Here is a 57,300-nt window from a genome sequence, read left to right as displayed (position 1 = left end):
CCGCCCTTGATCAGATCCTCGCGCTTGATGCCCAGCCACATGGCGATGGCCGCGGCCACGAACACCGACGAATAAATGCCGAACAGGATGCCGATGGTCAGGGCCATGGCGAAGTAGTGCAGCGTCGGCCCACCGAACAGCAGCATCGACAACACCATGATCTGGGTCGATCCGTGCGTGATGATGGTACGGCTGATGGTGGATGTGATCGCGTGGTCGATGATCTGGACCGTGGTCTTCTTGCGCTGGCGGCGGAATGTTTCACGGATGCGGTCAAAAATCACCACAGATTCGTTGACCGAATAGCCCAGCACCGCCAGCACCGCGGCCAGCACCGCCAGCGAGAACTCCCACTGGAAGAAGGCGAAGAAGCCCAGGATGATGACCACGTCGTGCAGGTTGGCAATGATGGCCGAGACCGCGTACTTCCATTCGAAGCGGATGGCCAGATAGATCATGATGCCCACGATCACCAGGCCCAGGGCCTTCAGCCCGTCCTGCACCAGTTCCTGCCCCACCTGCGGACCGACGAATTCGGTGCGGCGCAACTGCACCGCCGGGTTCTGGGCCTTGAGGGCCGTCATCATGGCCTCGGCCTGCTGGCCGGAGTTCTTGCCCGCCTGGGCCGGCAGGCGCAGCAACACGTCCTGAGCGGTGCCAAAGTTCTGCACCGGCACGTCCAGGTAGCCCTGAGCGGCGACGACCTTGCGCACCGATTCCAGGTCGGCCGGCTGCTCGTAAGCCACCTCCATGACCGTGCCGCCGGTGAATTCCACCGACAGGTGCAGGCCACGCGTGACCAGGAAAAACACGGCCAGGGCGAAGGTGATGGCCGAGACCGCGTTGAGCACGAGGGCGTGCTTCATGAACGGGATGTCGCGGCGGATGCGGAAGAGTTCCATGTCAGTTATCCAGAGTGCTGCGCGCAAGCTGCGACGCTTGAAAGACCCGCCCTATCGCGAGACACACCGCAGAACTGGCTTGGCCAGGCTGCAGGTGTGGTCCCCCGCTCACGGGGGAAAACGCGAAGCGGCGCAGGGGGATGCTCACGATCCATCGGCCTTGGCCACTTCGTTGTGGCCGCCTTCGGGGCGCCAGACCGTGCCGATGGACACGCTCTTGAGCTTCTTCTGGCGGCCGTACCAGAGGTTGACCAGTCCGCGCGAGAACACCACGGACGAGAACATGCTGGTGAGAATGCCGATGCAGTGCACCACGGCAAAGCCGCGCACCGGGCCGGAGCCGAAGGCCAGCAGGGCCACGCCGGCGATCAGGGTGGTGATGTTGGAGTCCAGGATGGTGCCCCAGGCGTGTTCGTAACCGGCGTTGATGGCCGACTGCGGCGAGCTGCCATTGCGCAGTTCTTCGCGCACGCGCTCGTTGATCAGCACGTTGGAGTCGATGGCCATGCCCAGCGCCAGCGCCATGGCGGCGATGCCGGGCAGCGTCAGCGTGGCCTGCAGCATGGACAGCACGGCCACCAGCAGGATCAGGTTCAGGCCCAGCGCCAGGCTGGAGAACACGCCGAACAGCATGTAGTAGATGCACATGAACAGTACGATCACGGCAAAGCCCCAGACCACGCTGTTGAAGCCCTTGGCGATGTTGTCGGCGCCCAGGCTGGGGCCGATGGTGCGTTCTTCGATGATTTCCATCGGCGCGGCCAGCGAACCGGCGCGCAACAGCAGGGCGGTGTCGTTGGCCTCCACCGAGGTCATGGCGCCCGAAATCTGCACCCGGCCGCCGCCGATCTCGCCACGGATCACCGGTGCGGTGACCACCTCGCCCTTGCCCTTCTCGAACAGGATGATGGCCATGCGCTTGCCGATGTTCTCGCGCGTGACGTCGCGGAAGATGCGCGAGCCCTTGGCGTCCAGCGTCAGGTGCACGGCGGGCTGCTGGGTGTCGTCGAAGCCGGCCTGGGCGTCGGTGAGGTTTTCACCGGTCAGCAGCACCTCGCGCTTGACGATGACGGCACGGCCGTCGCGCTCCAGGTACCGCTCGGAGCCGAAGGGCACGGCGGTGGTGCCCCGCTCGGCCGCCTGGCCTTCGGTGCTTTCGTCCACCAGGCGCAGTTCCAGCGTGGCGGTACGGCCCAGGATGTCCTTGGCCTTGGCCGTGTCCTGCACGCCGGGCAGCTGCACCACGATGCGGTCGGTGCCCTGTTGCTGGATCACCGGTTCGGCCACGCCCAGTTCGTTGATGCGGTTGTGCAGCGTGGTGATGTTCTGCTTGATGGCCTGTTCCTGCACGCGGCGCGCGGCCTCGGGCTTGAGGCTGGCCACCACCTTGTATTCGCTGCCTTCGGGGGTTTCAACGGCCTGCAGATCGGCGAACTGGTCGGCGATCACGCCCTTGATGGCTTCCATGGTCTGCGCATCGCGCGCGCGCAGCTCCACCGTCTGGCCGTTGCGGCTGATGCCGCCGTGGCGCACGTTCTTCTCGCGCAGCGCCGAACGCAGGTCGCTGGCCAGGCCATCGGCGCGCTGCTGCAGCGCGGCCTTCATGTCCACCTGCAGCATGAAGTGCACGCCACCGCGCAGGTCCAGGCCCAGGTACATGGGCGAGGCGCCCAGGCCCGCCAGCCAGGCCGGCGTGCGCGGCACCAGGTTCAGCGCCACCACGTAGGCCGGGTTGGCCGGATCGGGGTTGAGCGCTTTTTCCAGCGCGTCGCGCGCCTTGAGCTGCTGGTCGGTGGTCTCGAACCGCGCCTTGACCGATGTGCCTTCGAAGGCCACCAGCGAAGGCGGCACGCCCTGCGCGGTCAGCGCCTGCTCGACCTGCGTCAGGGTGCCGGTGTCCACCCGCACCGTGGCGCGGCCCGCCGACACCTGCACCGCCGGCGCTTCGCCGAACAGGTTGGGCAGCGCGTACAGCAGGCCGATCAGCGTCACCACCAGGATGACGAGGTACTTCCAGAGAGGGTAGCGATTCATGGGGCAGAGACCAGAGAGTCTTGAAGGGGAGCGTTCCAGAAACGCGGCGGAACTGGCTCTGCCAGGCCGCTCGCGTTGCCCCCTTGAGGGGGGAACGGGCCCATTCGGGCCCGTGCGGGGGAGGCCTTACTTGATCGTGCCCTTGGGCAGCACCTGCACCACGGCCGAGCGCTGCATCTGGACTTCCACGCCGCTGGCGAGTTCCACGCTCACATAGGCCTCGCCGATCTTGGCGATCTTGCCCAGGAAGCCGCCGGCGGTCACGATCTCGTCGCCCTTGGCCAGGGCTTCGACCATGGCCTTGTGTTCCTTGGCCTTCTTCATCTGCGGGCGGATCATCACGAAATACAGCACCACGAACATCAGCACCAGGGGCAGCATGCCCATCAGGGTGTCTTGCGTGCTGCCACCGGTGGCGGCTTGGGCGTAGGCAGAAGAAATGAACACGGGAGGCTCTCCAACAACGGGGGTCAAAAAAACACCGAACGCCCGGGTGGCCTTGTGCAGGTCACCCGGGCGATCCGGGATCAACCGGTCATTGTATGTCGCGGGCCCCTGTCAGAGGGGGTGGCCGGCCAAGCCCTCAGGCGGCTCGGGCCACGGCACCGGCGGGCTGGCGCCACTGGGCCATGAGCCCGTCCCAGCGCTGTCGGGCGGCGGCCAGGTTGCGGTCTTTGACGTGGCCGTAGCCCTTGATCTGGTCCGGGATCCGGGCAATGTCCAGCGCCAGCGCGTGCTTATCGGCGCTCAGTCCCCCCAGCAGCTCTTCGATGCTGGCGCGGTATTCGCCGATCAGGGCGCGCTCGGTGCGGCGTTCTTCGCTGCGGCCAAACACGTCCAGCGCCGTGCCGCGCAGGCCCTTGAGCTTCGCCAGCAGGCGGAAGCCGGTGAACATCATCGGGCCGTATTTCTGCTTGACCAGCTCGCCTTTGTCATTGCGCCGGGCGGTCAGCGGCGGTGCCAGGTGCACGTGCAGCTTGAAGTCGCCCTCGAACTGCGCGGCCAGCTTGGCGTGGAAGGCCGGGTCGCTGTGCAGGCGGGCCACTTCGTACTCGTCCTTGTAAGCCATGAGCTTGAAGAGGTAACGCGCCACCGCCTCGGTCAGCGCGGTCTTGCCCAGCTTCGCCTCAGCGTCCTGCACGCGGCGCACGAACACCTCATATGCGCCCGCATAGGCGGCGTTCTGGTACGCGGTCAGGAACTCGACCCGGCGCGCGACCAGGCTGTCCACGGTTTCCCGCTTCTGGAACTGGATCACCTGCTGACCCAGCGGGTTCAGCAGCGCGGCCAGCGCCTTCGGGTCGTGCGCGGCGCGGCGGCCCCACTCGAAGGCCTGCTTGTTTTTCTCCACCTGCACCGCGTTCAGCTCGATGGCCCGCGTCAGCGCCGTCAGCCCCAGCGGCACCCAGCCGCGCTGCCACGCGTAGCCCAGCATCATGGGGTTGGTGTAGATGCTGTCGCCCATCAGCTTGGCGGCGGCGGTTTCGGCGTCAAACGTGCCCACCGCTTCGGCGCCCAGGCTGGCGGTCAGCGCGTCCACGCAGGCCTGCGCCGGGTTCTGCCAGTCGGGGTTCTTCACGAACGCGGCCGTGGGCGTGGCGCTGGCGTTGAGCGCCACGTGGCTGCGGCCCGCGCGCAGACGCTGCCAGCTCTCCTTGTGTGCCGCCACGATCGGGTCGCAACCGATGATCAGGTCCGCCGACGCCGCCGAGACACGGGTGGTGCGGATCACGTCCTGGTGCGCGCCGATCAGCACGTGGCTCCAGGTCGCGCCGCCCTTTTGCGCCAGGCCCGCCGCGTCCTGCGTGACGATGCCCTTGCCCTCGATGTGTGCCGCCATGCCCAGCAGCTGGCCGATGGTGATGACGCCGGTGCCGCCCACGCCCGCGACGATGATGCCCCAGGCCTCGTCCTTCAGCACTGGCTGCTTGGGCTCGGGCAGCGCGCCGCCGGTCCACTCCGCCTTGGCGCCGCCCTTGTCCTTCTTGCGCAGCTGGCCGCCGTCCACGGTGACGAAGCTGGGGCAGAAGCCCTTGACGCAGGAAAAGTCCTTGTTGCAGGTGCTCTGGTTGATGGTGCGCTTGCGGCCGAACTCGGTCTCCAGCGGCTCCACGCTCAGGCAGTTGCTCTGCACGCTGCAGTCGCCGCAGCCTTCGCACACCAGCTCGTTGATGACCACGCGCTCGGTCGGCTCGACCATCGTGCCGCGCTTGCGGCGGCGGCGCTTTTCGGTGGCGCAGGTCTGGTCGTAAATGATGACCGTGGTGCCCTGGATCTCGCGGAACTCGCGCTGCACCGCGTCCAGCGTGTCGCGGTGCTGGATCGCGATGCCGCTGGGCAGGCCGCTCACGCTGGCGTATTTCTCCGGCTCGTCGGTGACGATGGTGATCTTCCCCGCGCCCTCGGCGCGCATGCTCTGCGCGATCTGCACCACCGAGTGCCCCTCAGGCCGCTCACCGACCTGCTGGCCGCCGGTCATGGCGACGGCGTCGTTGTAGAGGATCTTGTAGGTGATGTTCACACCCGAAGCGATGCTCTGGCGGATCGCCAGGATGCCGCTGTGGAAGTAGGTGCCGTCGCCCAGGTTGGCGAACATGTGCTGCTCGTTCACGAACGGCTGCTGGCCCACCCAGGGCACGCCTTCACCGCCCATCTGGGTGAAGCCCACGGTGGCGCGGTCCATCCAGATGCTCATAAAATGGCAGCCGATGCCGGCCATGGCGCGCGAACCTTCGGGCAGCTTGGTGGAGGTGTTGTGCGGGCAGCCCGAACAGAACCAGGGCTGGCGCTCGGCGCCCTCGACGCCCTGGGTCAGCAGGGTCTGCATCGACTGTTCCTGCGCGGTGTAGATGGCCAGTTGCGCGTCGATGCGTGCCATCACGTCGTCGGGCACCTGGCCCAGCCGCTTGAGTCGCCGGGCGATCGCGCGGGCGATGAGGCTGGGCGTCAGGTCGGCGTTGGCGCGCAGCAGGGTGTGCGAACTCGGGTTAGGGATGCTCCATTCGCCGCCGGTGAAATCGCCGTCGCCTTCGTCGAACTTGCCCAGCACATTGGGCCGCACGTCGGGGCGCCAGTTGTAGAGCTCTTCCTTGAGCTGGTATTCGATCACCTGGCGCTTCTCTTCCACCACCAGGATCTCACGCAGGCCGGTCGCGAACTCGCGCGTGGTCTGCGCCTCCAGCGGCCAGACCACGTTGACCTTGTGCAGCCGCAGGCCGATGCGGCGGCAGGTGTCGTCATCGAGCCCCAGGTCGAGCATGGCCTGGCGGGTGTCGTTGAAGGCCTTGCCGCTGGCGATGATGCCGAAACGGTCGTTGGGGCCGGCGACCACGTTGTGGTTGAGCTTGTTGGCACGGATGTAGGCCAGCGCCGCGTACCACTTGTAGTCGAACAGGCGCGCCTCCTGCTCCAGCGCCGCGTCGGGCCAGCGGATGTGCAGGCCGCCGGGCGGCATGTCGAACTCGGGGATCACGATGTTCACCCGCTCGGGGTCGATCATGGCCGTGGCGCTGGATTCGACGATCTCCTGGATCGTCTTCATGCCGGCCCAGACGCCGGAGAAGCGGCTCATGGCGATGGCGTGCAGCCCCAGGTCCAGGATGTCCTGCACCGTGGACGGGAAGAACACCGGCAGGCCGCAGGCCTTGAAGATGTGGTCACTCTGGTGGGCGGCGGTGGAGCTCTTGGCGACGTGGTCGTCGCCGGCCACCGCGATCACGCCACCCCAGGGCGTGGTGCCCGCCATGTTGGCGTGCTTGAACACGTCGGAGCAGCGGTCCACGCCCGGGCCCTTGCCGTACCAGATGCCGAACACCCCGTCGAACTTGTTGCTGCCGGGCGGGGCAAAGCCCAGCTGCTGCGTGCCCCAGAGCGCGGTGGCCGCCAGCTCTTCGTTCACACCCGGCTGGAACACGATGTTCTGCGCCTTCAGGTGCGGCGCGGCCTTCTGCAGCGCCTGGTCGTAGCCGCCCAGCGGCGAGCCGCGGTAACCGCTGATGAAGCCTGCCGTGTTCTTGCCCTGCAGCGCATCGCGCTGGCGCTGCAGCATGGGCAGTTTGACCAGGGCCTGGATGCCGCTCATGAAAGCGCGGCCGTGGTCCAGGGTGTATTTGTCGTCGAGCGTGACGGTTTCGAGGGCCTGGCGGATGTGCTCGGGCAGTGGGGCGTTCATGTTGTTGTCTCCTGCGGTGGGTGGGGGAACGCCTTGTGGGCGCTTTTTCAACCGGAATCCGACCCGATCGGACGGCCCCAGTGTGCCGCACAGTGTATGGCCGAGATGCCGACAGGTGTTTGCTTTTCATGCCCAGATTCGCGACACTTGAGAAAGCTTCTTTCTTAAAAGTGCCACTCATGGAAACACTCGACAAGTTCGATCTCGCCATCCTGAACGAACTGCAAAACGACGGCCGCCTGACCAACGCCGAACTCGCCAGCCGCGTCGGCCTGTCGGCCGCGCCCTGCTGGCGCCGCGTGCGCGCACTGGAAGAGGCCGGGTTCATCACCGGCTACCGGGCCGAACTCAACCGCGACAAGATCGGTCTGGGCGTGCTCGCCTTCGTGCGGCTGGACGCCGAGCGCAACAGCGGCGACGCGCTGGGCCAGATGGAGCAGGCGATCCAGAAGATCCCGCAGATCGTCAGCTGCCACTACATCAGCGGCTCCGGCACCTTCGAGCTGCAGGTGGTCTGCCCCGACCTGGCCGAATTCAGCCGCTTCGCGCGCGAGGTGCTGATCCACCTGCCCAACGTGAAAGACCTGCACACCAGTTTCTCGCTGGGCGAGGTCAAGTCCGCCAGCGCGCTGCCGCTGGGCCATCTGCTTACCAAACACTTAGGCACGGCAGAGCGGCGCAAAACTTGAGCCTTTTCGCCTACCGCCCATCACCGCATTGCGACCGTCGGTTGACAAATCGGCCGCAAGTCTTTGTTTTCGTGAACTTTTCACCACGTTTGCATTGCCGGCGAATGACACTTTCCGTAGCATCCGACCACCTCAAAGCCACCGCGGCGCTGCATCGAAAGTCTTCATCGCAGCCGACGGTTGTCAACCCGAAGGAAACGTCGTGAAAAAGTCCTGCTCCTCTTTGTTCGTCCGCTCCGCCATCGCCCTGGCACTGGCCGCCCCCCTGCTGGCTTCGGCCGAGTCGCAACTGGTGACCGGCACGGCCACCGCGACCGGTGCCGCCGCCAAGCTGAATTTCTCCGTGGTGATTCCCAAGGTCTTGTACCTGGCCGTGGGCAGTGGCAGCGCTTCGCTGGTGCCGAACACCACCATCGACACCGTGAGCTTCGACTTCACGACCACGCCCACAGACGTGGGCAGCGGCACCGACAAAACCGCGCCGGGCGTCAACGTGCGCGTGCTGGGCAACAACGGCGCGATCACCATTGCCGCCGGCGGATCTGGCACGGGGTTGACCAACGGAACGGACACCATCCCCTGGACCGAAATCCTCCCGACCTCCAGCGACGCGACCGACTTCAATGTCCCGGCGGTGGGTGGCAACGCATCGCCGACCGTCACGGGCAAGATCACCAACCGCACGGCCACCTGGAACTACGCTTACTCCAACACCAATGTGGTCGCACCGGGCACCTACACCGGTCAGATCACCTACACCGCCACCATGCCCTGATGGCGCACTGACCGCGTTCAGACGCGCCACCGGCCGCAGAGCCGGCGCCTGAACCCCACACACACGCAACGGAGGGCCTGCACGCGCAGCCCTCCGTTGTCGTTTGCACGGTGCACCAGCCCGCCCACGCCGCCCGTCACAATGCCCTCCATGCCAGCGCACCGCTCCGTTGTCCGCCGCCACCACAGCCGCCCGCTCGCCGCGCTCGGCCTGGTGCTGGCCGGGCTGTGGCCGCTGGCCGACGCGCTGGCCTGGTCGTTGTCCATCGCCGCGGCGCCGCGCCGCGTCTTCCTGCACGTGGGCAACGGCGTGGCGGACGGCAACAGCGCCACCGTCAACCTGGTGCAGGTCACGGTGCCCGGCGCGCAGGTGGGCAACGGCGTGGCGCAGGCCATGACGACCAACAGCACCCAGTCGCAAAGCCTGTACGGCGACAACTACACCACCTGCCCGACGCCGGCCTCGCAGATCATGGTCGGCGCCTCGTACCGGCGCAGCAACGCGGCCAATGGCCCCGCCAGCGCCACCCTGCGCGTCACCTCGCCGGCCGACCTGGTCAACGCCAGCGGCGACACCATCCCGTTCTCGCAGATCGGCTGGACGGTCTCGGCCGCCGGCAGTTCGGTGCCCGGCGTCATCCCGGCCGGCAGCTTCAACGGCGCCACACAGACGCTGACCAGCATCCCGGCCAACACCTACATCGAGAACTGCCACACCTTCAGCTACGCCAACAGCGCGGTGCGCGCGGCCGGCACCTACACCGGGCAGGTGACCTACACCCTGACCAGCCCATGAACCTCGCCCGCCCCATCGCCACCGCCCTGGCCGGCCTGCTGCTGGCCGGTGTGGCCCAGGCCAACCCGCACCGCCTGGACGACCCGGGCAGCCACACCGTGCCGCCCAACGTGCAGATGCAGTGGCGCCCGCTGTCGGCACGCGGCGGGGCAGCGCCGGGCATGGAGGCCTGGCTGCGCGTGAACCTGCGCATCGACACCGCCGCCTGGGCCGGCCGCAGCGGCCGCGTCTACATGGTGCTGCCGCACGACGAAACGGCCAACATCGAAGCCGTCTGGACCACCCAGGGCCGTCTGCTGCCGGGCCGCCTGGTCCCGGGCGAGCGCGCGCTGGTGTTCGCCGGGGTGCTGCCCGGCCCGACGCTGGAAGACCAGATCGGCGTGCGCCTGCGCACCGGTGCCGACTGGGCCTCGGCCAGCCGGCGCCTGAACTTCCACTTTGAATTCGATGCCGACTGACATGAAACGCGCCCCCGCTCACGCCGTTCGCCGTCCCCCGCTGAGGCGCGCCGGGGGCTTCGGGCGGCCGTGCGCCCCCGCCATGCGCGCCCTCCTGAGCGGCCTGACCCTGCTGACAGCCGCGCCGGCCGTGCTGGCGCAGGGCTTTGCGGCCTACATCTCGCCGCCGCGCGTGGAGGTGCAGGCCGCGCCCGGCCAGCGCCTGCGCGAGGTGCTGGAGATCCAGCACGTGGGCCAGCAAAAAGGTGGCTACCGCTTCTACACCAACGACTGGACCTTCGGCCCCGACAACGCGGTGACCTTCAGCGACGCGCTGGCGCCCGACAGCTGCCGGCCCTGGGTCGCCATCGAACGCAAGGAGCTGACGCTGGCGCCCGGCGCGCGCTACCGCTACCGCTTTGAAATCAGCCCGCCGGCCGACACGCCGCCGCGCGAATGCCGCTTCGCCCTCATGGTCGAGGGGCTGGACCCGGCACGCGTGCAGGGCGCAGTGAGCTTCCCGGTGGGCGGGCGCATCGGCGTCATCGTCTACGCCGCCATCGGCGGGGCGCAGCCCGAGCTGAGCCTGAGCGCCAGCCGCGTCGACACCGTGCAAGGCCAGCCCACCGCCGTGCTGGAGGTGCGCAACAGCGGCACCGCGCACGGCCGCCTGCAGGGCTATGTGAACGGCACCGACGCCGACGGCAAGACCTACGAACTGGCGCCGGCCGACCTGCCCATCCTGCCCGGTGAAACGCGCCGCGTGGCCCTGACGCCGGTGGCCGAAGACGGCAAGCCAGCGCCCCGGCCGCGCTTTCCGCTGAAGGTCCAGGGCGCGCTGGAGTGGGGGGCGAACCGCCTGCCGCTGGACCTGACGCTGGCGCCGTGATGCGGCTCGGGCGGCGCGCACGCCGGTGGTCCTTGCCGCCCCAGCTCCTGGCCGCCGGCCTGGGCTGGGCGTTGCTGACGCCCACCGCCGGCGCCCAGACCCCGGCGGCCCCCGCCCCCGCCGCGGCCTACCAGGACCGTGTGCTGGACGACCTGCCGCCCGATCCGCTGGACGACGACGGCGCCACGCCCGCCTACGACAGCAGCGGCTGGCCGCGCTTTCTGCGCCTGGAAACACGGCTGGGCACCGAACCCTTTGACGACCAGCACCGCAGCCGTGCCGGCGTCGCCGTCTACGGCCTGCTGGAAACCCCCAACCACGGCACGCTGTCGCTGGACGGCAGCCACAGCCCGCACAGCGGCCGCGGCACGCTCACGCTGCGCCAGCGCGGCCTGCCGCTGGGCAGTGGCTGGACCGCGAACCAGGAGGCCGGCGTGCTCAACAGCCCGCTGCCGCCCATCCACCGCCTGCCCTCGCGCGTGGCCCTGCCCTCGGCGCTGATCCAGGGCGTGGCGGGGGAGTGGGCGCGCGACGACGGCGGCTGGCAATGGCAGGCCGCCAGTGGCACGCCGGGCCGGCTCGAAGGCCTGCCCAGCAGCGTGTGGCGCAGCGGCAGCGGCCAGCGCCACAGCCTGGGCCTGCAATGGCGGCCCGGCGCGGCGGCCAAGCCCATCGATCCGCTGGACCGCGCGGGCTGGACGCTGGCCGCCCAGCTCGACACCGCGCGCGACGTCTCGCTGCTCGACAACCCGCTGCCGGCCGACCGCTTCGACGCCGACGGCGCCCTGCTGAGCGCCCGCCACGAAACCGACGACCAGCGGGTGCAGGCACAGTGGGTGCAGGCCCACGGCGGCCGCCTGGGCGGGCAACGCCAGGGCCTGTGGGTGGACGCCGAATGGGACGACGGCCCGCGCCGCCACGGCGCCGGCCTCTACCGGCTCGACCCCGACCTGCACTGGGCCGGCCAGCCCATGGCCAGCGACGCACAAGGCGTGTACCTGCGCAGCGCCTGGCGCACGCGCCAGTGGTCGGCCGAAGGCTCGCTCGACTGGCTGCGTTCGGTCAGCGGCGGCACCGCCGACGGCATCTACGCCACCCTCAGCGGGCGCCACCGCCTGGGCGCGGGCAGCCAGATCGGCGCGGGGGGCGCGCTGCGCGACTTCGACGGGCGCGCCTGGACCGCCTACGTCGACTGGCGCCACGACAACGCCTGGGGCAACAGCGGCTGGCGGCTGGACCTGTCCGGCGGCGCCAGCCAGGCCCACGAGCAACGCCTGGGCTACGACCAGGACTGGCGCGTGCCCCCAGGCTGGACCCTGGCCACCAGCCTGGGCCTGGGCCGCGTGGGCGCCGACGGCGGCCGGGCCGCGCAAACCCTGTGGGCCGCGGCGCTGAGCCTGGGCGCGCCGATCGGATCGCGCGCCCAGCTGCGCGCCAGCCTGGACACCGAACGCCGCAGCGGCGGCGAACACCACGACAGCCTGAGCCTGGGCGCGAGCTGGCGCATCGACACGCGCTGGAGCGTCGAAGGCCAGTTCCACCGCAGCCTGGGGCGCGACAGCAGCATTTCCCTCGACCCGCTGGCCCCGCCGGTGAGCACCCTGTCCACCACCGACCGCTCGTTCTACGCCGTGCTGCGCTACGAGCTGCAGGCCGGTAGCCGGCTGGCCCCGCTGGGCGGCCGGCCGCAGGAGGGCGGCGGCCGCATCGACGGCGTGGTCTACCTCGACGCCAACCGCAGCGGCACCCAGGAAGCCAGCGAAAGCGGCGCCAGCGGCGTCACCGTCTACCTGGACAACCGCTACGCCGTGCGCACCGACGCCCAGGGCCGGTTCAGCTTCCCCTTCGTCGCCGCCGGCACCCGCACCGTGACCGTGCGCAACGAAACCCTGCCCCTGCCCTGGGCCGCGGTGGACGAGGGCTCGGTCAAGGTGACCGTGCGCCTGCGCGAAGACACGCGGCTGAGCATTGCGGTGCAGCGCGCCGACTGAACCGCCCAGCGGCGCCAGCGCCCGGCCGTGACGCCCGTCACGGACATGCCAACCGGCGCAGGCCACCCCCCTCAAGTCCGCCGCCGAGCTGCCGAACAAGAGGGCATGTGCCCGCTCACCGAATCCCTGCCCACCCGCCTGGCCGCTGGCCTGACGGTGCTGGGCCTGCTGCTGGCCCCGATGACCGGGGCGGCCGAAGCCACGCGCGCCGATGGCGGCGGCCACGCCAGCAGCAGCCTGCATGTGCGCATCGTCATCCCGCCGGTCTTGCGGGTGCTCGAAGACAGCCATCCGCAGCAAGTCGACGGCAGCCAGTGGGTCGAGCAGCGCCTGGTGGTGCTGTCCAACCTGCAGAACGGCTTCTGCGCCAGCCTGCGCCTGACCGATCCGCAGCTCAGCGGCTGGCGCCTGCAGACCGACGAGGTCGGCGGCATCACCCTGCAGCCCCAGGCCGACGGCTACCGCCTCTGCGCCAGCCGCCCGGGGCGCTACACGCTGCGCCTGCAGCACGACTTCCGCAGCCAGCGCAATGCCCTGGTGTGGCCCGTCCACACCGAATTCATGGTGCTGTGACCCACGGCGGCCACGGGAACGTTCCCGTGGCGGCTCACAAGCGGTCACCGAAGGTTTAGCATCCCTTTCGCCCATCGCATGTTGCCGGTGCGCCCGTTGGGAGACCTGCCGCTGTGCCTCCGCCGCCGTGCCCGCCCGAAACGCCAGACACCGTCGTCCAGCAGCTGGACGCGCTGGCCCCCCATTTGCCCGACGCCTACCTGCAGTGGCACGTCGGCCCCGCCGGCGAGGTCTGCATCGAACGGGTGAGCCCCGCGCTCTGGGCCTGGCTGGGCGGCGCGCCGCCCCCGGGCGAACCGCTGGAACAGGCTTTCTGGCGGCGCGTCGATGCGGACGGTGCGGCCACGCTGCACGCGCACCTGGCGCACGCCGGTCAGGACACGGCCTGGACAGCGGCCTGGTGCACGACCGGCGCCGACGGGCAGCGCAGCGGGCTGCAGGCCAGCGGCCAGCCCTGGGCGACCGCGGCCGGTGGCTCACGCTGCCGTGCGTTCGTGCAGCGCGCGCCGCCCCCGCAGGTGGCCACGGAGGCCCGGCAGGCCAGCGAGCGGCGTTTTCGCGACCTGATCGATGCCATCCCCAACATCGCGGTGCAAGGTTATGACCACCGGATGGTCTGCCGCTTCTGGAACGCTGCCTCGGAGCGGCTGTACGGCTTCAGCGCCGAAGAGGCCATCGGCAGCAACCTGCTGGACCTGATCATTCCGCCGGCCCTGCGCGGGTCGGTGCTCGGGGCCACCGACCGCATGCTGGCGACGGGGCAGGCCATTGCCTCGGCCGAGCTCGAACTGCAGGACCAACAGGGCCGCCCGGTGCACGTGCATTCGGGCCACGTGCTGCTGCAACGGCCCGACCACCCGCCCGAGTTCTTCTGCATCGACTTCGACCTGAGCGAACGCCGGCAGGCCGAGGCCGCACGCCGCCAGCTCGAAGCGCAGATGCGGGAGCTGCAGAAAATGGAGGCCCTGGGCACCCTGGCCGGGGGCATCGCGCACGACTTCAACAACATCCTGGCCGCCATCCTGGGCAATGTGAAGCTGGCGCTGGAGGACACCGCCGCCGACAACCCGGCCCAGACCAGCCTGCTCGAAATCCAGAAAGCCGGGCGGCGGGCACGCGCCCTGACGCAGCAGATCCTGACCTTTGCCCGCCGCCAGGAAGAACAGCGCGAGGCCGTGGACCTGGGCCCGCTGGTGCAGGCGCTGCAGGGCGTGTTCAGAACCACCCTGCCCCCCGCGACACGCCTGCGGCTGGAGGTGGGCGACGGCCTGCCCACGGTGCTGGCCAACGCCACCCAGATCCAGCAGGTGCTCATCAACCTGGTGGCCAATGCGGTGCAGGCCTGCATGGGTCAGCAGAACGCCCTGGTGACGGTGCAGGTGTGCGCCGCCGATGGGCCGCCACCGATCGAACCCGGCGCCCTGGCCGTGCTGCAGAGCCGCACCGCGCCCGCGGGGGCCGGCGTGCAGATCACCGTGCGGGACAACGGCTCGGGCATGGCGCCCGACGTGGCCGCGCACATCTTCGAACCGTTTTTCACCACCAAGGCGGCCCAGAAAGGCACCGGGCTGGGTCTGTCGGTGGTGCACGGCATCCTGAACGATCACGACGCCAGCCTGCAGCTGATCACCGCGCCCGGGCAGGGCAGCTGCTTTCGCCTCTGGTTTGCGGCCACCGCAGCGCCTGGCACGGCGGGCTGAGCGGGCCGGCGGGCGCCGCAGACCGTGCCGCCGCACGGCCAGGCGAACCGGCGCCGTGATGCGTTGCCAGGCCCGTCCGCGTCACAGGCCCTGGCGTGGCCAGAGCACCCACAGCTGCAGCGGCTGCTTGAGCGACGCCGCCAGGGTGTAGGCCGGGTCGGACCAGGTGCCCCAGCCGGTGAACAGGTCGGCCCGCACCGCGCCGACGATGGCGCCGCCGGTGTCCTGCGCCATGACGAGCTTCTGCTGGTTGAGCGCCGCGCCCTGCGTGGCCAGCCAGACCGGCGTGCCGTAGGGGATGCTCTGCGGGTCCACCGCGATGGAGCGGCCGGGCGTCAGCGCCACGCCCTGGGCGCCCGCGGGCCCGAACTGGGCGTCCAGGGCGTTCAGCGGCACTTCCTTGAAGAACACGGTGCGCGGGTTGCTCCACAGCAGGTCGTTGACCCGGCCCGGGTTGGCGCGCACCCAGGCGCGGATCGCATCCCACGAGCCTTCGCGGATCGCCCCCTGGTCCAGCAGCCAGCGGCCCACGCTCTGGTAGGGGTGGCCGTTGTGGCCCGCAAACGCCACGCGCACCTGGCGCTGGGCGCCGTCGGCCTCGTTCAGGTTCAGGCGGCCCGAGCCCTGGATCTGCAGCACCAGCGCGTCCACCGGGTCGGCCAGCCAGGCGATGGCCTTGCCCTGCAGCGCGGCCTGGGCCGCGGGCAGGGTGTCGATCTCCTGCCGGGTGAACCATTTCTGCCCGCTGCCCAGGCCGGCCGGCGGCCCGTACAGCGGCGTGCGGTGGGTGGCGGTGGGCGTGCGGCTGGCGGGCAGGATGGGTTCGTAGTAGCCGGTCAGCAGGCCCTGGGGCAGGTTGCCATCGGCCTCGGTGACGCGGTAGGGCTGGAAGCGCCGCACCACCCAGTCGCGCTGCGCTTCGGGCGCCCCGATGGACAGCTGCCGCACCTCGGTGCACAGCGCGGCCTGGCCGGGCATGCCGGCCGGTGCGGGGCGCTCGCAGCCCTTGATCCAGGCGTTCCAGGCTTCGTGCAGGTTGTCCTGGCCCCAGCCGGGCAGCTCGGCCCAGCGCACCGGCGTCCAGCGGCTCTTGCCGCGCTGCAGGGCCGGCGGCAGCGGGCCGTCGTCGGACGGCGCACCGACCACCGGCGCCGGCTGGGGGTATGGCTGGGGGTCGATGGCGCAGGCCGCCAGGCTGCCTACAATCAGCGCCGCCAGCGCCAGACGCCCGGCCCGCGCGGTGACGGCGGTGTGAGGCCGCTCCCGACCCTTCCGCTTTTCAAGGTTCCAAACGCTCATGTCTTTGCTCTTGCTCGAAGCGCTGGGCGCGCTGGTCTTGCTGTTGTTCATCGTGTGGTGGACCATGTTCTCGGGCCGCAAGAAGGGCGAACTGCCGGACGCAGCGCGCGGCGAGTCGGACGACCCGGCGGACAAACGCTGACCGGCGGGCGGGGCGGGGCCGTCACGCCGGGCGCAGCACGTTGGCCAGCTCCACGGCCGACTTCACACCCATCTTGTCGAACACGCGCGCGCGGTGCACTTCCACCGTGCGCACGCTGATGTTGAGCTGATCGGCCACCAGTTTGTTCGGCAGGCCTTCGACCACCAGGCGCATCACGTCGCGCTCGCGTTCGGTCAGGCTGTCCAGCCGCTGCTGCATGTTGCGCTGGGCCTGCCGCTGCGCCTGCACCTGGGCCGACAGGTGCAGCGCCTGCTCCACCCGGTCCACCAGCGCGTTGTCGGAAAACGGTTTTTCGCAGAAGTCGAAGGCCCCGCGCTTGACCGCGTCCACCGCGGTGGGCACGTCGGCATGGCCCGACAGAAAAATCACCGGCAGGGCCGCCTTCCAGGGCAGGGTGAGCAGGTGCTCGAACAGGGCCAGGCCGCTGGTGCCGGGCATGCGCACATCGAGCAGCAGGCAGCAGGGCACGTCGGGCGCGTCGTCCCAGCGGGCGATTTCGTCCAGGAAAGCGTCGGCGCTGTCGAAGCCCTCGCTGAGCAGGCGCCGCGTGCGCAGCAGCCAGGCCAGCGCCTCGCGCACACCCGCATCGTCGTCCACGAGAAAGACCTTGGCGTCGGGGTACTGGGTCATGACCACATTGTGCCCCCCGCGCCGCCTGCGGCGTCACCCCCCAAGGGGGCGGCACTGGCGGCCCGGCAAAGCCGGTTCCGCGGTGCCACTGGATCAACTTCCCTTCCGGCGCGACGTGTCTGCTTCGAGGATGCGGTGGAACCGGCTTTGCCGGGCCACTCGCATCGCCCCCTTGAGGGGGTCGCGCGCAGCGCGGCGGGGGTGGGTCTAGGCCACCGGCAGCGTGAACCGGAACGTGGTGCCGCGGGGCTGGGCCGCTTCGTGCACCAGCGCGCCGCCGTGCTGTTCCACCACGGTGCGGCACAGGCTCAGGCCCAGGCCCATGCCTTCGGCCTTGGTGGTGAAGAAGGGCGTGAACAGCTTGTCGCGCACCTCGTCGGCCAGGCCCTGGCCGTGGTCGGTGACGGCAAATTCCACCCAGGCCTTGCGCGGTGCGCGCTCGCTGTCGGTCCAGGGTCTGGCCAGCCGGGCCGAGAGCCTGAGCACGCGCTGGCCCGAGCGCGCGGGCGGGTCGCCGTCGGGCATGGCCTGCATGCCGTTGCGCGCCAGGTTGAGCAGCACCTGCTCGACCATGGTGCGGTCGCACTGCACGGCGGGCAGCCCGGGCGCGATCTCGGTCTGCACGCGGATGCCCAGCTTCTTGGCCTGCAGGCCCAGCAGCGGCGCGATGGCGTCGAACAGGCCCTGCGGCGCCACCGGCTCGCGCACCTGCTCGCGCCGGCGCACGAAGTCGGCCACGCTCTTGATGACGCGGCCGGCGCGTTCGGCCTGCTCGCCGATGCGGCGCATGGCCTGGTGCAACTCGTGCGGCTGCAGCTCGCTGGCCGGGCCGTCCAGCAGGTTCAGCGTGCCGGTGGCGTAGCTGGAAATGGCGGCCAGCGGCTGGTTGAGTTCGTGGCTGAGCAGCGAGGCCATTTCGCCCACGGTCGCCAGGCGCGCGGTGGCCTGCAGGCGGTCCTGGCTGGCGCGGTTGAGTTCTTCCACGCGGCGCTGTTCGGTCAGGTCCAGGATGGCGCTCATCCAGCCGGTCTGCACGCCCTGGGCGTCGATCAGCGGCGCTTCGATGATCAGCACCGGGAACCGCGTGCCGTCGCTGCGCTGGAAGACCGATTCCCAGCCCTCGCGCGGCAGGTCGCGCCCGGCCAGGCGCACGGCCTGGCGCTGCTGGTATTCGTCCACCAGTTCGGGCGGCCACCAGGGCGCGGGGAAGCCGCTGCCGATGAGTTGCTCGGCGCTGTAGCCCACCATCTGGCAGAAGGCCGGGTTGACGTAGGTGATGCGCCCGTCCATGCCGCGCGCGCGCAGGCCGGTGACCAGCGAGTCCTCCATGGCCTTGCGAAAGGCCAGCGCGTCGGCCAGTTCGTGTTCGGCCTGCTGGCGGCGGCGGATGTCGTGCGCCAGCAGGCCCAGCACCGCCAGCAGGGCCAGCGAGAGCACGCCCACCACGGCGGTGAGCACGTTGGGGAACAGGGCGTAGACGGCGCGCGGGCTCTCCAGCCGCAGCATCAGGGTGTGGCCCGGCAGGTCCAGCAGGCTGGTGCCCACCAGGGTGCGGCGCACGCCGCCCACGCTGCTGTGCAGGGCCAGGCGGGTGCCGTCGGGTTCGGTGAAGGCCAGGCCGCGACCGCGCAGCAGTTCCTTGGTGGTCAGTTCCGACAGGATGCCGGGCAGCGAATAGGTGGCCACCAGAAAGCCGCTGGTGCTGCCACCGCGCACGACCGGCAGGCACATCTCGATCAGCTCCATGCCCAGCCCGTCGGCGAGCGGCCAGAAATAGCTGGGCGAATAGGCCGGGCCGGACAAGCGGCGCGCGTTCTCGCAGGCCTGCTGCACGTCGGGCAGGGCCTGGGACCGGTCCAGCTGGCCGAAGGGCTGCGCCATGAAGGGCGTGTCGCGCTGGGCCAGCGGGCGCAGCTGCGGGTCGCGCCATTCCAGGCGCACGATCTCGCGGTGCGAGTCCAGCAGCTCGGCCGCGGGCGCGTCCCACGCGCCGGCGCTGGGCGCCACGCTGTGCAGCGACTGCAGGGTCTGCACATTGCGCAGCAGGCCGCTGCGGATGTCGCTGGCCACGCCGTTGGCGTCGGCTTCCAGCGCCGTCTGGTCGCGTTGCTGTTCGTATTCGGCTGCCAGGAACACCAGCACCACCAGCAAAGCCACCACCAGCGCCAGCAAGGCGCCCCAGAGCAGCCAGCGGCGCGAGCGCAGGAGCGCGGTCACAGCTTCCGGTGCTGGAGCGCGGGCAGTTGCTGGCGCACGCGCTGCAGCTCGGCCATGTTCAGGTCGGCCAGCACCACGCCCGGGCCTTCGGCCTGCATCGCCAGCACCTGGCCCCAGGGGTCGATCACCATGCTGTGGCCCCAGGTGCGGCGGCCGTTTTCGTGCAGACCACCCTGGGCGCTGGCGATGACGTAGGCCTGGTTTTCAATCGCGCGGGCGCGCAGCAGCACCTCCCAGTGGGCCTGGCCGGTGGTATGGGTGAAGGCCGAGGGCACCAGCAGCACGTCGGCCGCCAGCAGGCGGTAGAGCTCGCCAAAGCGCAGGTCGTAGCAGACGCTCTGGCCCACGCGCCAGTGCTGGCCGTCGCGCGCGCCGCAGTCGAAGGTGGTGGGCGTGTCGCCGGCCACCAGCACGTTGGCTTCGTCGTAGGTCTCGCGCCCGTTGTCGTAGCGGAACAGGTGGATCTTGTCGTAGCGGCTGACGGCCTGGCCCTTGGGGTTGTAGGCGACCGATGCGTTGGCCGCGTGCAGCGGGTCGTCGGTGGCCATGGGCAGGGTGCCGCCCACCACCCAGATCTTCAGGTCGCGCGCGGCGTCGGCCAGGAAGTCCTGCACCGTGCCCAGGCCGGGCTTCTCGGCCAGCAGCAGCTTGTCGGCGTCCTGGTGGCCCATGAAGCAGAAGTACTCGGGCAGCACCGCCAGTTCGGCGCCGCTGGCCGCGGCCTGGCGCAGCAGGCGCAGGGCCTCGCTGAGGTTGGCGTCCAGGCTGATGCCCGAGACCATCTGGATGGCGGCGACTTTCATGGCGGTTCCTTCTTCAATGACAGGCGAGGTTACTTCAGAGTGTGAAACCGCACACCCTCATCCGGCGCGCGGGCTTTGATCCAGGGCACCCGTGGAACGGGCTTGGCCCGGCCACAGGGTGCGTCCCCCCGCGCAGCAGGGGGGAAGCCGCGCAGCGGCGCAGGGGGGTCATTTCTTGATGACTTGCGGGTCGGCCCAGCCCCCGGTGATGTGGAACTGCTGCGTGGCCGCGCTCTGCAGCGGCTGGCGCAGCAGCAACTGGGCCAGGAAGGTGCCCAGGCCCACGGCGGGGTTGACGGCGGTGGCCAGCAGCGAGGCGGTGCCGGCGTTGATCTCGGGCACCACCACCACGGTCAGGTCCTGCGTCTCGCGGGCCAGGTCGGCGCTGCCTTCCATCAGCACGGCAGCGTTCACGCCCTTCATCTGCAGGTTGTTGGTGCGCAGCACGCCCTGTTCGATGCGCGCGTCGCCGCGCACGAAATCGAACGCGAAGCCTTCGGAGAACACGTCGCGGAAGTCCAGCAGCAGGCGCCGCGGCAAGGCCTGCAGGCTGAGCACGCCCAGCAGCTTGGCCGCGCCGGGTTCCACCTTCAGGAACTGGCCGCGCTCGATGTCGGCCTTGACCTGGCCCGAGAGGCTGGCGTGGTCCAGCGACAGCGGCGAACCGAGCCAGCCGATGTTGCCTTCGATGCGGCCCTTGCCCCCGCGCACCAGCCCCTCGCTCCCCAGGCGGGTCAGCAGCTGGCCGGAATCGTCGATGTCCAGCGCGAAGCTCAGCGCGGTGCGCCGGGCGGTGCCCGGCCCGCTGGCCGTGGCGGCCCAGTTGCCGGTGGCCGACAGCCGCGCCTCGGGCATGGCCAGTTTGAGTTTGGTCAGCCGCCATTCGCGCTGGCGCGTGGGCCCGCCGCGGTTGACCGCCTCGATCTCGGCCCGCCCGAGCAGGCGGTTGGCCACGGTGAGTTCGTCCACCGCGATGTCCAGCGCCGGCACGCTGCTGGGCTCCTGCAGGATGGCTTCGACCTCGCGGGCCGCGCCGGGCGCCAGCGTCAGGCGGGCCAGCCGCGCGAACACGCTGCCCGGCTGGCCGCCGCTGGGCTGGCGGTATTCGACATAACCGCCCAGTTCATCGGCTTCGATGTTGGCGCGCCAGGGCCCGCTGCCTTCGCGCGAGGCGCCGACCACCACGTGCTGGAAGCTGCGCCCGTCCAGGGTCAGGCGGTCGGTGCGCAGGGCCAGGCTGGTGGGCAGGTAGCTCAGGCTGGCGGCGCTGGCCGCCTCGGCCGGCGCCCGCACGCCCACCCCGGTGGCGCGGGTGAAGGCCTTTTCCCAGGCGTCGGCGTCCAGCTGCGTCGTGTGCACATTGGCCACCACCCCGGCCGCGGGCAGGGGCGCCGCCTCGCCCGCGCCCAGCCCGAGGGCGATGCTGCCGCGTTGCACGCGCGCCTCGGGGCCGCTGATGTCGCGCTCGTAGTGCAGCGCCAGCAGCGGTTGCGCCGCGGCGCCGATGTCCACCCGCAACCGGTCGGTCAGCGCCCGCTCGCCGCCCACCGCGCCGGTGGTGCTGAGCACGCTGGTGTCCAGCCTCATGGGCAGGCTGTCGGCCGCCGCCTTGCCCAGCGGCGCGGGCAGCTGCAGCGCCATGCCCTGCAGGCTGCTGCTGACCTGCAGCTCCGGCTCGCCGGCGCGAAAACCCAGCTGCGCGCTGTAGGCGGCACTGCCGCTGGCGTGGGCGAACAGGCGCGAGACGAAGCCCAGCCCGGCGTCGCGCAGGCCTTCGGCGCTGGCCGTGCCCTGGCCGCGGAACTGGATGCGCGGCACGCCCCGCGCATCGGGCCGCATGCCGCCGTCAAAGCGCAGTTCGCCGCCGTACAGGCGCGCCTGCGCTGCGCTGATGCCGAAGCCCTGTTCGCTGAAGTCCAGCGTGCCGGTGGCGCGCGCCAGCAGGGGCGATTCGGGCGTGATGCGGACATCGTTGCCGGAGAACTGCACCGTGCCGCGCACGCTGGTGCGCTCCACCGCATGGAGCGGCAGGCTCAGCCCGAACTGCACCTGCGCCGGGCCGTTGATCTGCGCCTGGGCCAGCGCCTCGCCGGTCATGGCGTTCAGCGGCGAGCGGCGCACAAAGCCCAGCACCTCGTTCGCCGGGCCCTGGGCCTGCGCGCTGACCACCAGGGTGGAGGTGTGGGCCAGGTCGGCGATGCCGATGCTGGCCTGCCCCAGCCGCACGTTGGGTGCCCCGTCCAGGCCCGACTGCACGCCGCTCAACCGCAGCGCGGCGCGGTCGAGCAGCAGCTCGCCCTGCACGCCGCGCAGCGCGGGCCAGGGCAGGTCGCCGGCCACCTGCAGGAAGGCGGGCACGTATTGGAAATCGACGTCGCGCAGGCCGGCGGCGATGCGGAAGGTGCCCTGCGCGCCGGGCGTGTTGAACGGCAGGTCCCAGACCTCGCCCTGCACGCGGAAGTCGACCCGGTCGGCGGCACCGGCGCGCACCGCTTCGCGCACGTAGCGCCGCGCCTCGGGGCCCACGCTCAGCGGCAGGTAGCGGTGCACACGGGTGGCGTCGGCGCGGGTGAGCGTGGCGCTGAGGTCCAGCACGCCCGGGAAACGCGAACGCGCCGGGCTGGTGGCCGGGTCGCCGGTGTGCCAGTGCGCCTGGCCGGTGCCCTGGGCGTCGGCGTTGGCCATGCTCAGGCGTTCCAGCCAGACATCGACGCGTTCGCCCTGGCGTGTCCAGCGGGCCTCGGTGGCCAGTTGCCGCAGGGGCAGCAACCGTTCTTCGAACACGCCGGGCAGTTCCAGCGCGCCGTCCTGCACCGCCACCTGGGCGCGGCCGCCGTTCTGGTCGAAGTCGAAGTCCACCGCCGCGCCGCGGATGCCCGGGCGGCCGGGCAGGGGGTAGGGGCCGAAGGCCGAGGTCTGGCCGCTGTCCTGCCCGGCCAGCGCCAGGCCCTGCACGCGGCCCTTGGCGCGGTAGCCGGCCGCGCCGGGGGCCATGCCCTGCCAGCTGGCGCTCAGGCCCTGCACCTGGCCCGCCGGCTGCAGGCGCGCCAGCCAGCCGTGGGTGGTGGTGGACAGCGGCAGGTGGGTGGCGATGGCGGCCAGCGCGCCCAGGTCGATGCGGTCGGCCGCCAGCACCGTGCCGGCCTCGCGGCCCGAGCGGGCGCTGGCGTGCTGGATCGACAGGTGACCGCCCGGCCAGACCTGGCCGCCGCGGGTGCGAAAGCGCAGGTCTTCGGTGGCAAAGCCATAGCCCTCGTCGCCCCAGTGCGCGCTCAGCCGGCCCTGCAGCTCGTCGATGGCCAGCGCCGGCCGCTGCGGGCCCAGCTGGGCCTGCACCGTCTGCAAGGCCAGGTCGGCGGTGACGCCGCCGATGCGCCCGGCCGTCACGTCGGCCCACAGGTGCAAGGCGCCCTGGCCGCTGCGCAGGTCCACGCCCCAGTCGGACAGGTCGGCGTGCGCGCGCAGGCGCGCCAGGTCGGCATGGGGCAGATCGGCGTAGAGCTCACCGCTCCAGTTGTGCCAGGGCGCCTGGCCGGGGCGGCGGTGGCGCAGGTCCAGCAGCGGTTCGCGCAGGCGCCCGCGCAGGCTCAGGCGCTGGCCCCAGTCGGCCGGCGGCGTGGCGTCCAGGCGGAATTCGTGGCGCCGCGCGGTGTTGCGCAGCACGAAGTCCAGCGCCGACAGGGCCAGCGGCGGCTGGCCGCGCAGCTCGTCGGTCCAGCGCACGGTGCCGCCCTGGATCACGAATTCTGGTTGCGCGAAGAACCAGTCGGCCGCGGCGGTGTCGCCGCTGGTGGGGCCGGACAGGTCCAGCCCCGCGACTTCGATGCGGCCCTGCGCGGTGCGCCGCACGTCCAGCACCGGCGCCTGCAGCAGCACCTGGTCAAAGCCCAGGCGCCAGAGCGAGCGCGGCGAGAGCGTGGTGCGCACGCTGGGCAGGCGCAGGGCGGCCCGGCCCTGGGCATCGAGCAGCTGCACGTCGGTGAGTTCGAGACTGGGGGCCAGGCCGGGCAGGAAGTCCGGCAGCCAGAGGTGGCCGCCCTGCCCGGATTCGGCGCGGATCGCACCGACCTGCACGGGTACCCCCACAGCGCGCGTTGCCCAGCGTTCCAGCTCGGGGCGCCAGTCGTCGATACGCGGCACAATCCAGAGGTGCAAGGCTCCCCAGGAGGCGGCCAGCAACGCCCACGCCGCCAGGACCAGCCACAACAGCAGCCGCGTCGCCACGGAAAGGGTTTTGAGGGTTCGCGTGGCCGTCGCGATCGGCGCCTGGCTTTGATTCATGTCCAACGCAAATTATGACGGTCAGCCCTTCTCCAGGTTCCGCAGCGGATGTTTCCGGCGTGTCAACAAATGTGTCCCGGCCCTGTGGGGCCCGCCCCGCCTTGACCGAGGCGGACCGGCGCGCCGAGCATTCGCGGTTTGTGCAGCGCATCCGCCGCCGCTACGGCGACGAACTGCCCCTGCTGCCCGCCGGCCCGCCGGTGCACGCCACCATGGGCGAGTGCCTGGCCCGCCTGCGTGAACGCGGCCTGGCCATGCCGGCCGCGCTGCGCGTGCTGCGCCAGCTGGTCATGGAACGCCTGGTGGTGCTGGACTGCGAGCAGGGCGCGTCGCTGGCCGACGTGACGCGCGCCGTCACCGAACTGGCCGAACTCGCGCTGGACCACGCCTGCGCCCTGGCCTTTGCCGAGCTGGACGCGCTGTACGGCGCGCCCATCGGCGAGAACGGCCAGCGTGCCCAGCTGTGGGTGATCGGCATGGGCAAGCTGGGCGCGCGCGAACTCAACGTGTCCAGCGACATCGACCTGATCTACGTCTACGACACCGACGGCGAGACCGCCGGCAACGCCAGCGGACGCAACCGCATCACCCACCACGAGTACTTCGCCAAGGCGGTCCGGCACATCTACAACACGGTGGGCGAAACCACCGAACACGGCCAGGTGTTCCGGGTCGACCTGGCGCTGCGGCCCAACGGCAACTCGGGCCCGGCCACGGTGTCGCTGGGCGCGCTGGAGGAGTATTTCCTGGTCCAGGGCCGCGAGTGGGAACGTTTCGCCTGGCTCAAGAGCCGCGTCATCGCGCCGGCCGCCTGCATCACCAGCGGCAACGCCAGCGCCCTGCGCGGCGCGGTGCTGCCCTTCGTGTTCCGCAAGTACCTGGACTACAACGTCTTTGAATCGCTGCGCACGCTGCACCGCCAGATCCGCGACCACGCGGCCAAGCGCGCCGCGGGCAACCCGGGCCGCGCCAACGACGTCAAGCTCTCGCGCGGCGGCATCCGCGAAATCGAATTCACCGTGCAGCTGCTGCAGGTGGTGCGCGGCGGCCAGTTCCCCGAGCTGCGCAAGCGCCCCACGCTGCAGGCCCTGACCTGCGTGAGCAAGGCCAACCTGATGCCGGCGGCCACCGCCGAAGCCCTGGCCCAGGCCTACGAGTTCCTGCGCAAGGTCGAGCACCGCATCCAGTACCTGGACGACCAGCAGACCCACCTGATGCCCGAGCGCGACGACGATCTGGCCTGGATCGCCGCCACCCTGGGCTACCCCGACACCTGCGCCTTCCTGCACGAACTCGACAGCCACCGCGAGGTGGTGGCGCACGAGTTCGACATCCTGCTCGGCGGCGCGGGCAACGGCGGCTGCAACGGCAAGGGCTGCAACGGCAAGAACGGGGGCCGCAGCGCGGTGGAAGACCTGCAGGGCGTGCTGCCCGGCCTGCCCGCGGCCTTTGCCGCCAAGGTGGCCGAATGGAGCGCCCACCCGCGCGTGCTGGCCCTGCGCGAAGACGCGCGCGTGCGCCTGGTGCGCCTGGTCGAACGCACCGGCGCCTGGCTGGAAGAAGGGCGCGTGAGCGAAATCGCCGCGCTGCGCCTGGCCGACTGGATCGAGCCGCTGCTGCGCCGCGAGAGTTACCTGGCCCTGCTGCAGGAGCGCCCCTCGGTGCACGAGCGCCTGCTGCGCCTGCTGGGCGCGGCCAAGTGGCCGGCGCGTTACCTGCTCAAGCACCCGGGCGTGATCGACGAACTGGCCAGCCAGCAGCTGCTGACCGACCGCTTCGACGCCGCCGGTTTCGAAGCCGACCTGGAAGAGCGCCGCCGCTCGCTGCAGCGCACCGGCGAAGACGACGAAGAGGCCCTGCTGAACCTGCTGCGCCGCGCGCACCACGCCGAAGTCTTCCGCACCCTGGCGCGCGACGTGGAGGGCGTGCTGACCGTCGAGCAGGTGGCCGACGACCTGAGCGCGCTGGCCGACGCGGTGCTGCGCGTGACCGCGCGCTGGTGCTGGGCGCGGCTGAAAAACCGCCACCGCGACGAACCGGCCTTTGCCATCATCGGCTACGGCAAGCTCGGCGGCAAAGAGCTGGGCTACGGCAGCGACCTGGACATCGTCTTCGTGTTCGACGACGAGCACGAGAGCGCCAACGAGATCTACGCCGGCTTCGTGCGCAAGCTCATCAACTGGCTGCAGGTCAAGACCGGCGAGGGCGACCTGTACGAGATCGACACCGCGCTGCGGCCCAACGGCAATTCGGGCCTGCTGGTGACCAGCTTCGCCGCCTACGACGACTACCAGCGCGGCCGCGGCAGCAACACCGCCTGGACCTGGGAACACCAGGCCATGACGCGAGCGCGGTGCGTCATCGCCCCCACGCTCCCCGCTGCGCGTGGTTCGCTGCCCCCCGAGGGGGCTGGCCCCGCCTTGGGGCGGCCCGGCGGCGGGTCCGCGGCATCGCCAGCCGACCCCACTTCGCTCGCGGCCCGCTTCGACGCGGTGCGCGAAAGCGTGATCACCGCCGAGCGCGACCACGCGGCGCTGGCGCAGGAGCTGACGAGCATGCGCGAGAAGGTGCGCGCGGCGCACCCGGTCAAGGCGGGCGCGTTCGACGTCAAGCACAGCGTGGGCGCCATGGTGGACGTGGAGTTCGTCGTGCAGTACCTGGTGCTGGCGCATTCGGGCACCCACCCCGAGCTGCGCGGCAACCTGGGCAACATCGCCCTGCTGCAGCGCGCCGAAGCCGTGGGCCTGCTGCCCGCCGGCGTGGGCCAGGCCGCGGCCGACGCCTACCGCACACTGCGCCACCTGCAGCACCGCGCGCGCCTGGACGAAGCGCCGACCCAGATCGACGCGGACCAGGCCGAACCCCTGGCCGCCGCGGTGCGCACCCTCTGGGCGCACGTGCTGGGCCGATGAGGCGACCGCGCAGCTGGCTGCTGCTGTGCGCGCTGCACGGCGTGGCCAGCATGCTGCTGTGGTGGACGCAACCCACCACGCTGGAGTGGATGACCTGGCGCTCCGACGAAGACCTGCACCACCCCTGGACGCTGTGGACCAGCGCCTGGGTGTACCAGAGCACGCCGCAGCTGATCGGCCACCAGCTGGCGCTGGGCGTGCTCACCGCGTTCGCGTGGGTGGTGCGCCCACCCTGGACCAGCACCCTGGCCTGGCTGCTGGCCTGGCCGCTGGCGCAGGCCACGCTGTCGCTGTGGCCGCAGATCGGCTATTCGATCGGCCTGTCGGGCGTGCTGCACGCCGGCTGGGCGGTGCTGGCGGTGCAGCTGCTGCAGCGGCGCATCGAGATGCCGCAGGCGCAGCGCTGGGGCGGGCTGCTGATGGCGGGGTTGCTGATCAAGCTGGGCCTGGAACGCGCCTGGGACCACCCGGTGGTCTGGGACAGCGGCAACGACCGTTCGCTGGTGCAGGCGGCCCACCTGGCCGGCGCGGCCTGGGGGCTGTGCCTGGGTGGGCTGGCCCGCTGGTTGCCCACGGTCCGCCGGCGCGCACGGGTGCCCAGCCCGCCCGCGGCGCCGGACGAAACGGTGCACCCCTGACCTGAACGTCGGCTGAGGACCGCGCCCCGGTGGTCGTGCCGCCGGGTGGGTGGGGCCGTTGGGCCGGGTCGTCCTGCCCTGCAAGCCCTCGCGTGCACCGCCTCGGCTCAGGTGGCCGTGGTGGTGCGTTCGGCCCGCCAGCGCGCGACGGCCGGCGCGATCTGGTCCAGTTCGTCCATGTGGGTGTGGCCGGCCAGCCGCGCCGCGCCGCGCGGCCCTTTCTGCAGGCCCGGGCACTGCCCACCGGTCCACAACAGCACCGACGGCGGCAGTTGCGGGTGCAGCTGTTCGAGCGCGGTGCGGGCGTCGCGCGGCCTGAGCGCGGACGAAAACCCCAGCGCCACCACGTCGGCCTCGCGGGCACGGGCGGCTTCGGCGATGTCGCGCAGCGGCGTCTGGGCCCCCAGCGACACGGTCTCGCAGCCTTCGAGCACCAGCATGCACTCGGCCATGAGCAGGCCCAGGGTGTGGGCCTCGCCGGGCACCGTGGTCAGCAACACCCGCGGCGGCCGCAGGGCGCTGGCCAGCACCACCTGCGACAGCCCGGTGCGCAGCAGCCGCTGCACCAGTTCGGTGTAGAGGTGCTCCTCGAACACCGCCAGCTCGCCGTCCAGCCAGGCCTGGCCCACGCGCCGGTTCATGGGGGCGATGACCTCGCGCACCAGGGCGCCGAGCCCGTGCACCAGCAGCCACTGTTGCAGGGCCTGGTACAGCGGCTGGCTGCGCTGCGCCCGCAGCAGGTCCATCCAGTGCGACAGGTCGGGGCCGACAGCGTCACCCGGCGCCGGGGCCGTGGCGCTTTTTTTCCCCTGGCCCTGCATCCGTTGGGGCCGCGCCGGCGTATCCAGTGTCAGCAGCTGGGCCAGCGGCAGCGGCACCACCTGCCCCGGGCGGTGCCCGGCGTCCAGCAAGCGCCGGATGTGGCGCAGGCGCAGCAGCTGGTCGTCGTCGTAGCGCCGTTCGCCCTGGGCGTCGCGCAGCGGCAGCGGGAAGCCGTAACGCCGCTCCCAGACACGCAGGGTGTCTTTGGACAGGCCGGTGTCGCGCTCAATGTCGGCAATGGTGTGGGCAGATTCGGTCATGGAACTTGCATTTGTCTAGGACAAATGATTCAATCAAACACAATTTCTTGAATTGAACCCATGAACAGCACTTTTGTCCAGATCAAACTGCAAGCGGCGGTGCGCCGCCGGCCGGGCGCCCGCGCATCCGCTGCGCCCGGGGGCCTGGCGGCCCGGGAAGCCACGCCCCAAGGGGCCGGGCGGGCGCCCGCGGCCCACCACGGCGCCCACGGCCCCCACCCCGCACGGAACTTTCTGCCCCGCGCCGGACTCCACACCGGTGTGGCCGCCCCCCTGTCGGCGTGCTGGCCACACCGGTTTTTTGCACTGCGAAGCCTTCCGCCCTCCGGGGCGGCTGCAATCCCGAGGCGACACTCCTCCTCCCTCCCTCCCTCCTTCGTTTCGGGGCGCTTCGCAGGCCTTTGTTTTCCGGTCCACCGGGCCCGCACCGTGTCGGGGGTCTGAGCCATGGACTCGGACCCCATCGCATACCCCATCGGCGGGGCCCAGGCGCCGCGCCGGCCCCGCGTGGCCATCGTCGGCTCCGGCATCTCGGGCCTGGCCGCCGCCCACACCCTGACCGGCCTGGCCGACCTCACCCTGTTCGAGGCCGGCGACTATTTCGGCGGCCACACCCACACCGTGGACGTGACCCTGCCCGACGCCAGCGGCCGCCCCACCACCTTCGGCGTGGACACCGGTTTCCTGGTGCTCAACCAGCGCACCTACCCCAACCTGCAGGCCCTGTTCCGCCAGCTGGACGTGGCCATCGTGCCGTCCGACATGTCGTTCTCGGTGCAGGCCCCAGGCGCCGGGCGCCACGGCGGCCCGCTGGAGTGGAGCGGTTCGGACCTGTCCAGCGTGTTCGCGCAGCGCGCCAACCTGGGCAACCCGCGCTTCTGGCGCATGCTGGCCGACATCGTGCGCTTCAACCACCTGGCCACGCGCCTGGCGAAGCGGGGCGACGACCTGGGCGACGGCAGCCCGCTGCTGCAGCCGCTGGGCGAGTTCCTGGCGCAGCACCGCTTCAGCGATGCGTTCCGCGACTGGTATTTGCTGCCCATGCTGGGCTGCATCTGGAGCTGCCCGACCGACCAGATGCTGCGGTTCCCCGTGGCGACCCTGGTGCGCTTTTGCCACAACCACGGCCTGATCCAGGTGACGAACCGGCCGCAGTGGTACACCGTGGCCGGCGGCGCGCGCCAGTACGTGCAGAAGATCGTGGCGCGCATCCCCGACGCGCGCCTGAACCGCCCAGTGCGCCAGGTGCTGCGCGACGGGGCCGGCGTGCGCATCGTCAGCGACGGCGCGGTCGAGCGCTTCGACGCCGTGGTGCTGGCCTGCCACAGCGACCAGGCCCTGGCCCTGCTGGGCGAGGGCGCGCGCGCCGACGAACGGGCGGTGCTCGGCGCGATCCGCTATCAGCCCAACCGCGCGGTGCTGCACACCGACGCCTCGGTGATGCCGACCGAGCGCAAGGCCTGGGCGGCCTGGAACTACGCGCGCGGCGTCGGGGCGCACGCGGCAGCGGCCCAGGTCTGCCTGCACTACTGGATCAACCGCCTGCAGCCCCTGCCCACGCCGCAGCCGGTGATCGTCTCGCTCAACCCGTCCACCGGCATCGACCCGGCCCAGGTGATCGGCGACTACGGCTACGACCACCCGGTGTTCGACCTCGCGGCCATCCGCGCGCAAGCCCAGGTGCCCGCGCTGCAGGGGCAGCAGCAGACCTTCTTTGCCGGCGCCTGGATGGGCTACGGCTTCCACGAAGACGGCCTCAAGGCCGGCCTGCAGGCGGCGCGGGCGCTGATCGACGCCCACGGCCTGCTGCCCCAGGCCGGCGAAGCCGCCGCGCGCCGCGCCGCACTGCCCGGGGTGTTTGCATGAGCGCCGCCCGGCCGATCCGGAGGCGCTCAGCCCCGCCGTGCGCAGCACGGATGGAAGTCCAATGAGCACCGCGGGCACGGGTGCCGCCCAGGCCCTCGTGGGCTTTGGCCAGGTGCGCCACACGCGCCACCGGCCGCGCGCCAACGCCTTCGCCTACCCGACCTGCTTCCTGATGCTGCCCATGCGCAGCCTGCGCACCCACGGCCCCGGCGACCTGGCGCGCAACCGCCGCGCGGCGCTGGGCTTTCACGATGCCGACCACGGCACCGGCGGGCCGGACGCGCTGGCCTGGATGGAGCGGCTGCTGGCCGAGCACGGCATCACGGACGCCGACGGCGAGATCTGGCTGCACACCTACCCGCGTGTGCTGGGCCACACCTTCAAGCCGGTGAGCTTCTGGTACGGCCACCGGGCCGACGGTTCGCTGCGCGCCGTCGTCGCCGAGGTCAACAACACCTTCGGCGAACGCCACTGCTACCTGCTCGACCGGCCGCGCTACGGCGTGCCCTGCACGGCCACCAAGGTGTTCCACGTCTCGCCCTTCTGCCCGGTGCAGGGGGAATACCGCTTCGTCTTCATGCGCACGCGCCACGGCGGCCAGGACCGCACCGTCGCCCGCATCGACTACCACGACGAGGCCGGCGGCCCGGTGCTGATCGCCACCAGCGTCAGCGGCACGCTGCTGCCGCTGAACGCGCAGACCCGCCACCGCGCCCTGTGGGACCACCCCGCGCTCACGCTGGCCGTGATCGCCCGCATCCACTGGCAGGCGCTGCGGCTGTGGGTCAAGCGCACGCCCTTCTTCCGCCAGCCGGCCCCGCCGGCCGACTTCGTCACCGCCGCATCGACACCGCCCTGAGAGCCCCGACGCCATGAACAGCACCACCGCGCCCCAGCCCAACGGCCTGGCCCTGCCGCGCCACGCCCCCGCCGCCGCCCGCAGCGCCCTGCAACTGCTGCAGCGCCTGCGGCACGGCAGCCTCAGCCTGCAGCTGCCCGACGGCTCGGTGCAGCGCTTCGGCAGCACCGAAGGGCCGCATGCCTCCATGCGCCTGGTGAACTGGAACGTGTTCGGCGCCACGTTTCGATCGGGCGACATCGGCTTCGCCGAAAGCCACATCGCCGGTGACTGGACCACCCCCGACCTGACCGCCCTGCTGCGCCTGCTGATCGCCAACCGCGACGCGCTCGAAGGCGCGGTCTACGGCAGCTGGTTCGGCCGCCTGGCCTACCGGCTGCGCCACTGGCTCCACCGCAACAACAAGGCCAACAGCCGCCAGAACATCCACGCCCACTACGACCTGGGCAATGCGTTTTACGAGCTGTGGCTGGACGGCACGATGAACTACTCGTCGGCCCTGTTCGAGTCGTCCGATCAGGACATGGTGGCCGCGCAGCACGCCAAGGTGCGCCGCGCTCTGCGTCTGGCCGGTGTGCAGCCTGGCGACCGCGTGCTGGAGATCGGCTGCGGCTGGGGCGCCCTGGCGGAAAAGGCGGTCACCGAATTCGGCGCCTCGGTGACCGGGGTGACCCTGTCCACCGAGCAACTGGCCTTTGCGCAGAAACGCATGGAGCGACTCGGTATGCCAGAAGCCGACACGCCCGCCGCCGGGCCGCCCCAAGGCGGGCGAGCCCCCGGATCCGGCATGGACCGGGTCCCTCCCCGATCCCGGGGCAGCGACCCGCGCGAGCGGCGGAGCGTGGGGGCCACACATGACCTGCGCCTTCAGGATTACCGCGACATCGACGATGGCCCCTACGACGCCATCTGCTCCATCGAGATGGTCGAGGCCGTGGGCCGCGAATACTGGGACACCTACTTCGGCGCCATCGCCCGCCTGCTCAAGACCGGCGGCCAGGCCTGCATCCAGAGCATCACCATCCGCGACGACCTGTTTGAGCGCTACATCGCCGGCACCGACTTCATCCAGCAGTACATCTTCCCGGGGGGCTGCCTGCCCAGCCCGCGCGCATTCCGCGCCGCGGCCGAACGCGCCGGCCTGCAGGTGGTGGACCAGTTCCACTTCGGCCCCGACTACGCGCGCACCCTGCGCGAGTGGCACCAGCGCTTCCTGCAGCAGCTCGACGCCGTGCGCGCCCTCGGCTTCGACGAGCGCTTCGTGCGCACCTGGACCTTCTACCTCGCCTATTGCGAAGCGGCATTCGCCGAAGGCAACACCGACGTGGTGCAGTTCACCCTGCGCAAACCGTGAAACACCACGCCCTGTTCGCCCGCGCCGCCACCGTGCTGGCCACCACCGCCGCCCTGTGGTGGCCGGCGCAGGCGAGCAACGTCGAGCCCACCGCCAACGCCGCGCTCAGCGGCCAGCAGACCGTGGGCAGCTCGCTGTTCCGCCACTGGGGCTTCGAGGTCTACCAGGCCACGCTGCACGCGGGTGCCGCCTTCAACGCCCAGCGCTTTGAGCAGCAGCGCTTCGGGCTGGCGCTGCAATACCGCCGCGCGTTCAAAGGCAGCGACATCGCGCAGCGCTCGATCGACGAGATGCAGGCCATCGCACCGCTGTCGCCGCAGCAGGCCAGCGAGTGGCTGGCCACGATGCAGCGCGCCTTCCCGGACGTGAAGGCCGGAGACGAACTGCTGGGCGTGCACGTGCCCGGCAGCGGCGCGCGTTTCTATTTCAACGGCCAGCTGCGCGCCACGGTGGACGACCCGGCGTTCTCGGCGCGCTTCTTCGGCATCTGGCTGTCGCCCGGCACCTCGGCGCCGCAGCTGCGCACGGCCCTGATCGGCGCCAGCGCGCGCTGACACCATGGACCAGCCCACCGCCACCGCCCCGGCCGAGCGCTTCACCGCGCCCGGCGCCTGGCGGCACGGCCTGCGCTACGGCCTCATGGGCCTGCCGCTGGCCTTCGTGGCGCTGCCGCTCTACGTCATCCTGCCCCACCACTATGCGCGCAGCTTCGCCGTGCCACTGGCCGCGCTGGGCGCGGTGCTGCTGGCCGCGCGCCTGTTCGACGCGGTGCTGGACCCGCTGATCGGCCGCTGGACCGACCGGCAGTTCGCGCGCAGCCACCGGGCGGTGCTGGCCGCTGGCGGTGCCGCCGCCGTGGTGCTGGCGCTGGGTCTGTGGGGTCTGCTGTTCCCGCCCGCCGCGACGCGCGCCGACGCCAGCACCGTGCTGGTGTGGGCCGGCGTGCTCATGGCCATCACCTGCGCGGCCTACAGCGTGGCCAGCGTGGCGCACCAGACCTGGGGCACGCGCCTGGGCGGCAGCGAGGCACAGCGCAGCCGCATCAGCGCCTGGCGCGAAGGCCTGGCACTGGTCGGCGTGCTCACCGCGGCGGTGCTGCCCGGCACGCTGGGGCTGGACGCCACGGTCACCGCCTTCGCCGCGCTGCTGGCGCTGGGCTGGTGGTCCTGGAGCGGGGCGGTGGCGCCCACGACGCGCGCGCCTGCGCAGGGCACGCCACAGCAACAGCTCGCCGCCCATCGTTCGCCGGGCCGCCCCCAGAACGGCGGCACCCCCTCGGGGGGCCCGGCGCAGCCTGGGCTGGGGGCCAAGACCCACCCGCTGGCCCAGCCGCGCTTTGTGCGCCTGCTGCTGGTGTTCGTGGTCAACGGCACGGCGAGCGCGGTGCCCGCCACGCTCGTGCTGTTCTTCGTGCAGGACCGGCTGCAGGCCCCGGCCCGCATCGAGCCCGCGTTCCTCGCCACCTACTTCCTGTGTGCCGCGCTGTCGCTGCCGCTGTGGGTGCGGCTGGTGCCGCGCCTCGGGCTGGCGCGCACCTGGCTCATGGGCATGGCGCTGTCGGTGGCGGTGTTCATCTGGGCCGCCACGCTGGGCGCGGGCGATGTGGCGGCCTTCCTGATCGTCTGCGCGCTCTCGGGCATCGCCCTGGGCACCGACCTGGCATTGCCCTCGGCCTTGCTCACCGGCCTGGTGGACGAACTGGGCGAACGCGGCCAGCGCGAAGGCGCCTACCTGGGCTGGTGGAACTTCGCCGCCAAACTCAACCTGGCCCTGGCCGCCGGCCTGGCGCTGCCGCTGCTGGGCGCCTTTGGCTACACGCCCGGCGCGCGCGACCCACAGGCCCTGTGGACCCTCACCGTCGCCTACTGCCTGCTGCCCTGCGGCCTCAAGCTGCTGGCCGCCGGCCTGCTGCACACCCTGCTCATCCGGCCGGCGCGCCCCGCCGCCACATCCCTGTCCTCCCCCCTGAAAGCCCTCCCATGAAACGCCGCCGGCTCATCACCTCGGGTGCCGCTGCGGCGGCCCTGGCCCTCACCGGCTGCGCCGGCCCGCAGGTCACCGACTACGCGAGCGACCAACCCGTGCTCGACCTGCGCCAGTATTTCAACGGCACGCTGGACGCTTACGGCGTGTTCACCGACCGCAGCGGCAAGGTGGTCAAACGCTTCACCGTGGTGATGCGCTGCAGCTGGAACGGCGACGAGGGGGTGCTGGACGAAGACTTTGTCTACTCGGACGGCACCACGCAAAAGCGCATCTGGCGCCTGAAACACCTGGGCAACGGCCGCTACGAAGGCCGGGCCGACGACGTGGTGGGCGTGGCCCAGGGCCAGACCGCGGGCAACGCCTTCCGCTGGGGCTACACGCTGGCGCTGCCGGTGGGCGGCGATCCGAGCGCCGCCGGGCCGCCCCAAGGCGCGAGCGCCCCCTCGGGGGGCAGCGAACCAAGCGCAGCGGGGAGCGTGGGGGCGACGATTGTGGAGGTGCAGTTCGACGACTGGATGTACCTGATGGATGAGCGTGTGATGCTCAACAAGGCCGCCATGAGCAAGTTCGGCATCCACCTCGGCGAGGTCACGCTGTCGTTTGTGAAGCGTCCGTCATGAGCGCGCCCCACAGCCTGGTCGAGCGGCCGGACGCGGGGGGCTGGAACCTGCTGCGCCCCTACAACCCGCGCCTGCGCCAGTGGGTGGGCCGGCGCGTGTGGGTGGTGGGCGGCTCCACCGGCATCGGCCGCGCGACCGCGCTGGCGCTGGCCGCGCGCGGCGCGCAGGTGCTGGTGTCGGCGCGCGGCGTCCCGGCGCTGCAGGCCCTGGCCCAGGCACACCCCGGCCTGCAGGCCTGGCCGCTGGACGTGACCGACGCCGCTGCCGTGCGCACCTGTGCCACCGAGATCCTGGCGCAGGGCCCGCTGGACCTGGTGCTCTACTGCGCCGGCCACTACCGCGCCCAGCGCGCCACGGCGTTCGACCTGGTCGAGATGCAGCGCCACCTGGACATCAACCTCCGCGGTGCGCTGCACGTGCTGGACGCGGTGCTGCCCGCGCTGCTGGCGCGCGGCCGCGGCCACCTCAGCCTGGTCAGCAGCGTGGCCGGCTACCGCGGCCTGCCGCAGAGCCTGGCCTACGGCCCGACCAAGGCCGCGCTGACCAACCTGGCCGAAAACCTCTACCTCGACCTGCAGCCGCAGGGCCTGGGCGTGAGCGTGGTGCACCCCGGCTTTGTGCAGACGCCGCTGACGGCGCAGAACGCCTTTGCCATGCCGGCCCTCATCACCCCCGAGCAGGCGGCGCAGGCCATGCTGGACGGCTGGGCCGCGGGCGCCTTCGACATCCACTACCCCAAGCGTTTCACGCGCTGGATGAAGCTGCTGAGGGTGCTGCCGCACCGGCTGTACTTCCCGCTGGTGCGGCGCTTCACCGGGCTATAAAACACCATGACCACCGACGAGGCCCGCGCCGCCACCGGGCGCATCTGCCAGTTCTTTGAAACGCTCTCGCCACAGAGCCTGGCGCAGATCGACGCGCACTACACCCCCGAGGCGCGCTTCAAAGACCCGTTCAACGAGGTGCAGGGGCACGCGGCCATCCAGCGCCTGTTCGAGCACATGTTCACCAGCCTGCACGAACCGCGCTTCGTGGTGACGCAGCGCCTCGTCGACGGCGCGCAGGTGTTCCTGGTGTGGGAATTCCACTGCCGGTTCAAACGCTTCGACACGGTCACTCCGCAGGTGATCCGCGGCGGCTCGCACCTGCAACTGGCCGCCGACGGTCGCATCGCCGACCACCGCGACTACTGGGACGCGGCCGAAGAGCTGTACGAAAAACTGCCCGGCGTGGGCGCCCTGATGCGCTGGCTCAAGCGACGGGCGAACACATAAAGTCACCATTGGAGCGAAGCCGAATGGCCCGCACGCATCGGGCTGTACGGGCGCAACCGAAGCGCGTGCCCCCTTCCAGGGCACCCGTGGAACGGGCTCCGCCCGGCCACAGGGTGCGTCCCCCCGCGCAGCAGGGGGGAAGCCGCGTCAGCGGCGCAGGGGGGCCATCTCTACCCCGGCATCTTCCCGAGCATCTTCTCGCGCACCGCGGCCACCAGCGTCCGGCCGGTCTGCAGCACCTCCATCGGGTCCACCGCGCCCATGCTGGCCATGTCCTGCTGCACTTCCTCGCGTTTGCTGCGCGCCAGACAGGCCAGCAGCTTTTGGCGCAGCGCCTCGTCCTCCAGGCTGCACAGCAGCTTGGCCAGGTCGTACAGGTCGCAACGGCCCACCGCGTCGAACAGCGACTTCTGGTCGGCGAACACCAGATCGTCCACGTCGGTGAACTGCTCGGGCGTCTTGATCTTGCGGTCGGCGAAAAACTTCTTGCCCTTGTCGTTGAGCAGGCGCACCACCTCGCTCTTGCGGAAGGTGAAGATGTCCTCGGAGAACTCGCTGCCCGCGAGCTTCTTGAGCAGCAGCGAACGGTCCACGTCCACCATGGCCGCGAACTCGTCCACGCTCACGTATTCGTAGCTCATCTTCTCCGTGTCGGCATGGTCCTCGGTGATGCGCCGGGCCTGGTGCACGATGTCCTTGGGCGAGAAAATCACGCGCTTGCCGCTGCCGTTTTCATCGTCGACGCGGATCAGGTGCAGGCGCAGCAACTTGCCGATGCTGTTGCGGATGTGCACATCCGAATGCCCCAGCAAACCGCGCGCCTGGGTGAACACGTCGGTCAGCAGCGGGCTGGCCAGCACGGCGGGGCCCGATCCCCCGCGCACATCGTTCTTGGGCCGCCCGGTTTCGGCCATGCCCAGCAGTTGCAGCAGCTGCGCATAGACCAGGATGTCGGGCTGGTAGTTGACGCGGGTGGCGATGAGTTCGTGCGCCACCTCCAGCCGCTCGACCAGCGAGCGCAGCAGGCCGCGGGTGAACTTGGGGGTCTCGGCCAGCTCGCTCTCCAGCGTGTCGTGGCCGACCAGGTACAGCTCGCAATACGAGCGTGCGGCGGCGTTGTTGCCGCGCCGCCCGTTGACCAGCTGCGCCGGCACGCCAAAACACTGGCCCGGCCCCAGCGTCTCGACCACCACGCGTTTTTCCTCGCGCACCATGTAGAGGTCCACCGACCCTTCCTTGATCACGTACAGGTGGTGGGCCGGCATGCCTTCGGTGTAGAGCACATCACCCGAATAGAAACGCTGCTGGGTGAAGCCTTCGTCGGGCCCGACGGGCATGGGCGAGGACGGGGAGGAGGCGCGGGCGGGGGTGGCGGTGTTCATGGTGTGGCGCAGCGACGGGGCCGCGACCATCGCACCGCCCCTGACTGCCTATCGACGGCCCCCGGCGGAACTTGAGGCCCGACCGGGCCCGCGGTGGCCTCCAGAACCTCGACGAACCGCAAGCGCCGCCCCAGGCGTCAGCCCGGCCCGCGTGACCCCATCCAGGGCAGCCGTGGAACGGCCATTCGACAGGCTCAGAAGCCACAGGGTGCGCGCCCCCGCACAGCAGGGGGAAGCCGCGTCAGCGGCGCAGGGCGGACCGAGCGATCAGCTCGGCCGCGTGTCCATGAAGCTCTGGCGCAGCGCGAGCTTGTCCGACAGGCGGGCCAGGTTGGGGTAGGTGGTGCGCCACTCGATCTGCGGAAAGCGGAACAGCAGATAGCCCAGCGCGCAGCCCACGGCCACGTCCGACAGGCTGAAGTGGATGCCCGAGCAGAACGGCTTGTCGCCCAGGCCGTGGCTCATGGCCTTGAGCGCGCCGTCGACCTTGCCCAGCTGGCGGTCGATCCAGGCCTGGCAGCGCTGCTCGTCGCTGCGGCCGGACCAGGTGGCCTCCAGCCGCGCCAGGATGGCGGCGTCCATGAGGCCGTCGGCCAGCGCTTCCCAGGTCTTGATTTCGGCGCGTTCGCGGCCGGAAGTGGGAATCAGCTTGCCCACGGGCGAGAGCGTGTCCAGGTACTCGACGATCACGCGCGAGTCGAACACGGCTTCGGCGCCTTCCATGATCAGGCAGGGCACCTTGCCCAGCGGGTTGGAGGTGGCGATGCCGGTGTCGGCCGACCACACGTCTTCCTGGACGAACTGGTAGTCCAGTTTCTTTTCGGCCATGACGACGCGGACCTTGCGCACGTAGGGGCTGGTGGTGGCGCCAATGAGTTTCATGGGTCGGTGTTGTTCAGGTTCGAAGGGCAATGCAAGCGGCCATTTTATCGACGCCCGCCGCCACGCGCGTGCGGCCCTGCCAGATCCGCCCGGCGGCGCGCCCCGCCGGTGGCGGCCTCCTACAATCTGGGGATGCGCCCGACCTCCTCCTCCCCTGCGGCCCACGCCGCCCCCCTCACCCCCATTTCCGCCCTCTCGCCGCTGGACGGCCGCTACGCCGGTCGCCTGGCGCCGCTGCGCCCCTTCATGAGCGAGCAGGGCTACATGCACCGCCGCGTGCAGGTGGAAATCGCCTGGTTCATCGCCCTGTCCGACGCCGGTTTCGACGAATTCAAGCCGCTCTCGCCCGGCGCCCGCACCTACCTGATGGGCCTGGTCAAGAACTTCAACGACGAAGACGCCCTGGCGATCAAGGAGATCGAGAAGACCACCAACCACGACGTGAAGGCCGTGGAGTACTGGATCAAGTCCAAATTCGACGCCCGCCCCGAACTGGAGCACGCCGCCGAGTTCGTGCACTTCGCCTGCACCAGCGAAGACATCAACAACACCAGCCACGCCCTGCAGCTCAAGGGCGGTCGCGACGCGGTGCTGCTGCCCGCGCTGGACGGCGTGATCGCCAAACTGCGCGACATGGCGCACCAGTTCGCGGCCGTGCCCATGCTCAGCCGCACCCACGGCCAGACCGCCAGCCCCACCACGGTGGGCAAGGAAATCGCCAACGTGGTGGTGCGCCTGGTCAACGCGCGCGAGCGCATCGGCGGCGTGAAGCTGCTGGGAAAGATGAACGGCGCCGTGGGCAACTACAACGCCCACCTTTCGGCCTGGCCCGACTTCGACTGGGAGGCCTTCAGCAAAAAGGTGATCGAGACGCCCGAGCCGCTGGGCCTGGGCCTGACCTTCCAGCCGTATTCGATCCAGATCGAGCCGCACGACTACATGGCCGAGCTGTTCGACGCCATCGCGCGCACCAACACCATCCTGATCGACCTCTCGCGCGACATCTGGGGCTACGTGAGCGTGGGCTACTTCAAGCAGAAGCTCAAGGCCGGCGAGATCGGTTCCTCGACCATGCCGCACAAGGTCAACCCGATCGACTTCGAGAACGCCGAAGGCAACCTGGGCCTGGCCAACGCGGTGCTCAAGCACCTGTCCGAAAAGCTGCCCATCAGCCGCTGGCAGCGCGACCTGACCGATTCCACCGTGCTGCGCAACATGGGCGTGGGCCTGGGCTACGCGGTGCTGGCCTACCACTCGCTGATGACCGGCCTGAACAAGCTCGAACTCAACGAAGAAGCCCTGGCCGACGACCTGAACGCCTCGTGGGAAGTGCTGGCCGAACCGATCCAGACGGTGATGCGCCGCTTCGGTGTGCAAGGCGCCTACGAGAAGCTCAAGGAAGTCACGCGCGGCAAGACCGTGACCGCCGAGGCCCTGCACACGCTGATCCGCAGCCTGGAGATCCCCCAGGCCGAGAAGGACCGCCTGCTGGCCATGACCCCGGCCAGCTACGTGGGCAAAGCGACCGAACTCGCGCGCCGCGTGTAATTCCTGCACATCACACCGCAACAGGGCCGGACGCCAGTCGTCCGGCCCTGTTGCCTTTTGGGCGACTCCCCTCTTCAGAATGTGCGCTTTTTCATGCACAGTCTGGATCGCGCTTGACTTATCTCAACCAGCCTGGGCTGGTGGCTGCCTAAAGTCCGGCGCTGGTTTTTTCAGCGACCGCCCAATGTCGGGCGGGTTCGCAGCCCCGAGGAGCCCCCGGCCATGGCCATCGAACTGTTCAACAAAGACGGCCATGTGTGCCTGATGTTCGCCCACCTCAGCGACGAAGGGGGCGAAGCCGTGCAGGCCAACCAGTTCCTCGTCATCGACGGCCAGCAGGGCGCCATCATCGACCCGGGCGGCAACATGGCCTACAACGAGCTGCTGCTGACCATCGGCCGTTACTTTCCGCCCAGCAAGCTGACCGAGATCCTGGCCTCGCACGCGGACCCGGACATCATTGCCTCGCTGGACCGCTGGATGACCAGCACCCAGGCCACGCTCTACATCTCGCGCCTGTGGGAACGGTTCGCGCCGCACTTCTGCAAGCCGGGCAAGACGGCCGGGCGCATCATCGGCATTCCCGACCCCGGCATGCGCATCCCGCTGGGCCGCAGCGAAATCGTGGCGCTGCCCGCGCACTTCATGCACGCCGAGGGCAACTTCCAGTTCTGGGACCCGGTCAGCCGCATCCTGTTTTCGGGCGACCTGGGCGTGTCGCTGGGCACCTCGGCCGACGCGTCCCGGCCGGTCACCTCGCTGGCGCCGCTGCTGCCCCGCATGGAAGGTTTTCACCGCCGCTACATGGTCTCGGGCAAGGTGCTCAAGCTGTGGGCCCACATGGCGCGCCAGCTGCCGATCCAGATGATCGTGCCGCAGCACGGTGCGCCACTGGCGGGGCCGGCGGTGAACGAGTTCATCCACTGGGTCGAGGACCTGAGCTGCGGCGTGGACCACCTGACGCAGGCGAACTACTGCATTCCGGCGTAACCCCCGCGCCGCCTGCGGCGTCACCCCCCGGGGGGCGACACCAGTGGCCCGGCAAGCCGGTTCCGCGGTGCTCCTGACGGGTGGTGTCACGTCGCTCGTGACGGTCCCTTGCCCCGAACTTATCCCGTCATCGCGCCCGCTCGGCGTAGCGGTTGAAGCGCCAGGAGCTGCCTTCGATGGTGATGCGGCGCCAGACCACGCGCTTCTCCACCGGGCTCATGGCGGTCCAGTGCTGCACCTCGTCGAAGCTGCGGCCACAGCCTTTGCACACGTCATCGCCCTGGCTGGTCGAGCAGATGGCGATGCAGGGCGTGTCGGGGGTGGTGTCGAACCACGCCAGCCAGGCCGCGCGGGCCGCATCGCTCAGCGCAGCCTCGTCCACCTCGGTCTGGTGTGCATAGGCCATGCGCCCGTACAGCTCGGCCAGGGCCTTGAGTTCGGGGCCCAGCGCCAGCGTGCTGGCGCCGGCCGGTGAGCGGGCACGCCAGTGGTTGATCGCGGCTTCGATGTCGCTGATGTGAAGGCGGGCCATGGGGAGCGCATCATAGCCAGCCGCTGCCGCGCAGCCTGTGGAAACTCCGTATGCCCCGGGCCAGCGCAATTTCGACGGCGCCGATACAATCGCGGCACTCGAAGGGGAGTAGCCCTGCGTTTTCATGGTGTGTGCCACACCGCCATGGGCAGGCGTTCGGACCGTCGTCAACACGGAGCCTCTGGCTCCCGGCGGTCCGAGCCCGGTGATGCAAGCAGCACCGGGTCGGGCAAGACCTTTGATGGGCCCGACCGGGCCTCTCAAGGCATGTCTCACCCCTGGCCCCGCGCGCGGCGTCCAGCAGACGCCCTTGATCTGCCCGGCCGGACCCCGTACGAACCGGACGCAGGCAGCAGCGCGCTGACGCCATGCTCCGGCCACCTGAGACACATCGAGGCTTCCATGGAATTTCTGACTTCACCCGCGTTCTGGGTCGCGCTGGGCCAAATCATCATCATCGACATCCTGCTCGGCGGCGACAACGCGGTGGTGATCGCGCTGGCCTGCCGCAAGCTGCCGCCCGCGCAGCGCACCAAGGGCATCATCTGGGGCACGGCCGGTGCCATCGTCCTGCGCGTGGTCCTGATCCTGTTCGCCATGACGCTGCTGAACGTGCCCTTCCTCAAGGTCGTGGGCGCGCTGCTGCTGGTGTGGATCGGCGTCAAGCTGATCGCGCCGGACGAAGACGGCCATGGCGACATCCAGGGCAGCGACAAGCTGCTCGCCGCCATCAAGACCATCATCGTGGCCGACCTGGTGATGAGCGTGGACAACGTGATCGCCATCGCCGGTGCCGCTCAGCACGCGGGTGAACACTCCACGCTGCTGGTGGTCCTGGGCCTGCTGATCTCCATCCCCATCATCGTCTGGGGCAGCCAGCTGGTCATCAAGCTGATGGCGCGTTTCCCCATCATCATCGTGGCCGGCGGCATGCTGCTGGGCTGGATCGCCGGCGGCATGCTGGTGAGCGACCCGTCCTTCGCCGACCCGGCGCAATGGACCTGGATGCCCAAGCTGGAGCAGTCCGCGGTCATCAAGTACGGCGCGTCCGTGGCGGGTGCACTGCTGGTGCTGGCCATTGGCAAATACCTGGCCGCCAAGAACCCGCCGTCGGCCGAAGAAGCCTGAGCGTCACCCGCGCATGCATGAAGGCGGCCCTCGCAAGGGGCCGCCTTTTTTGTGGCCGCTGCGCTATGCTGGCCGCATGAAATTCATCCTCAAATGGCTGCTCGCCGCCTGCGCCCTGCTGCTGGTGGCCTACCTCTACCCCGGTGTGCAGGTGCAGAACTTCGGCTCGGCGCTGATCGCGGCTGCCGTGGTCGGCGTCTTCTACACCCTGCTTCGCCCGCTGCTGATCGTCCTGACCCTGCCGGTGACCTTGGTCACGCTGGGTCTTTTCCTGTTCGTCATCAATGCCTTGCTGTTCTGGGCCGCGGCGGGCGTGCTCGATGGCTTCCACGTCAACGGCTTCCTGGCTGCGCTGCTGGGTTCGCTGATCTACTCGGCGCTGATGCTGGTGGTGGACGCGGCGCTCAAGGGCTGAGTGGCCGAGAGGCCATCGGCCCGGATCAGTCCTCGCGCAGCGCTTCGCGCGCCTGCGCTTCCACCTCGCGGCGGCGCGCGTCCACGATGGCCAGTTCCATCGGGTCGGCCGCGCGGTCGGCGGCCGGCAGGGCCTGGGCGGCCTTGAAATGTTCCGCTGCGCTGCCGAAATCGAGCTGCGCGGCGCGCGCCTCGCCCTCGGCGCGCAAGGCCCGCAAACGCTGTCCCTGCGCCTGGTGCAACTGGGCCAGCACCTGCCAGGCCTGCGCATCGCGCGGGTGACCCAACACCCAGTCGTGCAGGCGTTGTGTGGCCGGCGCCAGCGCGCCGGTGGCCTGCGCCACCTGGGCGCCCAGCATCAGGCCTGATCGTTGCCCGCTGGCCAGCGCCGCGTCGCGCAGCGCCGCCACGCGCTCGGCCAAGGGCCCCCGTGGCGCCCCGGGCGCCAGCCACAGCTCCATCAGCAAGGCGTCCGCGGCCCAGCGGGTGTCGGCCCCCGCCAAGCCGGCCAGTCGCTGCGCCAGGGCCAGGCCCTGGTCGTGCTGGCGCAGGCGGTGGGCCGAGAGGGCCGCGGCGTACAGATCGGCCGGCGTGGCACCGGCCCGCTGGCCGTGCTGCAGCCAGGCGCGCCAGCGGTCGGGGCTGCTCTCGGCCAGCACGCGGGCGCGCGCCGACATGAGGGCGTGCCAGGCGGTGGTGACCGGCGCCGTGGCCGCATCGGGCCGCCACGCCAGGCCACCGATGGCCGGCAATGCGTTCCCCGGCGCTCCCACAGGCGATCCCGCCAGAGGGCCGACGCGCGGACCGCTGGGTGCCAAGGGCAGGCGCGCCTGCATGTCGGCGATGCGTTCGCTGGTCAGCGGGTGGCTGCGCAAATACGGAAAGGCGCCGTCGTCGTTGTGGCGTGCGGCCTGCTGCAGCTTGTCGAACATGGTGACGAAGCCGGTGGGATCGAAGCCGGCACCGCTGAGCACGCCAAAGCCCACGCGGTCGGCCTCGCGCTCCATGTCGCGCGAAAAATTCAGCTGCGTCTGCGCCGCCACGGCCTGACCACCCACCATGGCGGCACTGGCCACCTCGGTGTTGGCGCGGGCCGCCAGCATGGCCAGGATCATCGCGCCCATGAGCCAGGGTGCGCCCCTGTCCTGGCGCGCGATCATGCGCGCGATGTGGCGCTGCGACACGTGGCTGAGCTCGTGCGCCAGCACACTGGCCAGCTCCTGCGGCGTGTCGGTCACGGCCAGCAGACCCAGGTTCACCCCCAGATAGCCGCCCGGCAGCGCAAAAGCGTTCACCCGCTTGTCGCGCGAGATCATCAGCTCCCAGGCCAGCCGCTCGGCCAGTTCGGGTGGCACGTCGCCGCGTGCGCGCGCCGCACCCAGCAGGGGCCGCCAGACCGCCATCAGGTAGTCGCCCAGCACCGGGTCGTCGAGGTAGTCGGGGTCGCGGTAAATGTCGCGCGCGATGCTGTCGCCCAGGCGCCGCTCGGCTGCCACCGACATGTCCGCCCCATCGCCCAGGCTGGGCAGGGTCGACGGAGGCACAACAGACTGCGCCCGTGCAGCCCCCGGACCGGTGTTCGACAACAGCAAGGGTGAAAGGGCCAGCGCAGACATCAAAGCCATGCGGGCCAGTGGGCCAGCGGGTCGGGCACATCGGGTCATGCCCGTATGATGCCGCGACCCTCCGATGGTTTCTGTAAAGCCCACGCAAAGCCCGCCATGAACGACACCGCCAGCAGCCCCCTGACCCACTTCGACGCCCAGGGCCAGGCCCACATGGTGGACGTCGCGGCCAAGGCCCACACGCACCGCGTGGCGGTGGCCGAAGGCCGCATCAGCATGGAGCCGGCGACGCTGACCCTGGTGCAAAGCGGCACCGCTAAAAAGGGCGACGTGCTGGGCATTGCGCGCATCGCCGGCATCCAAGGCGCCAAGAAAACCAGCGACCTGATTCCCCTGTGCCACCCCATCGCGCTCACCCGCGTGGCTGTGGAATTTGAAGTGGACCCGTCAGCCAACAGCGTGCTGTGCCGCACCACCGCCGAATGCACCGGCCAGACCGGCGTGGAAATGGAAGCCCTGACCGCCTGCAGCGTGGCCCTGCTGACCATTTACGACATGTGCAAGGCGGTGGACCGGGGGATGGCGATCAGCGGGGTGCGGCTGATGGAGAAGCGGGGAGGGAAGAGCGGTCACTTTGTGGCGTCCTGACGGCTTGCCACTCGGCAAACTGCTGAGGCCACGCGGCCTTGTAGCGCGCGGTGTGCAGTTCAACCAGATCCTGCCGACCCAGCAGTTCAGCTGATTCGATCACGCGCCGGATGACGCGGGAATCCGGTGCGACATGCAAAGACTCCAATGCCCCCTCAAGGATGAGATGGGCATTTTCTTTGGTCAGCGGCGTCATCGTCACCTGTGCGATCAGCACGTGCGACTGATACAGAAACGAGTTGTGCACCTTGTTCAGCGTGTCGTATCTGAACCGCTCCAGACGCCAACTGGCTGGAAGGTACAACTGACTGACCTTGAGGTACTCCCAACCGACAAGCGCAAGCACTGCCAGGGCCAAGGTCGTGACCATGCCCATCGCCTTGCGAGAGGATAGAAAGGTACGTATGGCGCCGTCAGGCCCCACCTGATTTCGTCGGTTGAAGTACAGCAGCCACGCCGCCGAACCCGCCATCAATTGGAACACCCCGAACCACATCGGGTATTCGAGCAAACTGTGGATCCCGATCAGCAACAGCACACCCCAAGCCAGCCGCTCAGTGGTGTCCACGGCCGCCCAAGGTTTCAGGCGGATGATGACCCAAAGGAAGACGGCGTGAAAACCGACCGTCACCGGCAAGCCGAGCGTCACCGCCATCTGGAGGGGCCAATTGTGCGCGTTGGAGAGCTTCTCGCAATAACGGATGCCCTCGAAAGGGGTGATGTAGTGGGCATAGAGAAGCCCGCCAGGCCCCCACCCTGTCCATGGCTTGAGGGCTATCAATTCCAGCACATCCCGCCACAGCACGAGCCGGCTGTGGCAACGGTTGTCGGTACCGAAACGGCTGGTGATCTCCCGATGGATCTCGACACCGCTGGTCATAGACCCCACCCACTGCAAACCCCAACCCGCCAAGAGGTACACCGCAAGGCTGGAGAGCACCACCAGCAACACCCGCCAACGATCCTGCCAATGCCAATAGAACAGCAACAGCGTAACGGTGATCAGATGCAGCATGCCCGTGCGGGAGGCCGTGGCGGCCATGCCGATCAACAGCAGCACGGCCATCCAGACCGTGCTCCAAGGCTTGAGGTGGCGCCGGACACCCATCCACCAAACACTCAGCAATCCCACGCCAAGCAAAGTCGCCAGCATGTTGATCTGATGCACATTGGCCAGCGCAATACCCGGCTGGGTCTGTGCAATCCAGGGGAAAAACCGGTTTTCCAGGTCCAGGTACTGCACGATGGCCAACACCGCACTGCCCAGCGCCGCGATCAACCAGCCTGTCGCAACAATCCGCGCACCTTGCTCACGCACCCACAGCAGCAGGCTCAACAAAAGCGCGAAAGCTGTCCAAGAAACGAAATCCGGCAAAAACTCTGACCGAGGCGGTATCAGAATCGGCCAGAACCAGGGCAGGGCGATCAGCAGCGTGCTCAGCACCGCCACGGATTTCAACTGGATTCTGGAAGACGGACGAACCATTGGCTGCTCGGTCAAGGTTTGCATGGTTTGGATTCTCAGGACCTGCACATCACCAGCCATCCAGCGGGAGGTAGCTCACCGGCACGCCGTCCGAGCGCCGCACCAATGCCACCCAGCCCGTGATCTCCTCGCGGACCAAGGGCAGGTAGCCCAACTCATCTTCGCTCAAAGCCAATGTGCGCAGGGCACCGTCTAGCACCGCCTGCTGATCCGGGTTCTTTTGCCGCAGCAGTGCCACGGGCTGGAGGCGCTGCACCGCCGGCGGCATGGCAGACGCGTAGGGCTGCCAGCGCTGCGGGCGGAACGCCGGGTGAAGCCCCTGCACCGACAGTTGCACGCTGGCCAGGTAATCGGCATCGCCAGGCCGTGACAGCCGCACGGCAATGACGCGCGGACCGGCGTAACCCAGTTGCTGGAACTCGGGCAAGGCCTTGCCCAGCTGGGCCTGGTCCACATCCATGGCCTGCACCACGCGAAAGCGGTCACCCTCCAGCGCAATGAAGACGGGACGCGCCATCGCCATCTGACTCAATCCGTACGCCAGTGCACCGAGTTGCACGACCGCAATCAGCGCCACGTCCAGCAGCCACTTGTGGCGCGCCTTATGGGGATCGAACAGGATCAGCGTGAGCACTGGCCCACACACCACATCCACCGCCATAAGAATGAGAAACAGGCCCGAACCACCGGCAATCTGGTGCAGCGGCGCGGGAAACCACAGTCCAAATACCAGCGTAGCGGCCAGTACGGCAACCAACAGGCTCAACAATAGGTGCAGAGAGGCGGCCTTGACGGCCGCGCGCAGACGGGTCTTCATCAGGAAAAACACCAAAAGTCAAAAAAAAGAGCGCCGAGGCGCTCTTTTGATTGTGCACGTAGTGCTTATTTGCACTCGGAAGGCGCGAAGCGAGCAGGCAGCGTGGCAGCGGTAGCAGGCACCGAGACCCAGCTACCTGCAGCCGTTCCTGCAGCCAAACAACGCCAAGCCACCGACTGCGCAGGCGGCGCAAAGGCAGCCGTACCGACCGGCAGCGCGGTCCCACCCGGAGCATTAGGAACAACGTGCAAGGTGCCGTTGCCAGCAGCGGCCGATGTCGTGATGGTGATGGCGCCGGTAGCCGGGGTAATGCCGACAGAAGTCACGTTACGAGTAGCGACCGGTACGGTGTAACCCAACGCGTAGCCAGAAGCAGAAGCAGAAGGGTTACCCGAAGCCAACACATCCTGCACATTCACCTTAGCGGCCGAAGCAGCCACCAGACCTTCCGACACGCGAGCGCGCACCGTGTAGTCCTGATAAGCCGGCAGCGCCACAGCAGCCAGAATACCGATGATGGCCACGACGATCATCAGTTCGATGAGGGTGAAACCTTGTTGCATACGCTTCATGTGAAAACTCCTTGAGGGATGAGGGGGTGGACTGACCCTTACTCTTGAGCAGTTCGCGTGCCAACTTGAAATGCCCGGTTTTTTGCGGGCTTTTTCACGCTTCCAGCCCAGGGGTGACGATTTATGTCTGCCCCAACCCGCCAGACACTGACAATTTTTGTCAGCTCACCGGGTTCCACCGTTTTTTGTCACAACTCGAAGCACATGCCGGCGCTGAGCCAGCGGATGTCGTGCCGGACGTCGTTGACACGGTTGGGCGTCTGGTCGAAGCGCTGGATCTCTTCCATGATCAGCCCGGTCTCGGCGGGCTTGGTGTGGGTGATGTAGATCGGGTAACGCTGGTCGGCGGTGATCTGGTCGAGCTCGGTGGCCAGGCTGCTGGGCGCCAGGTGCAGGCTGCGCTGGGCCAATTCTTTCTCGCGGTCGCTGAAGGCGGTTTCGATGACCAGCAAGGCGACGGGCAGCTGGTTGACGCGTTGCCAGAAGGCCGGGTTGCGGCTGGTGTCGCCGCTGAAGACCCAGTGCCCCGACGCCGAGGCCGCCGCGTAACCCACGGCTGGCACGGTGTGCACCGCCGGCAGCACTTCCACCGCCTTGCCGCCCACCTTCAGCACCTGGCCGACCGCGATGGGCACAAAACGCATGAGGGGTTGATCGGCGCTGGGGATGGCCGAGAAATCGGGCCAGATGAGGTTGTTGAAGATGTGCGCCTTGAGCGCCGCGATGGTGCCGGGCAGAGCATGCACCTGCAGCGGGCCGACGCCGCGCGCCAGGCGCAGCGAGGCCACGGCGTCCAGCATCAGGGGCAGGCTGGCCACGTGGTCCAGGTGCGAATGAGTAAGCAGCACGTGCTGGACGCGTGCCATTTCGTCGAGCGTGAGGTCACCCACGCCGGTGCCGGCGTCGATGAGCACATCGTCGTCGAGCAAAAACGAGGTGGTGCGGCAGCCGTTGGCGATGGCGCCGGAGCAGCCCAGTACGCGAACCCTCATCGGTGGTGTGGTGTCAGCAGTTGGAGGCGAGCGGGCGGGTGTGCCGGCTCACTTGGTGTCGAAAGTGGTCGCGCCGTCCCAGGCGGGATCGGGGGGAGACAGACGCATGGAGGCTACCCGGTCGGCGTACAGCCGGTAAAGGACTTTTTTGGCATTCTGGCGCTGCAGGTTGAGCAGATGCACATCGCAGGCGTCCCAGTCCTGCGCGCGCCAGCGGTGCAGGCATTGTTTCCACAGCGCCAGTTCGGCGGCCTGCTCGGCCGAGAGGGCGCCGGCCCGGCCCAGCGGGGTGAAGATGGTCACGGCGCTGACCTTGCCTTTGACGCGCACGCGGTCCAGCTCTTGCCACACATGCTGGGGCGCTGCGCTGCGGGTGGCTTCGCTCGCCACCACATCCACCCCGTACAGGCGCGACAGGCCTTCCAGCCGCGAGCCGAGGTTGACCGCATCGCCCACCACGGTGTAGCTGCGCCGCACGTCCGACCCCATGTCGCCCACGCACATGGGGCCGGTGCTCAGGCCAATGCCCACGCCGATGGCGGGCAGACCCTGCGCCACGTGCTCGCGGTTGATGCGCTCGACTTCGCGCACCATCTCCAGAGCGGCGTTCACCGCCAGCGTGGCGTGGTCCGGGGCCTCCAGCGGCGCGCCCCAGAACGCCATGACGCAGTCGCCCATGTATTTGTCGATGGTGCCGCGGTGGCGGCGGATGACCTGCGTCAGCCGGCTGAACACGGTGTTGAGCAGCGCCTGCACCTGCGTCGGCTCCATGCGCTCGGACAGCTGGGTGAAGCCGCGCATGTCGCAGAACATCACGGTCAGCTCACGGGTGGCGGCGGCCATGCTGTAGCTGTCCGGGTCCTTGACCATTTCGTCCACCAGTTCCGGTGGCACGTAGGTGCCGAACAGCTGCGCCAGTTCGCGCTTGGCCCGGCTTTCCACCAGATAGCCATAGCTCATGTTCAGCGCAAAGGCCAGGCCCGCGGTCACCAGGCCGCTGGCCAGCGGCAGCACCAGGCCATGGCCCAGGTAGAGCCAGAAATTCAGCCCCACCAGCAGCGCCACCACACCCAGACTCAGCAGCACGGCGCGCGCCGCGCTGAGCAGGGGCAACCCCAGGGCCAGCACCAGACCAGAGACCAGCAGCATGACCAGTTCGTAGCCGAGCGCGTAGTCGGGCCGGATCAGCCGCTGTCCGTCCAGCAGGCCGCTGATGAGGTTGGCGTGTGTCTCCACGCCGGGGTAGGTCTCGCCCACCGGGGTCGAGCGCAGGTCCTGCAGGCCCGGGGCGGTGGTGCCCACCAGCACGATCTTGCCCTGCAGCTGACCCGGCGCCAGGCGACCGGCCAGCACGTCGCCGGCCGAGACGTAGGTGAACGACCCGCCGGTCGGCCCGCCGGCGCCGCGGTAGGGCACCAGCACCGCCAGCCGCTCGTCCACCGCGATGGCCAGCGTGCTGGTGCCCTGCACCAGCCTCACGCTCTCCAGCGCCTGTGCGTCGGGCGAAAGCCAGCGCTCGTTCGCAAACCCGGGTTCGACACGCGGCGAGCCTGCGAGCAGGCGGAACATGGCCAGGGCGAGCGATTCGTAGTACTGCCCCCCCTGTTCGGCCAGCAGCGGCAGCGACCGCACCTCGCCGTCGCGGTCGGCCAGCGCATTGAAGAAGCCCGCGCGTGGCGCCGCAGCGGCCAGCGGCGCGATGTTGGCACCGTAGCCGTCCCATTGCGTGGCGCGCAACGTGCGGTTGTGCAGCGCGCCGGCCGGCAACACCGGCGGCGGCAGCACGCCACTGGTGTGGCCGCCCCGGTCGCTGGTGAAGTAGTAGCCCAGCACCACCGGCCGCCCCTGCAGGGCGCGCGCGAATTGTGCGTCGTGGTCCAACCGTGGGCGCAGCGCCTCCACCCGCTGGGCAAAGCCGGGCTGGTCGGCCAGCGCGCCCTGCGCCAGTTGCTGCAACTGGCGCAGCGCCGCGCTGTCGTCCGGCTCGGCGAACACCGTGTCAAAACCCAGCAAGGCAATGCCTTGCTGGTCGAACAGCGTGTCCACCAGCCGCGCCAGGTGGTCGCGCGACCAGGGCCAGCGCCCCACCTCGGCCAGGCTTCGTTCGTCGATGTCCACGATGACCACCCGTTCATCGCGTGTGGCGGGCAGGGTGGCGCGCAGGCGCGCGTCGTAAATGATGTCGTCCAGCCGCTGCAACACGCCCAGCTGCAGCACGCCCACCGCGTGCAGCACCGCGAAGATCAGAGGCAGCAGGGTGACAGCGATGCGCGGGCCGTGGCGACCAACGCCCTGGAGGATGGCCTGCATGGGCGGCGCGGATGGGAATCGAAAAGGACCGTCGGGTCAGGTCAGGCCCGGGGCGCCAGCGACTCGGCTGCGCCGCACAGGCCGGGCGGGGTCAGCGCTGGATGAACTGCATCTGCGTGCCGGCGAGTTCCAGCAGGTCGCCGTGACGCAGGTTGATGGCTTCGGCGCCGATGGGGCTGCCGTTGATGGTGGGCTTGGTGGCACCCTCAACCAGAGCGACCACATAGCCGTGCGGGCGGCGGGTGATGGCGGCCACCGCCACACCGGGTTTGCCGATGGTGGTGACGACCTTGACCAGGGGCACCTCGCGGCCAGCGGCGGCACCGGACATGACCTTGATGGCCGCACTGGCCACCGCAGGTGCGGGTTCGGACGCGGCGGCCGGCGGGACCACGGCGCCGGAGTTGATCACCATCGTCTTTTCGTAGTTGTCCGAGGCGCCGTCGTGCACGAACTTGATCTTGTACTTGCCGATCTCGACCGTGTCGCCGTTCTGCAGCTGCTGCTTCTTGATCGCCTTGCCGTTGACGTAGGTGCCGTTGGTGCTGTTGAGGTCTTCCAGGAACACGTCGGTGCCCGACATCTGCATGACAGCGTGCTCGCCGCTGACGGCGAGGTTGTCGATCACGATGTCGTTATAGGGGCGACGGCCCAGCGTGGTGCGGTCTTTCGTCAGTTGCACTTCCTTGATGACGACACCATCGATGGAAACGATCATTTTCGGCATGGCCGACTCCTGTGGAACCTGAAAACTAATTCTAAAGACTTAACTACTGCCCCAGCATACGCGACAGCAACCCCCTGCGCAAAGGCTTGGCTCGAGCTTGCGCGAGTATCACCGATATATTGTCGCGCCCCCCGCTGCTGTTGGCGCCGTCGATGAGGGCGTTGGCCTTTTCCTGCAGGGTGCCGGCGCCCACCAGTATGGCGGCGATGCGGTTGTCGGGCAGCATGTCGCTCAGGCCATCCGAGCAAAACAGGTACAGGTCGCTGTCTTCGACGCGGAATTCGTTGACTTCCAACAACACCGTGTCTTCTACCCCCAGGGCCCGCGTGACCAGGTTCTTGTGGGTGGCGTACTGCGCCTGCTCGGGCGAAATCAGGCCGGCGTCGATCTGCTCCTGCAGCAACGAATGGTCGCGCGTGATCTGCTGGAAGCTGTCGCCGCGCAGGCGGTAGCAGCGCGAATCGCCCACATGGCCGATCAGGCAACGCACCCCCTGGAACACGCCCATCACCAGGGTGGTGCCCATGCCGGTGTACTGCGCGTTGGAATTGGCGGCGTTGAAAATGGAACGGTTGGCGTTGTCGATGCAGATTTCCATCGCCCGCTTGAGTTCGCGCCCGCTGGCCTCGTGACCACCCTCGGCCAGCCAGCGCCCCAGTTCGGCCTTGATGAACGTGGTCGCCATGGCGCTGGCGACTTCGCCCGCGTTGTAGCCGCCCATGCCGTCGGCCAGCACGAGCACCTGGTTGTCGGTGTCGAGCGCGACCGAGTCCTCATTGTTCTCGCGGATGAGGCCTGTGTCGGTCTGGGCAAAGTACTCAAAAATCATGACGCGCGTTGGGTTGTCGTTGTCGGCGATCCGTCATCGTGGCGCTCGCGCACAAAGACCACGGTGGGGGCTTGATCATCGGTCGGGGGCGGGGCGTCGCGGGTCCAGGTCTGGGTCGTTTCAAAAGCGTCGCCCGCGGCGGCCCGATTGTCCTCCACCGCAGCGGCGGCCCCCGGGGTCGTTGACAACCCTGACAGCACAGCTTGCACATCCGCGGCCCATTCGGCCCCGTTCGGGTACCGCAGTTGCGGTGCCTTGGCCAGGGTTCTGGCCAGTATATCGGCCAGTGCCGCGGGCAGCTCCGGGCGCAGGCTGCGCACGTCCGGCGGCGTCTGGTTGGCGATCTGGTACATCAGCGCGGCCATGGAATCGCCGCGCAACGGCAACTGGCCGGTCAGCAGCTGGAACAGGGTCACGCCCAGCGAATAGAGGTCGGAGCGGCCGTCGACGTGCCGGCCCGCGAGCTGTTCGGGCGACATGAAACTGGGTGTGCCCAGCACCATGCCGGTCTTGGTGCGGCTGGCGTCCGTGATGCGGGCGATGCCGAAGTCGGTGACCTTGACCGTGTCGGTCACCGGGTCGTACATGATGTTGGCGGGCTTGATGTCGCGGTGCACCACGTTCTGGCGGTGCGCGTAGTCCAGCGCACGCGCCACGCGCAGCGCGATGGACAGCACCGTGGCCACGGGCAGCAGCTGGCCCGGCCGGGTGTGTTCCAGCAGGTCGCGGCCTTGCAGGAACTCCATGGCGATGAAGGCCAGATCGTGCTCCTCGCCGGCGTCAAAAATGGTGACGATGTGCGGGTGTTGCAGGCGGCCGGCGGTCTCGGCCTCACGGAAGAAACGCTCGCGCGCGTCCTGCAGCTCGTGCCCCTCGAACTCGGCACTCAAGGCCAGGGTCTTGATCGCCACCACGCGGCCGATCTTCGGATCCCGCCCCTGGTAGACCACGCCCATGGCGCCTTTGCCCAGTTCTTTTTCCACCCGGTAGCGGCCCAGCATGGGCTTTTCGACACCCGCGCCGTCGAGCACCAGCGTGCCGCCGGGGTGGGCGCCGCTGCGGCCCAGCGCCACCGTTTCGGCCAATTGCCTGGCGTGCAGCAGGCGCTGTTGCAACTCGGGGTGGGCGGCGTCCAGCCGGGCCATGTGTTCGTAGACCGATTGCGCTTTGTTGAACTGGCGTTTGCGTTCAAAGTCCAGCGCCAGTTGCTGCAGGTTGTCCATCAGCGCCGCGCTGTGCGGCACGCGGCGCAGGCGGTCGAAGGCCAGGTCCGGCTGCCCCTGGCCGAGCAGGGCCAGTCCCATCTGGCGGTTGGTCTCGGCCGATTCCGCCTCGCTGTGGCGTTTGCGCGCTTCGGTCACGGCAAAGCGGCGCGTGACCAGGGCCAGATGCCCCAGCAGCAGCAACGCCGCCGGCAACACCAGCGGCAACCACAGCGCCGAGGTGCTCAGCAAGGCGAGGTCCGCTCCCAGCAGCGCAACGAACAGGACTCCCGACGCCCACGCCCCCTGGCTGGCCGAGAGGCGCGGCAACATGAACAGCAGGTGCGCCAGCACCAGCAGCCACGAGACCACCACGGCCAGGCCGCTCCAGACCGGCTGGGCGACGAAGTGGTTTTGCAGCAGGCTGGAGGTGGTGTGCGCCACGATCTGCGCCGGCGCCAGCGCCTGTGCCAGCGGCGTGGTGAAAGGCGTGCCCACACCGGCGGCGGTGGCGCCGATGATCACGATCTGCCCGGCGTATTTGCTGGCCGGGATCTGGCCCGAGAGCACGTCGAAGAACGCGTCTTCGGCAAACGCTTGGCGGTTGCCGTGGGCCGGATAGAACTGTGGTCGCACACGGCCCTGGGCGTCGGTGGCGATGCGCTGCCGCCCCAGCTCGATGCCCTCACCGGGCCGCAGGCGCAGGTCCGACGGCAGCAGGTTCAGGCTGTGCGCCGCGATGGCCAGTGCCATCGAGGGCACGGCGTGGCCGTCGAAGTGCACCAGCAGCGCCTCCTGCCGCACGGCACCGTCGAGGTCGCGCAACTGGTTGAGGTGGGCCACGGCCGCGGCGGCTTCGCCGATCGGGGCAATGGGCTGCTGCGAGCGCCGCGCCGGTTCGCCAAAGCCACCGTCATCGCGCAGCGCACCTTTTTGCGCAAAAGCGGGCAGCGGTGGGTCCGCTCGCCCTGCGGGTACGCCAAGCTCGAACACCGACGGCACGATCACGTTGCCGGCCGCCGCCAGGCTCTGCACCAGGCGGCCGTCCGAATCCAGGCCTTGCTCGGCCTGTTCGATGTGGCGCACCAGCGCTTCGCGCGCCTGCGGCCCCAGGTCGGCGAGTGTGCCGCCCTCGATCTGCGCGCGCAGCGCCCGCAGGCTGTCCAGGCCGCGCGCGGTCTGGGGCTCGAAGAACAGCGCGGTGTGGGCCACGGTCTTGGCGCCGGCGGCCTTGAGCTTGTCGATCAGCTCGGCGTGCACCTCGCGCGGCCAGGGCCAGCGCCCGATGTTGGCGATGCTGCGATCGTCGATCGCAATCACCGCGATGCGCTCGCTGGGCGCCCGCTCGCTGTGGCGCATCGCCGCGTCGTACAGGCGGCGTTCGAGACCGTCGAACAGGTCGGTCGCCGCGTGCAGCGCCAGCACCCCCGCGGCCACGGCCAGCACCAGCCAGGCGTCCGCGCGGCCGCGCCGCCGCCGCGCCGTGGGCGCGGGCATGGGTCGAGGTTCAGCGGCAGGTGTGGTCGGTTTCCGGTCGGGCATGGCGAATGGCGGGCATCACGCGGCGGCGCCGCGCCCGCACAACCAGGCGGCGAAGGGGTCACGGCCGTTTCAAGGCCCGCTGGCGTGTTGCATTTTGTTGCACCCAGCCCGCCCCCAACAAGCCCCGGGCGGATGACCGGTCGATCTGCGCGACAGACAACAAAAAGGGCAACGCGAACGTTGCCCTTTTAGTTTGACCGTGCAGCGGAATTACAGCTGCGCCTTGAGCAGCTTGCCCAGTTCGGACGGGTTGCGCGTGATGATGAAGCCGCACTCTTCCATGATGGCGAGCTTGGCATCGGCCGTGTCGGCGCCACCGGAGATCAGCGCACCGGCGTGGCCCATGCGCTTGCCGGGAGGGGCGGTCACACCAGCGATGAAGCCGACGATGGGCTTCTTCATGTTCGCCTTGCACCACATCGCGGCTTCGGCTTCGTCCGGACCACCGATCTCGCCGATCATGATCACGGCGTCGGTGTCGGGATCGTCGTTGAAGGCCTTCATCACGTCGATGTGCTTCAGACCGTTGATCGGGTCGCCACCGATGCCGACGGCGCTGGACTGGCCCAGGCCGACTTCGGTCAGCATGGCCACGGCTTCGTAGGTCAGCGTGCCCGAGCGGGAGACGACGCCGATGCGGCCCTTGCGGTGGATGTGGCCGGGCATGATGCCGATCTTGATCTCGTCGGGCGTGATCAGGCCGGGGCAGTTGGGGCCCAGCAGCAGGGTCTTCTTGCCACCGGCGGCTTCCTTGGCCTTCATGCGGTTGCGCACTTCCAGCATGTCCTTGACCG

General features: G+C 69.7%; 46 protein-coding genes and 1 pseudogene (1 of these 47 only partly in view). 24 read left to right on the top strand and 23 right to left on the bottom strand.

Annotation, left to right across the window (positions count from 1 at the left end):
* The 4 genes from secF to RMP09_RS12575 all read right to left on the bottom strand — a co-directional run.
* A protein-coding gene (gene secF / locus RMP09_RS12590) for a protein translocase subunit SecF (RefSeq protein ID WP_310566316.1) crosses the window boundary here: on the bottom strand, nt 1-902 show its 5' portion. The gene continues 58 nt to the left of window position 1, outside the view; 902 of the gene's 960 nt are visible here — the first part of the coding sequence; its start codon is at nt 900-902; the stop codon falls past the left edge of the window.
* 144 nt (nt 903-1,046) lie between these two features.
* Nucleotides 1,047-2,936 carry a protein translocase subunit SecD gene (gene secD / locus RMP09_RS12585; protein WP_310566315.1) on the bottom strand — a complete coding sequence of 630 codons (1,890 nt, stop codon included), beginning with the start codon at nt 2,934-2,936 and terminating at the stop codon, nt 1,047-1,049.
* A gap of 126 nt (nt 2,937-3,062) precedes the next feature.
* Nucleotides 3,063-3,383, bottom strand: coding sequence for a preprotein translocase subunit YajC (gene yajC, locus RMP09_RS12580; protein ID WP_310566314.1), 321 nt, complete (start codon nt 3,381-3,383; stop codon nt 3,063-3,065).
* Nucleotides 3,384-3,519: 136 nt separating this feature from the next.
* A complete protein-coding gene (locus RMP09_RS12575) occupies nt 3,520-7,107 on the bottom strand; it encodes an indolepyruvate ferredoxin oxidoreductase family protein (RefSeq protein WP_310566313.1) in 3,588 nt (1,195 codons plus the stop codon).
* Between the two features lie 179 nt (nt 7,108-7,286).
* Between RMP09_RS12575 and RMP09_RS12570 the strand changes: the two genes are divergently transcribed.
* From RMP09_RS12570 to RMP09_RS12535, 8 genes are all read left to right on the top strand, one after another.
* Nucleotides 7,287-7,796 (top strand): Lrp/AsnC family transcriptional regulator, encoded by a 510-nt coding sequence (locus RMP09_RS12570; RefSeq protein ID WP_310566312.1) that lies wholly within the window; start codon nt 7,287-7,289, stop codon nt 7,794-7,796.
* Nucleotides 7,797-7,998: 202 nt separating this feature from the next.
* The gene (locus tag RMP09_RS12565; protein WP_310566311.1) at nt 7,999-8,571 is read left to right on the top strand and encodes a hypothetical protein; all 573 of its coding nucleotides are present in this window, start codon (nt 7,999-8,001) and stop codon (nt 8,569-8,571) included.
* A 150-nt stretch (nt 8,572-8,721) separates the two neighbouring features.
* Nucleotides 8,722-9,366 (top strand): hypothetical protein, encoded by a 645-nt coding sequence (locus tag RMP09_RS12560; RefSeq protein WP_310566310.1) that lies wholly within the window; start codon nt 8,722-8,724, stop codon nt 9,364-9,366.
* Nucleotides 9,363-9,824, top strand: a complete 462-nt coding sequence (locus tag RMP09_RS12555) for a hypothetical protein (RefSeq protein WP_310566309.1) — start codon at nt 9,363-9,365, stop codon at nt 9,822-9,824. The genes RMP09_RS12560 and RMP09_RS12555 overlap by 4 nt, the downstream gene beginning before the upstream one ends.
* Before the next feature lie 82 nt (nt 9,825-9,906).
* Complete coding sequence (locus RMP09_RS12550) at nt 9,907-10,692, top strand: hypothetical protein (protein ID WP_310566308.1); 786 nt, start codon at nt 9,907-9,909, stop codon at nt 10,690-10,692.
* 32 nt (nt 10,693-10,724) lie between these two features.
* Nucleotides 10,725-12,683, top strand: a complete 1,959-nt coding sequence (locus RMP09_RS12545; protein WP_310566307.1) for an SdrD B-like domain-containing protein — start codon at nt 10,725-10,727, stop codon at nt 12,681-12,683.
* Between the two features lie 105 nt (nt 12,684-12,788).
* Nucleotides 12,789-13,256: a hypothetical protein gene (locus RMP09_RS12540; RefSeq protein ID WP_310566306.1), complete on the top strand. Its 468-nt coding sequence runs from the start codon at nt 12,789-12,791 to the stop codon at nt 13,254-13,256.
* A gap of 113 nt (nt 13,257-13,369) precedes the next feature.
* Nucleotides 13,370-14,956 carry a two-component system sensor histidine kinase NtrB gene (locus RMP09_RS12535; RefSeq protein ID WP_310566305.1) on the top strand — a complete coding sequence of 529 codons (1,587 nt, stop codon included), beginning with the start codon at nt 13,370-13,372 and terminating at the stop codon, nt 14,954-14,956.
* Nucleotides 14,957-15,037: 81 nt separating this feature from the next.
* On the opposite strand, the gene RMP09_RS12530 is transcribed toward RMP09_RS12535, so the two are convergent.
* Complete coding sequence (locus RMP09_RS12530) at nt 15,038-16,321, bottom strand: murein transglycosylase A (protein ID WP_310566304.1); 1,284 nt, start codon at nt 16,319-16,321, stop codon at nt 15,038-15,040.
* Between RMP09_RS12530 and RMP09_RS12525 the strand changes: the two genes are divergently transcribed.
* A complete protein-coding gene (locus tag RMP09_RS12525; RefSeq protein WP_310566303.1) occupies nt 16,254-16,397 on the top strand; it encodes a hypothetical protein in 144 nt (47 codons plus the stop codon). The two genes, RMP09_RS12530 and RMP09_RS12525, sit on opposite strands and share 68 nt — an antisense overlap.
* Nucleotides 16,398-16,418: 21 nt before the next feature.
* Here the strand turns inward: RMP09_RS12525 and RMP09_RS12520 are convergent, their stop codons facing one another.
* From RMP09_RS12520 to RMP09_RS12505, 4 genes are all read right to left on the bottom strand, one after another.
* On the bottom strand, nt 16,419-17,048 hold the full coding sequence (locus RMP09_RS12520; RefSeq protein WP_310566302.1) for a response regulator transcription factor: 630 nt from the start codon (nt 17,046-17,048) through the stop codon (nt 16,419-16,421).
* A gap of 207 nt (nt 17,049-17,255) precedes the next feature.
* Nucleotides 17,256-19,265, bottom strand: a complete 2,010-nt coding sequence (locus tag RMP09_RS12515) for a PAS domain S-box protein (RefSeq protein WP_310566301.1) — start codon at nt 19,263-19,265, stop codon at nt 17,256-17,258.
* Nucleotides 19,262-20,068 (bottom strand): carbon-nitrogen hydrolase family protein, encoded by an 807-nt coding sequence (locus tag RMP09_RS12510; protein WP_310566300.1) that lies wholly within the window; start codon nt 20,066-20,068, stop codon nt 19,262-19,264. Before RMP09_RS12510 ends, RMP09_RS12515 begins: the two co-directional genes overlap by 4 nt.
* A 168-nt stretch (nt 20,069-20,236) precedes the next feature.
* Entirely contained in the window at nt 20,237-24,349 is a 4,113-nt protein-coding gene (locus tag RMP09_RS12505; RefSeq protein ID WP_310566299.1) for a YhdP family protein, read from the bottom strand.
* Between the two features lie 14 nt (nt 24,350-24,363).
* Between RMP09_RS12505 and glnE the strand changes: the two genes are divergently transcribed.
* Complete coding sequence (glnE, locus tag RMP09_RS12500; RefSeq protein ID WP_409559721.1) at nt 24,364-27,261, top strand: bifunctional [glutamate--ammonia ligase]-adenylyl-L-tyrosine phosphorylase/[glutamate--ammonia-ligase] adenylyltransferase; 2,898 nt, start codon at nt 24,364-24,366, stop codon at nt 27,259-27,261.
* Nucleotides 27,258-27,899 (top strand): hypothetical protein, encoded by a 642-nt coding sequence (locus RMP09_RS12495; RefSeq protein ID WP_310566297.1) that lies wholly within the window; start codon nt 27,258-27,260, stop codon nt 27,897-27,899. Before glnE ends, RMP09_RS12495 begins: the two co-directional genes overlap by 4 nt.
* A gap of 107 nt (nt 27,900-28,006) precedes the next feature.
* Here the strand turns inward: RMP09_RS12495 and RMP09_RS12490 are convergent, their stop codons facing one another.
* The gene (locus tag RMP09_RS12490; RefSeq protein ID WP_310566296.1) at nt 28,007-28,981 is read right to left on the bottom strand and encodes a MerR family transcriptional regulator; all 975 of its coding nucleotides are present in this window, start codon (nt 28,979-28,981) and stop codon (nt 28,007-28,009) included.
* 447 nt (nt 28,982-29,428) lie between these two features.
* Between RMP09_RS12490 and RMP09_RS12485 the strand changes: the two genes are divergently transcribed.
* The 8 genes from RMP09_RS12485 (at nt 29,429) to RMP09_RS12450 (ending at nt 36,940) form a co-directional block, all read left to right on the top strand.
* Nucleotides 29,429-30,847 carry an FAD-dependent oxidoreductase gene (locus tag RMP09_RS12485; protein ID WP_310566295.1) on the top strand — a complete coding sequence of 473 codons (1,419 nt, stop codon included), beginning with the start codon at nt 29,429-29,431 and terminating at the stop codon, nt 30,845-30,847.
* Between the two features lie 61 nt (nt 30,848-30,908).
* Nucleotides 30,909-31,706 (top strand): DUF1365 domain-containing protein, encoded by a 798-nt coding sequence (locus tag RMP09_RS12480; protein WP_310566294.1) that lies wholly within the window; start codon nt 30,909-30,911, stop codon nt 31,704-31,706.
* Nucleotides 31,707-31,719: 13 nt separating this feature from the next.
* Entirely contained in the window at nt 31,720-33,060 is a 1,341-nt protein-coding gene (locus tag RMP09_RS12475; RefSeq protein ID WP_310566293.1) for a cyclopropane-fatty-acyl-phospholipid synthase family protein, read from the top strand.
* Nucleotides 33,057-33,614 carry a chalcone isomerase family protein gene (locus tag RMP09_RS12470; protein WP_310566292.1) on the top strand — a complete coding sequence of 186 codons (558 nt, stop codon included), beginning with the start codon at nt 33,057-33,059 and terminating at the stop codon, nt 33,612-33,614. The genes RMP09_RS12475 and RMP09_RS12470 overlap by 4 nt, the downstream gene beginning before the upstream one ends.
* A 4-nt stretch (nt 33,615-33,618) precedes the next feature.
* Nucleotides 33,619-35,043: an MFS transporter gene (locus RMP09_RS12465; RefSeq protein ID WP_310566291.1), complete on the top strand. Its 1,425-nt coding sequence runs from the start codon at nt 33,619-33,621 to the stop codon at nt 35,041-35,043.
* Nucleotides 35,040-35,666: a DUF3833 domain-containing protein gene (locus RMP09_RS12460; protein WP_310566290.1), complete on the top strand. Its 627-nt coding sequence runs from the start codon at nt 35,040-35,042 to the stop codon at nt 35,664-35,666. The genes RMP09_RS12465 and RMP09_RS12460 overlap by 4 nt, the downstream gene beginning before the upstream one ends.
* A complete protein-coding gene (locus RMP09_RS12455) occupies nt 35,663-36,490 on the top strand; it encodes an SDR family NAD(P)-dependent oxidoreductase (RefSeq protein ID WP_310566289.1) in 828 nt (275 codons plus the stop codon). Before RMP09_RS12460 ends, RMP09_RS12455 begins: the two co-directional genes overlap by 4 nt.
* A 6-nt stretch (nt 36,491-36,496) precedes the next feature.
* The gene (locus RMP09_RS12450) at nt 36,497-36,940 is read left to right on the top strand and encodes a nuclear transport factor 2 family protein (protein WP_310566288.1); all 444 of its coding nucleotides are present in this window, start codon (nt 36,497-36,499) and stop codon (nt 36,938-36,940) included.
* A gap of 170 nt (nt 36,941-37,110) precedes the next feature.
* Here the strand turns inward: RMP09_RS12450 and RMP09_RS12445 are convergent, their stop codons facing one another.
* Both RMP09_RS12445 and RMP09_RS12440 read right to left on the bottom strand, forming a co-directional pair.
* Nucleotides 37,111-38,322: a cyclic nucleotide-binding domain-containing protein gene (locus RMP09_RS12445; protein WP_310566287.1), complete on the bottom strand. Its 1,212-nt coding sequence runs from the start codon at nt 38,320-38,322 to the stop codon at nt 37,111-37,113.
* Between the two features lie 267 nt (nt 38,323-38,589).
* Complete coding sequence (locus tag RMP09_RS12440; protein ID WP_310566286.1) at nt 38,590-39,204, bottom strand: glutathione S-transferase N-terminal domain-containing protein; 615 nt, start codon at nt 39,202-39,204, stop codon at nt 38,590-38,592.
* Between the two features lie 132 nt (nt 39,205-39,336).
* Here RMP09_RS12440 and purB point away from each other — a divergent pair, with 132 nt between their 5' ends.
* Together purB and RMP09_RS12430 are read left to right on the top strand one after the other, a co-directional pair.
* Nucleotides 39,337-40,752 (top strand): adenylosuccinate lyase, encoded by a 1,416-nt coding sequence (purB, locus tag RMP09_RS12435; protein ID WP_310566285.1) that lies wholly within the window; start codon nt 39,337-39,339, stop codon nt 40,750-40,752.
* 222 nt (nt 40,753-40,974) lie between these two features.
* Nucleotides 40,975-41,742, top strand: coding sequence for an MBL fold metallo-hydrolase (locus RMP09_RS12430; protein WP_310566284.1), 768 nt, complete (start codon nt 40,975-40,977; stop codon nt 41,740-41,742).
* Nucleotides 41,743-41,869: 127 nt separating this feature from the next.
* On the opposite strand, the gene RMP09_RS12425 is transcribed toward RMP09_RS12430, so the two are convergent.
* Complete coding sequence (locus RMP09_RS12425) at nt 41,870-42,274, bottom strand: DUF3717 domain-containing protein (protein ID WP_310566283.1); 405 nt, start codon at nt 42,272-42,274, stop codon at nt 41,870-41,872.
* Nucleotides 42,275-42,676: 402 nt separating this feature from the next.
* On the opposite strand from RMP09_RS12425, the gene RMP09_RS12420 reads away from it, so the two are divergent.
* The gene (locus tag RMP09_RS12420; protein ID WP_310566282.1) at nt 42,677-43,402 is read left to right on the top strand and encodes a TerC family protein; all 726 of its coding nucleotides are present in this window, start codon (nt 42,677-42,679) and stop codon (nt 43,400-43,402) included.
* 76 nt (nt 43,403-43,478) lie between these two features.
* Entirely contained in the window at nt 43,479-43,817 is a 339-nt protein-coding gene (locus RMP09_RS12415; protein WP_310566281.1) for a phage holin family protein, read from the top strand.
* 25 nt (nt 43,818-43,842) lie between these two features.
* Here the strand turns inward: RMP09_RS12415 and RMP09_RS12410 are convergent, their stop codons facing one another.
* Entirely contained in the window at nt 43,843-45,441 is a 1,599-nt protein-coding gene (locus RMP09_RS12410; RefSeq protein WP_310566280.1) for a M48 family metalloprotease, read from the bottom strand.
* A 96-nt stretch (nt 45,442-45,537) separates the two neighbouring features.
* On the opposite strand from RMP09_RS12410, the gene moaC reads away from it, so the two are divergent.
* A complete protein-coding gene (moaC, locus tag RMP09_RS12405; RefSeq protein ID WP_310566279.1) occupies nt 45,538-46,029 on the top strand; it encodes a cyclic pyranopterin monophosphate synthase MoaC in 492 nt (163 codons plus the stop codon).
* Here the strand turns inward: moaC and RMP09_RS12400 are convergent.
* From RMP09_RS12400 to RMP09_RS12360, 9 genes and pseudogenes are all read right to left on the bottom strand, one after another.
* Nucleotides 45,968-47,539, bottom strand: a complete 1,572-nt coding sequence (locus tag RMP09_RS12400) for a Wzy polymerase domain-containing protein (protein ID WP_310566278.1) — start codon at nt 47,537-47,539, stop codon at nt 45,968-45,970. The genes moaC and RMP09_RS12400 overlap by 62 nt on opposite strands.
* A gap of 25 nt (nt 47,540-47,564) precedes the next feature.
* Nucleotides 47,565-48,332: a TfpX/TfpZ family type IV pilin accessory protein gene (tfpZ, locus tag RMP09_RS12395; RefSeq protein ID WP_310566277.1), complete on the bottom strand. Its 768-nt coding sequence runs from the start codon at nt 48,330-48,332 to the stop codon at nt 47,565-47,567.
* Nucleotides 48,333-48,397: 65 nt separating this feature from the next.
* Nucleotides 48,398-48,904, bottom strand: coding sequence for a pilin (locus RMP09_RS12390; RefSeq protein ID WP_310566276.1), 507 nt, complete (start codon nt 48,902-48,904; stop codon nt 48,398-48,400).
* 188 nt (nt 48,905-49,092) lie between these two features.
* Nucleotides 49,093-49,896, bottom strand: a complete 804-nt coding sequence (locus RMP09_RS12385) for a 3',5'-cyclic-nucleotide phosphodiesterase (protein ID WP_310566275.1) — start codon at nt 49,894-49,896, stop codon at nt 49,093-49,095.
* Between the two features lie 48 nt (nt 49,897-49,944).
* Nucleotides 49,945-52,206, bottom strand: a complete 2,262-nt coding sequence (locus RMP09_RS12380; protein ID WP_310566274.1) for an adenylate/guanylate cyclase domain-containing protein — start codon at nt 52,204-52,206, stop codon at nt 49,945-49,947.
* A 91-nt stretch (nt 52,207-52,297) separates the two neighbouring features.
* A complete protein-coding gene (locus RMP09_RS12375; RefSeq protein WP_310566273.1) occupies nt 52,298-52,933 on the bottom strand; it encodes an FHA domain-containing protein in 636 nt (211 codons plus the stop codon).
* Nucleotides 52,934-52,976: 43 nt separating this feature from the next.
* Nucleotides 52,977-53,762, bottom strand: coding sequence for a Stp1/IreP family PP2C-type Ser/Thr phosphatase (locus RMP09_RS12370; protein WP_310566272.1), 786 nt, complete (start codon nt 53,760-53,762; stop codon nt 52,977-52,979).
* Nucleotides 53,759-56,461 carry a serine/threonine-protein kinase gene (locus RMP09_RS12365; RefSeq protein ID WP_310566271.1) on the bottom strand — a complete coding sequence of 901 codons (2,703 nt, stop codon included), beginning with the start codon at nt 56,459-56,461 and terminating at the stop codon, nt 53,759-53,761. The genes RMP09_RS12370 and RMP09_RS12365 overlap by 4 nt, the downstream gene beginning before the upstream one ends.
* A 255-nt stretch (nt 56,462-56,716) precedes the next feature.
* Nucleotides 56,717-57,300, bottom strand: a pseudogene (locus tag RMP09_RS12360) (succinate--CoA ligase subunit alpha); the annotation flags it as partial.

The organism is Hydrogenophaga sp., from assembly GCF_031426985.1.
Taxonomy (GTDB): domain Bacteria; phylum Pseudomonadota; class Gammaproteobacteria; order Burkholderiales; family Burkholderiaceae_C; genus Hydrogenophaga.
Note: the sequence above shows the minus strand (reverse complement) of the source record. Positions and strands in the feature narration are given on the sequence as shown.

Bases quoted from the DNA above. Each gene is read 5' to 3' on its own strand.
- secD (WP_310566315.1), bottom strand. From the start codon at position 2,936: ATGAATCGCTACCCTCTCTGGAAGTACCTCGTCATCCTGGTGGTGACG.
- RMP09_RS12575 (WP_310566313.1), bottom strand. From the start codon at position 7,107: ATGAACGCCCCACTGCCCGAGCACATCCGCCAGGCCCTCGAAACCGTC.
- RMP09_RS12570 (WP_310566312.1), top strand. From the start codon at position 7,287: ATGGAAACACTCGACAAGTTCGATCTCGCCATCCTGAACGAACTGCAA.
- RMP09_RS12560 (WP_310566310.1), top strand. From the start codon at position 8,722: ATGCCAGCGCACCGCTCCGTTGTCCGCCGCCACCACAGCCGCCCGCTC.
- RMP09_RS12555 (WP_310566309.1), top strand. From the start codon at position 9,363: ATGAACCTCGCCCGCCCCATCGCCACCGCCCTGGCCGGCCTGCTGCTG.
- RMP09_RS12550 (WP_310566308.1), top strand. From the start codon at position 9,907: ATGCGCGCCCTCCTGAGCGGCCTGACCCTGCTGACAGCCGCGCCGGCC.
- RMP09_RS12540 (WP_310566306.1), top strand. From the start codon at position 12,789: ATGTGCCCGCTCACCGAATCCCTGCCCACCCGCCTGGCCGCTGGCCTG.
- RMP09_RS12525 (WP_310566303.1), top strand. From the start codon at position 16,254: ATGTCTTTGCTCTTGCTCGAAGCGCTGGGCGCGCTGGTCTTGCTGTTG.
- RMP09_RS12530 (WP_310566304.1), bottom strand. From the start codon at position 16,321: ATGGTCCACCACACGATGAACAACAGCAAGACCAGCGCGCCCAGCGCT.
- RMP09_RS12520 (WP_310566302.1), bottom strand. From the start codon at position 17,048: ATGACCCAGTACCCCGACGCCAAGGTCTTTCTCGTGGACGACGATGCG.
- RMP09_RS12510 (WP_310566300.1), bottom strand. From the start codon at position 20,068: ATGAAAGTCGCCGCCATCCAGATGGTCTCGGGCATCAGCCTGGACGCC.
- RMP09_RS12505 (WP_310566299.1), bottom strand. From the start codon at position 24,349: ATGAATCAAAGCCAGGCGCCGATCGCGACGGCCACGCGAACCCTCAAA.
- glnE (WP_409559721.1), top strand. From the start codon at position 24,364: ATGACGGTCAGCCCTTCTCCAGGTTCCGCAGCGGATGTTTCCGGCGTG.
- RMP09_RS12495 (WP_310566297.1), top strand. From the start codon at position 27,258: ATGAGGCGACCGCGCAGCTGGCTGCTGCTGTGCGCGCTGCACGGCGTG.
- RMP09_RS12490 (WP_310566296.1), bottom strand. From the start codon at position 28,981: ATGACCGAATCTGCCCACACCATTGCCGACATTGAGCGCGACACCGGC.
- RMP09_RS12485 (WP_310566295.1), top strand. From the start codon at position 29,429: ATGGACTCGGACCCCATCGCATACCCCATCGGCGGGGCCCAGGCGCCG.
- RMP09_RS12480 (WP_310566294.1), top strand. From the start codon at position 30,909: ATGAGCACCGCGGGCACGGGTGCCGCCCAGGCCCTCGTGGGCTTTGGC.
- RMP09_RS12475 (WP_310566293.1), top strand. From the start codon at position 31,720: ATGAACAGCACCACCGCGCCCCAGCCCAACGGCCTGGCCCTGCCGCGC.
- RMP09_RS12465 (WP_310566291.1), top strand. From the start codon at position 33,619: ATGGACCAGCCCACCGCCACCGCCCCGGCCGAGCGCTTCACCGCGCCC.
- RMP09_RS12460 (WP_310566290.1), top strand. From the start codon at position 35,040: ATGAAACGCCGCCGGCTCATCACCTCGGGTGCCGCTGCGGCGGCCCTG.
- RMP09_RS12455 (WP_310566289.1), top strand. From the start codon at position 35,663: ATGAGCGCGCCCCACAGCCTGGTCGAGCGGCCGGACGCGGGGGGCTGG.
- RMP09_RS12450 (WP_310566288.1), top strand. From the start codon at position 36,497: ATGACCACCGACGAGGCCCGCGCCGCCACCGGGCGCATCTGCCAGTTC.
- RMP09_RS12445 (WP_310566287.1), bottom strand. From the start codon at position 38,322: ATGAACACCGCCACCCCCGCCCGCGCCTCCTCCCCGTCCTCGCCCATG.
- RMP09_RS12440 (WP_310566286.1), bottom strand. From the start codon at position 39,204: ATGAAACTCATTGGCGCCACCACCAGCCCCTACGTGCGCAAGGTCCGC.
- purB (WP_310566285.1), top strand. From the start codon at position 39,337: ATGCGCCCGACCTCCTCCTCCCCTGCGGCCCACGCCGCCCCCCTCACC.
- RMP09_RS12430 (WP_310566284.1), top strand. From the start codon at position 40,975: ATGGCCATCGAACTGTTCAACAAAGACGGCCATGTGTGCCTGATGTTC.
- RMP09_RS12425 (WP_310566283.1), bottom strand. From the start codon at position 42,274: ATGGCCCGCCTTCACATCAGCGACATCGAAGCCGCGATCAACCACTGG.
- RMP09_RS12420 (WP_310566282.1), top strand. From the start codon at position 42,677: ATGGAATTTCTGACTTCACCCGCGTTCTGGGTCGCGCTGGGCCAAATC.
- RMP09_RS12415 (WP_310566281.1), top strand. From the start codon at position 43,479: ATGAAATTCATCCTCAAATGGCTGCTCGCCGCCTGCGCCCTGCTGCTG.
- RMP09_RS12410 (WP_310566280.1), bottom strand. From the start codon at position 45,441: ATGGCTTTGATGTCTGCGCTGGCCCTTTCACCCTTGCTGTTGTCGAAC.
- moaC (WP_310566279.1), top strand. From the start codon at position 45,538: ATGAACGACACCGCCAGCAGCCCCCTGACCCACTTCGACGCCCAGGGC.
- RMP09_RS12400 (WP_310566278.1), bottom strand. From the start codon at position 47,539: ATGCAAACCTTGACCGAGCAGCCAATGGTTCGTCCGTCTTCCAGAATC.
- tfpZ (WP_310566277.1), bottom strand. From the start codon at position 48,332: ATGAAGACCCGTCTGCGCGCGGCCGTCAAGGCCGCCTCTCTGCACCTA.
- RMP09_RS12390 (WP_310566276.1), bottom strand. From the start codon at position 48,904: ATGAAGCGTATGCAACAAGGTTTCACCCTCATCGAACTGATGATCGTC.
- RMP09_RS12385 (WP_310566275.1), bottom strand. From the start codon at position 49,896: ATGAGGGTTCGCGTACTGGGCTGCTCCGGCGCCATCGCCAACGGCTGC.
- RMP09_RS12380 (WP_310566274.1), bottom strand. From the start codon at position 52,206: ATGCAGGCCATCCTCCAGGGCGTTGGTCGCCACGGCCCGCGCATCGCT.
- RMP09_RS12375 (WP_310566273.1), bottom strand. From the start codon at position 52,933: ATGCCGAAAATGATCGTTTCCATCGATGGTGTCGTCATCAAGGAAGTG.
- RMP09_RS12370 (WP_310566272.1), bottom strand. From the start codon at position 53,762: ATGATTTTTGAGTACTTTGCCCAGACCGACACAGGCCTCATCCGCGAG.
- RMP09_RS12365 (WP_310566271.1), bottom strand. From the start codon at position 56,461: ATGCCCGCGCCCACGGCGCGGCGGCGGCGCGGCCGCGCGGACGCCTGG.